The following is a 57,671-nucleotide window of genomic DNA, read 5'->3' as shown; positions in this document are numbered from 1 at the left end:
TGGTTGCAGTATCGAAAGCTAAAAATTAATTGCTGTAGGGGGGGACCTTTTTTTCCGGTCGCCCCTGTGTCTGCCTGTTTAAAATAGCCGCCTAGTGCGGCTATTTTTTTGCCGGTGAATTAGTGGTAAGCGGGTTCATTCACCTTAAACACGCGTATTGCCAGAGACAGTTGTTCGGCCTGTTCCTGCATTGACTGGGCTGCCGCTGCCGACTGATTCACCAGCGCCGCATTCTGCTGAGTCACCTGATCCATCTGCGTGATGGCCATGTTGATCTCATCAATGCCGCTGCTTTGCTCGGCGCTGGCGATAGTAATCTCGCCGATAATTCCGGTCACGTTTTTCACGCTGCTGAGGACGTCGTCCATGGTCAGCCCGGCTTTTGCGACCTGGCGGCCACCTTCATCCACCCGTGCAACAGAATCCTGAATCAGCTGTGCAATCTCTTTGGCAGCAGATGCCGAGCGCTGTGCCAGGCTGCGAACCTCTGAAGCCACAACGGCAAAACCACGCCCTTGCTCACCTGCACGGGCGGCTTCTACCGCCGCATTCAGCGCCAGGATATTGGTCTGGAAGGCAATACCGTCAATCACACTGATAATATCGACGATTTTCTTCGATGATCCGTTGATCATTTCCATCGTGCTGACCACCTGCTTCACCGCATCGCCGCTTTGTACCGCCACCAGAGAGGCCTGAGCGGCTAACTGGTTGGCCTGGCGAGCGTTATCGGCGTTTTGTTTCACCGTGGCGGTAATCTGCTCCATCGCAGAGGCGGTTTCTTCGAGGGAGCTGGCCTGTTGCTCAGTGCGTGAGGAGAGATCCATATTACCCGCTGAAATCTCACTGGATGCCGTGGCAATCAGGTCCGTACCGGAACGGACTTCGTTAACAATTTTCAGCAGATTGTCATTCATATTTTTCAGCGCCAGCATCAACTGACCGGTTTCATCCGTCGAGTTGACATGAATGGTGGTGCGCAGATCGCCAGCGGCAACATTTTCAGCAATGCCGACGGCTTCACGCAGCGGGCGCACAATCGAACGGGTTAAGAAGAAGCCGAGCAGCATCGCCGCAGCGATAGCCAGTAGCGAGAAAATCAGCGTGATGTGAATGGCGGTGGTGCCATCACTGACGGCATTGGCTCCTTCAGCCTGCAACTGTGAGGACTGTGAATCCGCAAAACTCACCACTATATCGAGAAACGCATTCTGCGAGGTGGTGATTTTTCGCAGTACATATTCCGTGGCCGGCGCAACATCTCCTGCACGGATGAGGGTCAGCAGTTCTTGTTTATCACTCTCAAAACGCTGGGCGGCATCTTTGACGTCCTGGATTTTTTTAATCCCCATCTCAGTGCTTTGCAACTGTGCGATTTTTTCAATCGCCGCATTGGTTTTCTGCGTCGCGCCATCGAGCTGCTTAAACCGTTTGACGTTACTGTCCGGACGGGCAATATCCAGAACCATACCGCGCAAATATTTAATCTGTTCGTTGACGCCATCGCGTACATCAAATGCCAGCCGGACTTTGATATAACGATCGCTGACGATACTGTCTACCGCCTGATTAATGTTGCCAATTTTGAGTGTTGCTGTGGCACTAACGATAATCAATAACAGTATCACCAGGCCGAAGGCGGCGCCCAGACGGACACCTACTTTCATATTCTTCATGGATAACATCCGTTCTTCTCCCCTGAATGGACCAGCCAATCTTGGGCGCATGAATATGCACCCTGAAGCCGATCAGATCGGCAGGGAGAGGGAAATCTTGATAAAAAATTGTGACGAAAATCGCATTATTACGTGTGGGAATGTAAATGAACAGGATGCCCGTGCCTGACAGGGGGTTGATACCCCCTGATAATCGAGCTTACTCGGAAGGTAAGTGCGGAACCCAGTCAATGGGGGTTTCGCCGTGCTCACTGAGCCACTGATTGGTTTTCGAAAAATGGGCAGAGCCGAAGAAACCGCGATGCGCAGAGAGCGGGGAAGGGTGGGGGGCTTGTAGTACGTGATGGCGGTTACGGTCAATAATCGCGCCCTTTTTCTGCGCGTGAGAGCCCCACAGCAGAAATATCACGCCCTCACGATGCTGATTAATGGCCGCAATCACATTATCCGTAAAGGTTTCCCAGCCGAATTTAGCATGTGAATGTGCCTGGCCCGCTTCCACGGTTAGTACGGTGTTGAGCAGCATCACGCCCTGACGTGCCCAGCTTTCGAGAAAGCCGTGTTTTGGTCGCTCAAAACCAGGAATATCCGTGACCAGTTCTTTATACATATTCACCAGTGAAGGGGGTACCGCAACACCAGGCAGAACGGAGAACGCCAGCCCATGTGCCTGATTCGGACCGTGGTAGGGGTCCTGACCTAAAATCACCACTTTCACTTCGCCCAGTTCAGTGAGACGAAATGCGTTAAAAACGTCTTTTTGCGGTGGATAGACGGTCTTACCGGCTGCGCGCTCTGCCGCGACTTTTGCCAGTGTTTCCCTGAAATAAGGCTTCTCTTTTTCCTCGGCCAGCACGTCGTGCCAGGTCATGGTATTGACCATTACCGTCTCCTTCTCATCATCAAAGTGCGTAGCTTATCGCGCTTTGCCACAAGGTAATACTTAAAATAAAGTTGAAAATTTGCAAAAAAAGAAGAATTTTTTGATTTGATAAAATTGATATAAAACAGAAAGTTGCTGTTTTCAGGCTTTAAATTCCTCCTCGCAGGTTGATTTGTATCAAGGAGACACCATTCTGGTGCTGGTATACAGATCCCAGAAGATCACGGTTTTTTTCATCAACCTGGCGCTGGAAATGAGAGCAGCGCCGTATTGCCTGGGAGGCGACTCACATGATTACCGGAATTCAAATTACTCAAGCATCCAACAGTGCATTACTGAATTCATTCTGGCTGCTGGACAGTGATAAAGCGGAAGCGCGTTGCGTTTGTGCCAAAGCAGGTTATAGCGAAGATCAGATCGTGCCAGTCAGCGAGCTTGGCCAGATCGAATATCGTGAAATTCCACTGGAAATGAAACCGCAGGTGCGCGTGGAAGGCGGCCAGCATCTGAACGTGAACGTCCTGAGCCGTGAAACGCTGGAAGAAGCCGTAAAAAACCCGGAAAAATACCCACAGCTGACTATCCGTGTTTCGGGCTATGCCGTGCGTTTTAACTCATTGACGCCAGAACAGCAGCGAGATGTGATTACCCGTACCTTTACTGAAAGCCTGTAAGCCTGAACGGGGTACGATAAAAGGGCCGGGGGTGAAAAATACACCTTCGGTCCTTTTTTATTAACATCATGATTACATTGTGCAGAATCTGTTTTTAACAGGCCGGGGGTGTAACGAAAATTATTCATTTGTATTAGAACGTGAGTTTTCTTGCTCTGCCCCCTGTTTCTGTCAATTTCAGGCAATAAAAAACCGCCCCAATAAGGCGGTTTTTTGTCATGCAGTGTGATTATTCAGCACTGTCAGTTTTTGCTGCTGTTGGCTTACGACGTTTACCCACATTTTTGGCATCGCGATGACGCTCTTTAACGCGCGGCTTCTCTTCCTGCTTCTCTTTATCTTTTAACTGCTTGCGCTTGGCTAACACTTTCTTCGAGGGTTTGCCTTGCAGCTTTTCGCTGGGTGCGCGCGTGACCGGGCGCAGTTCATCAACGGTGCGCGCTTTCAGCGGCTCCTTGATGTAACGAATGATTCTGCCCAGCAGCATGTTGTCGTGCGCTTCAACCAGTGAAATAGCGATACCTTTTTTGCCTGCACGGCCGGTACGGCCAATGCGGTGCAGGTAGGTGTCGGCGGTCACTGGCATATCGAAGTTAAACACGTGGCTGACATCGTCGATGTCGATGCCGCGTGCAGCAATATCGGTTGCGACCAGGACGTTTACACGACCTTCAGCCACACGTTTAATCGCTTCGTTGCGCTTCGCCTGAACCAGTTCCCCTTCCAGATAGCTGGTGTTAATGCCTGCTTCACGCAGCCAGCCACACAGCTCGTGCACACGCTCACGTTTACGCACGAAGACCACTGAACGGGTCACTTCCGGCTGTTTCATCAGGTGGATCAGCAGCGCAGTTTTGTGTTTGATATCATCCGCGCGGTAGTACCACTGCTGGATTTTCTTACGCTCACGGCGCGCCGGGTCGGCTTCAATTTCAATCGGCTCGTTCAGAATGCGCTCGGCGAAATCTTTGATCGCTTCGCCTTCCAGCGTGGCGGAGAACAGCAAAGTCTGCTTACGCCAGCGGGTTTCAGCCGCAATGGTTTCGATATCCTGAGCAAAGCCCATATCCAGCATGCGGTCGGCTTCATCGAGAACCAGCGTTTCAACTGCACGGCAGTCAAAATTCTCTTCTTTAATGTATTGCAGCAGACGCCCGGTAGTCGCTACCACGATGTCCTGGTTTTCACTGAACACTTCGGCATGGTTCATAAACGCAACGCCACCCGTGATAGTGGCAATATCCAGATGCGTATGTTTGGCCATTTCACGCGCCTGGTCTGCAACCTGCATCGCCAGTTCGCGCGTTGGGGTCAGGATTAAAATGCGTGGCGGGCCAGACTTCTTACGCGGGAAGTCGAGCAGATGCTGTAATGCGGGCAGCAGGTAGGCCGCAGTCTTGCCTGTACCGGTTGGTGCCGAACCCAGAACGTCGCGACCCTCCAGTGCTGCCGGAATAGCTTCTGCCTGTATGGCAGTAGGACGCGTGTAGCCTTTCTCCTGCAGGGCTTGCAGTAGGCTCTCGTCTAGTTCGAGTTCGGAAAAAGTGGTTACAGTCATGGTCTACCTCAGTTTGGGGCGCTGATTATAGACAGATTGAACACGATCTTCATCTGTTTGTGTGGAGTTAATGACTTTTCCTTCGTCACAGTTTGTCCTATGCTAGCGCCGTTTCCCTTTCAGGTCAGTCAAATGTCACAACAGAAAGCCATTCTCCGCGCCAACGGATTCACCTTCAAACAGTTTTTTGTCGCCCACGATCGCTGTGCCATGAAAGTCGGCACCGATGGTGTGCTGCTCGGTGCATGGGCCCCTGTCGCGAATGTACAGCGAGTGCTGGATATCGGCACGGGCAGCGGCTTGATCGCGTTGATGATGGCGCAGAGAACGGCAGAGTCCGTGAACATTGATGCCGTTGAACTGGATGAAATGGCGGCCGCGCAGGCGCAGGAAAATGTGGCGGCCTCGCCCTGGTCGGGAAGAGTGCATGTGCACCAGGCCGATATTGTCGAATGGTCTCAGCGCTGCGATCAGCGTTATTCGCTTATCGTCAGTAACCCCCCTTATTTTTCACCGGGGTCGGAATGTGCATCGCCTGAGCGGGCTTCGGCGCGCTATACCACCGATCTGACGCATGATGTGCTGTTGGTGTGCGCGGAAAACTTGATCGCGGAAGAGGGCTTTTTCTGTGTGATCCTGCCGGAGTCGGCGGGAAGTAAGTTGGTTGAGTTGGCTTTACAGCGCGGCTGGCATCTGCGTTTTCGCACTGATGTTGCCGATAATGATACCCGGCCGCCCAATCGGGTGCTGCTGGCGTTATCACCCAAGCCGGGCGAGCAATTACTGGATCGCATGACGATACGCGGGCCGGACCATCAGTATTCCGATGCTCACTGCAGCCTGACCCGCGATTTCTATCTGTTCCGCTAATCAGGGCGCCAGAATCGTTGGTAACGCCTCGCCCAGGGCTTCCGGATAGTCGAGGGTGTAATGCAGGCCCCGGCTCTCTTTACGTGCCATTGCACAGCGTACCATCAGCTCAGCGACCTGCACCAGGTTACGCAGCTCCAGCAGGTTGTTGGAAATGCGAAAATGGGCGTAATACTCGTCAATTTCCTGTTGTAGCGTCGTGATGCGGCGCAGCGCGCGCTCCAGCCGTTTCGTGGTGCGTACAATCCCCATGTAGTCCCACATAAATAACCGCAGTTCATGCCAGTTGTGCTGGATGACCACGCGCTCATCGGAATCATCCACGCGGCTTTCATCCCACGCGGGCAGGCCCTCGACCCTCTCAACAGCAGGCAGGCGCTGATTGATGTCTTCTGCCGCAGACCAACCGTACACCAGGCACTCCAGCAGCGAGTTCGATGCCAGGCGGTTGGCGCCATGCAGCCCGGTATAACTGACCTCTCCAATAGCATAAAGTCCGTTAAGGTCGGTACGCCCTTGCTGGTCGACCATGACACCGCCGCAGGTGTAGTGCGCTGCCGGAACAATCGGGATCGGCTGTGTGGTGAGATCAATGCCCAGTGTCAGCAGTTTCTCGTAGATCATCGGGAAGTGCGCGCGCACGAACTCCGGCGGCTGGTGGCTGATATCCAGGTACATGCAGTCAGCGCCAAGGCGTTTCATTTCGTGGTCAATGGCGCGTGCCACAATATCGCGTGGCGCCAGTTCGCCTCGTTCATCGAAGTCGGGCATAAATCGGCTGCCATCCGGGCGTTTTAACACCGCGCCTTCTCCACGCAGTGCCTCGGTCAGCAAGAAGTTACGTGCATCCGGGTGGAACAGGCAGGTCGGATGGAACTGGTTGAATTCGAGATTAGCGACCCGACAGCCCGCGCGCCATGCCATCGCAATACCGTCCCCGGAGGCCACATCTGGGTTGGTGGTGTACTGATAGACTTTTGCTGCCCCCCCGGTGGCCAGTACCACGGCACGTGCACGGCAGGTTTCTACGGCTTCTCGTTGACGGTTCCAGATGTAAGCGCCCACCACGCGGCGCTCGCCAGGCAGGCCGATTTTATCGGAGACGATCAGGTCAACAGCATTACCGCGCTCAATCAGGGTAATGTTTGGGTGACTTAACGCCTGGCTGACCAGCGTGTTTTCCACGGCTTTCCCGGTGGCATCTGCGCTGTGCAGAATGCGACGATGGCTGTGACCGCCTTCACGCGTCAGGTGATAGCGTTCTTCGCTGTCCACCGGGGTTTCTTTATCGAACAGCATGCCGTTATCAATCAACCACTGCACACAATGGCGTGCATTACTGGCGATAAACGAGACGGCCTCGCGATCGCACAGGCCGCCCCCTGCAATCAGCGTATCTTCAACGTGCGACTCAATGCTGTCTGTTTCATCAAACACGGCGGCAATCCCGCCCTGGGCATAAAACGTTGAGCCTTCACTGACCGGACCTTTACTCAGTACGGTGACCTGATGTTTCTCTGCCAGGCGTAATGCCAGTGATAAGCCCGCCGCGCCACTACCAATAATCAACACATCACAGCTGTAATCGGAAGAAAGAGTCATGTTGTTTAATTTACTAAACAGATTGTTTGTTGAGCATAGCACTCACTTATCCAGGCAAAAAGGCTTTTTATTGGCCCCTCTCCACAGTGGGAGCTAAATCAAAAATTGAACAAGCCTCACGGCGTTGGTGACATCACGTAAATGCACCAGGCAGGCTTTACTCTGGCGAACTGTCACGTGTTGACGTGATTATAAGGTGAAAAAACTGGCTTCTTGCGTTACTCTGCGGGCGTCATCAGGCTCCTGAGCGATGATGTTCCGGGAGTGAGAGAGAGGCAGTGGCCCACAGGTCAGCGAGAATGCATAAAAACGCGTGCTGGTTTGTCGATGTCCCCTGATGGCACAACAAATATAATGGCGTAATGGAACTTTTCCGATGAATGCGACTCAGACTGGATGCTTGTTCATAATGATTGAGTTATTGCTGGAAGTGCGATTACGCGTGGAGACAAGTTTGGGGAGATCTTACCTCGGATGAGCGAGCAGCTAACGGATCAGGTCCTCGTTGAACGAGTGCAGAAGGGAGATCAGAAGTCATTTAACTTACTGGTAGTTCGCTATCAGCATAAAGTGGCCAGTCTGGTTTCCCGCTATGTGCCGTCAGGGGATGTGCCTGATGTAGTGCAAGAGTCGTTTATTAAAGCCTATCGTGCGCTGGAATCTTTTCGGGGCGACAGTGCTTTTTATACCTGGCTCTACCGGATTGCCGTCAATACGGCCAAAAATTACCTGGTTGCTCAGGGACGTCGTCCACCATCGAGCGATGTGGACGCTATCGACGCCGAGAATTTTGAAAGTGCGGGAGCGCTGAAAGAAATTTCGAACCCTGAGAACTTAATGTTGTCGGAAGAATTGAGACAGATAGTTTTTCGTACCATCGAGATGTTACCCGAAGACTTGCGTATGGCAATCACCTTACGTGAACTCGATGGCCTGAGCTACGAAGAGATAGCTGTGATCATGGATTGCCCGGTCGGTACGGTTCGTTCACGTATTTTCCGCGCCCGTGAAGCTATTGATAATAAAATTCAACCGCTTATCCAACGCTAGCGATAGCGACACAGGAAGGGTATTGAGGCATGCAGAAAGAACAACTTTCCGCTCTTATGGACGGTGAAACGCTGGACAATGAATTGATGTCTGCGTTGTCTAAAGACGTTGTGCTGCAAAAAGACTGGGAAAGCTATCATCTGATTCGCGACACACTGCGCGGCGATGTCCCACAACTGCTTGATTTTGATATTTCTGCCCGTGTGATGGCAGCGATTGAGAATGAGCCAGCAAAAAATATTACGCATCTGATTCCGGAAGAACAGCCTGTGCCGGCACAGGTCGCAGCCATGCCATTTTGGGCGAAACTGCGTCCATGGGCGGCTCAGATTACTCAGGTGGGCCTGGCTGCCTGCGTTTCACTGGCGGTGATCGTCGGTGTGCAGCAGTACAACAAACCGGCTGATGTCCAGTCCCCAGATTCTCCGGTATTCAATACGTTGCCGATGATGGGGCAAGCCTCTCCGGTCAGCCTCGGTGTGCCAGCGGACAACGCCAGTACGCAGCTTAATGCGAATCAGCAGGTGCAGGATCAACGTCGCCGCGTTAACGCGCTATTGCAGGATTACGAACTGCAACGTCGTCTGCATGCTGAGCAGTTACAGTTTGAGCAAAGCCCTGATCAACAGGCTGCTGCTCAGGTTCCAGGTACTCAGTCGTTAGGAATGCAACCGCAGCAATGAAGCCGTTTTGGTGCGCCGCCAGTTTTATCGCTGGCTGCCTGATTTACTCCTCTGTCGCCCCGGCCGCGTCAACGCCCTCCGGGGCGTTGTTACATCAGATGGAACAGGCCAGTCAGTCTCTCAGCTATGAACTCGCCTATATCAACGTATCGCGACTGGGCATCGAGTCACTACGCTACCGTCATTCCATCATCAATAACAAAAGCTATGCGCAGTTGCTTCAGATGGATGGCCCGCGCCGCGAGATTATCCAGCGTGGCAATGAGGTCAGCTATTTTGAATCGGGCCTTGAGCCGTTCACCATGACGGGGGATCATATTGTCGATTCGCTGCCTGCGCTGGTGTATGCCGATTTCGACCGTCTGGCTGAAACCTACGATTTTGTTTCCGTTGGACGCACGCGTATTGCCGATCAGCTGTGTGAAGTGATTCGCATCGTCCCTCGTGATGGCACTCGTTACAGTTATATCGTCTGGTTGGACAGCGAAACGAAACTGCCTTTGCGGGTTGATCTCCTCGATCGTGATGGCGAGACACTCGAACAGTATCGGGTGGTCAGTTTCGCGGTGGATGACGGCGTTCGCAATATCATGCAGGGGTTGGAAAGCGCCAAGCTTCCTCCGGTGTTATCTGTCCCTACGTCAAATGCCGTGACATTTAACTGGAAAGCGGGTTGGCTGCCAGCAGGGATGAAGGAAGTGGCGAAAAGCCGCCGTCAGCTTCCCTCACTTGACCGTCCGGTTGAAACCATCCTCTTTACTGATGGCCTGTTTAGCTTCTCCATTAACGTGACGCTTGCCGATAAAACCAGTTCGCCACAGCAATTGCGCACTGGTCGTCGTACGGTCCAAACTGAAGTGCGTAATAATGCGGAGATCACGGTAGTGGGTGAACTGCCACCGGCTACCGCTAAACGTATTGCTGATAGTGTCACTTTAGGGGCCGCGCCATGATGAGAGAATGGGCAACGGTAGTGTCGTGGCAGAATGGTATTGCCACGCTGCACTCCGAAATCAAAACATCCTGTAGCAGCTGCTCGGCACGCAAAGGCTGCGGCAGTCACATGCTGGATAAGCTCGGGCCGAAGAACGCGCATGTGATGAAAATCGCCAGTGCGCAGCCGCTTACCCCCGGCCAGCGTATCGAACTGGGCATTGCTGAAACCAGCCTGCTCAGCTCGGCGTTTCTGGTTTACATGACCCCGCTGATCGGGCTTTTTGTCTTGGCCGGTGTGTTTCAGATGTTGTTTCACAGCGATCTGGCGGCTGCCTGCGGTGCGCTGCTGGGCGGCGTGGGCGGGTTTATTATTGCAAAAGGTATCTCCGGAATATTGGGCCGTTCTGCCTCTTTCCAGCCGGTGATCCTCAGCGTGGCATTGCCACCTGACGCTATTCACGTCAGTACCGATGCCTGACCCGCGAAAAGACGGTTGGCTGTATTCCCTCGCCAACCGCCTTATTTCACCTCGTCATCTTCCCTGTTTCCCGTTCGATATGGTCATGCATGCGTTTTTGCCTGACCGTGAAGATTCCACCCCTTTGATATGTAGTGTAGAATGCTGCCTTTCGGGCCAGTGTTCGCCTGTGATATCACGCTCTCCTGACTTCGCATCGCGAGAGTTCCAGAATTTGTAAGGCAGAAAAATCTCAATAATGAAGCACATAAGAAACTTTTCTATCATCGCCCACATCGACCATGGCAAATCAACGCTTTCTGACCGTCTGATCCAGATTTGTGGTGGATTGTCTGAACGTGAAATGGCTGCGCAGGTTCTGGATTCTATGGATTTGGAACGCGAGCGCGGTATTACCATTAAAGCGCAAAGCGTTACCCTCGATTACCATTCGCCAGATGGTAAAACTTACCAGCTCAATTTTATCGACACCCCAGGTCACGTAGACTTCTCGTATGAAGTTTCACGCTCTCTGGCCGCCTGCGAAGGTGCATTGCTGGTGGTAGATGCCGGGCAAGGCGTAGAAGCCCAGACCCTGGCAAACTGCTACACCGCAATGGAAATGGAACTGGAAGTCGTACCTGTATTGAATAAGATCGATTTACCTGCTGCCGATCCCGATCGTGTTGCCCAGGAAATTGAAGACATCGTCGGCATTGATGCCACCGATGCCGTGCGCTGCTCGGCAAAAACGGGTATTGGTGTGCCTGACGTGCTTGAACGTCTGGTCCGTGATATCCCGCCACCACAGGGTGACCCGGATGGCCCGCTGCAGGCGTTGATTATTGACTCCTGGTTCGACAACTACCTTGGCGTCGTCTCTCTGGTGCGTATTAAAAACGGCACCATGCGCAAAGGCGAAAAAATTAAGGTGATGAGCACCGGTCAGACGTACAATGCTGACCGTCTGGGCATCTTCACCCCGAAACGCGTTGATACCGATGTCCTGAACTGCGGCGAAGTCGGCTGGTTGGTCTGTGCGATCAAAGACATCCTCGGCGCACCAGTAGGGGATACCCTGACGCTGGCTCGTCACCCGGCAGACAAAGCACTGCCTGGTTTCAAAAAGGTTAAACCTCAGGTTTATGCCGGTCTGTTCCCGATCAGCTCTGATGATTATGAAGCCTTCCGCGATGCGCTCGGTAAACTGAGCCTGAACGATGCGTCTCTGTTCTATGAACCAGAAAGCTCTACCGCGCTGGGCTTTGGTTTCCGCTGTGGCTTCCTTGGTTTGCTGCACATGGAGATCATCCAGGAACGTCTGGAGCGTGAATACGACCTTGAGCTGATCACTACCGCGCCGACGGTGGTTTATGAAGTCGTCACAACGGACAATCAGACCATTTACGTTGATAGCCCGGGCAAACTGCCACCGCTGAACAACATCGAAGAATTGCGTGAGCCGATTGCAGAGTGTCATATGCTGTTGCCGCAGGAGTTCCTCGGTAACGTGATCACGCTGTGTATTGAGAAGCGTGGCGTGCAGACCAACATGGTTTACCACGGTAATCAGGTTGCGCTGACGTATGAAATTCCGATGGCGGAAGTGGTGCTCGATTTCTTCGACCGTCTGAAATCCACCTCTCGCGGTTATGCGTCACTGGATTACAACTTCAAACGTTTCCAGGCATCGAACATGGTGCGCGTAGATGTGTTGATCAACTCCGAGCGCGTGGATGCGCTGGCGCTGATTACGCACAATGATAACGCGCCGTACCGTGGCCGTGATCTGGTTGAGAAGATGAAAGAATTAATCCCGCGTCAGCAGTTTGATATTGCGATTCAGGCGGCGATTGGTAACCACATTATCGCCCGTTCTACGGTTAAACAGTTGCGCAAAAACGTCCTTGCCAAATGTTATGGCGGTGACGTCAGCCGTAAGAAAAAGCTGCTGCAGAAACAGAAAGACGGTAAGAAACGCATGAAACAGGTCGGTAACGTTGAGTTACCGCAGGAAGCGTTCCTTGCCATCCTCCACGTGGGTAAAGACAGTAAATAAGCCCGGCTTCGGGCTTCGAGGGAACTGGAATGGCTAATATGTTCGCCCTGATTTTGGCGATAGCAACGCTGATTACCGGCATTGTCTGGTGTATCGACAAATATAAATGGGCACCGGCCCGGCGTGCGAAACGTGCTGCCGCGCAGGCACAAGGTATCGAAGCCACCAAGGCAGACAAACAGCCAGGTTGGGTAGAAACAACGGCTTCGGTTTTCCCGGTGCTGTTCGTGGTGTTTGTGGTGCGTTCGTTTATTTATGAGCCGTTCCAGATCCCGTCAGGTTCAATGATGCCGACGCTGTTAATCGGTGATTTTATCCTGGTGGAGAAATATGCCTACGGCATTAAAGATCCGATTACCCAGACGACGCTGATCGAAACGGGTCATCCGAAGCGTGGCGATATCGCGGTGTTCAAATACCCGAAAGATCCCAGCATGGATTACATCAAGCGTGTCATCGGGTTGCCGGGCGATCGGGTGACTTACGATCCGCTGAGCAAAACCGTGTCGATTCAGCAGACATCTACTGCGCTGCCCGTCACTTACTCGGATGTTGAAGAGAGTGACTTCATTCAGACCTTCAGCGGTTTCAGTGGTAATGAACTGGGCAACGGGTTCTTCCAGAAGCCGAAAGGTGAAACGATGCAGGGTGGCGTGCGTTTAGCCACCCGCAACGAGACGCTGGGGGATGTCACTCACCGTATTTTACTGATTGCACAGGCACCGAGCCAGCCAGGCTCTTACTACCAGCAGGCAGGTCAGCCGCAGTCCACCTGGGTCGTGCCTGAAGGCATGTACTTTATGATGGGCGATAACCGTGATAACAGTGCTGACAGCCGTTACTGGGGCTTTGTTCCTGAGCGTAATCTGGTGGGTAAAGCGACCGCAATCTGGATGAGCTTTGATAAGCAGGAAGGCCAATGGCCAACCGGCGTTCGCCTGAGTCGTATCGGCGGCATTCATTAATGATCGCCTGCGGGCGACATTAGCAAAGGGTGGTCTGCCAGGTTTGGCAGGCCACTGCACACGAAACAGATCGTGTTGGTGTTCAGGCTCAGCCCTGTTCCGTGTGCAGGATAATTGACGCATTAAGAAATTGGTAACGCATGAACCCCATCGTAATTAACAAGCTTCAACGAAAGCTGGGCTACACTTTTACCCATCAGGAATTGTTACAGCAGGCGCTGACTCACCGTAGTGCCAGCAGTAAACACAACGAAAGACTGGAATTCCTGGGCGACTCTATTCTGAGCTACGTGATTGCTAATGCCCTTTATCAGCGCTTCCCGCGCGTGGATGAAGGTGACATGAGCCGTATGCGTGCCACGCTGGTTCGCGGCAACACGCTGGCAGAGATGGCACGGGAATTTGACCTTGGCGAGTGTCTGCGCCTTGGGCCGGGTGAACTGAAAAGCGGCGGCTACCGCCGTGAATCGATTCTGGCTGACACCGTAGAAGCGCTGATTGGCGGGGTATTCCTCGACAGCGACATTCAGTCGGTGGAACAACTCATCCTGAGCTGGTACGCCAGCCGTCTTGATGAGATCAGCCCGGGCGATAAACAGAAGGATCCAAAAACGCGTCTGCAGGAGTTCTTGCAGGGTCGTCATCTGCCGTTACCATCCTATCTGGTGGTACAGGTGCGGGGCGAAGCGCACGATCAGGAATTTACTATTCACTGTCAGGTAAGCGGCATGGCAGAACCGGTTGTGGGAACCGGATCCAGCCGTCGCAAAGCTGAGCAGGCAGCAGCCGAACAGGCGCTGATTAAGCTGGGAATTGAATGAGCGAACAAACTACCCATTGCGGCTTTATTGCTATTGTAGGCCGTCCGAACGTTGGTAAATCTACCTTACTGAACCAGTTATTGGGGCAGAAGATTTCCATCACCTCGCGTAAGCCGCAAACCACGCGTCACCGCATTATGGGCATCCATACCGAAGGGGATTATCAGGCGATCTATGTCGATACCCCGGGCCTGCATATGGAAGAAAAACGGGCGATCAACCGCCTGATGAACCGTGCTGCCAGCAGCTCGATCGGTGATGTTGAAATTGTGATCTTCGTTGTTGAAGGGACCAAGTGGACTGCCGACGATGAGATGGTACTGAATAAGCTGAAAGACGGCAAAGTACCGGTGCTGTTAGCGATCAACAAGGTCGACAACCTCACAGACAAAAGTATTCTACTGCCACACCTGCAATTCCTGGGTCAGCAGATGAACTTTATGGATGTGGTGCCGATCTCAGCCGAAAAAGGCACTAATGTTGATACTATCGCCAGTATCGTCCGTAAGCGCCTGCCGGAAGCGGAACATCACTTCCCGGAAGACTACATCACCGATCGTTCCCAGCGCTTTATGGCGTCTGAAATTATCCGTGAAAAACTGATGCGCTTCCTCGGTGCCGAACTGCCGTACTCCGTCACGGTTGAGATCGAACAGTTCCTGACGAACGAGCGTGGTGGTCTGACGATCAATGGTCTGATTCTGGTCGAACGTGAAGGCCAAAAGAAGATGGTGATCGGTAACAAAGGCGCCAAAATAAAAGTCATCGGTACGGAAGCTCGCCGTGATATGGAAGAGATGTTTGAGGCGAAAGTTCACCTCGAACTGTGGGTGAAAGTGAAGTCCGGCTGGGCGGATGATGAACGCGCCTTACGCAGCCTGGGCTACACCGACGACCTCTGATACTGATGGATGGCTGGCAACGCGCATTTGTCCTGCATGGACGTCCCTGGAGCGAAACCAGCCTGCTGCTTGACCTGTTTTCTGAACAGCATGGCAGGGTACGGGTGCTGGCTAAAGGCGCCCGTTCCAAGCGCTCCAGTCTGAAGGGCGCGTTGCAACCCTTCACGCCGCTGCTGGTACGCTGGGGCGGCCGTGGCGAGGTGAAAACCCTGCGCGGCGCTGAACCTGTGTCGCTGGCGCTTCCTCTCAGCGGTACAACGCTCTACTGCGGCCTCTACGTCAATGAACTTCTTTCGCGCGTGCTGGAAGATGAAACCCCCTTTAGCGAGCTTTTCTTCGACTACCTGCACTGTATTCAGGCGCTGGCGGCTGACGCCGGGTCACCCGAACCTGCACTCAGGCGTTTTGAACTGGCTATGCTGGGTCATCTTGGTTATGGCGTCGATTTTCTTCACTGCGCAGGCAGCGGCGAAGAAGTCGCCGATGGCATGACGTACAGTTATCGTGAAGAGAAGGGGTTTATTGCCAGTCTTGTGGTCGGGCATCGCAGTTTTACCGGTCGCCATTTACGCGCACTGTATCTGCGCGAATTCCCGGATGCAGACACCCTGCGCGCAGCCAAACGTTTTACCCGCATTGCCCTTAAACCTTATCTGGGGGGCAAACCGCTAAAGAGCACGGAACTGTTTCGCCAGTTTTTGCCGAGAAAACGACCAGATGCAGCCCTTCCTGGTGATGAATAGCCACGGGTAATATCCCTGCGTGCCGTGAACGTTGTACACTCCCTAAAACCTTTCGCGATCTTCAGAGGACTATCATGGCAGAGCTGTTGTTGGGCGTTAATATCGATCATGTTGCTACCGTACGTAATGCACGTGGTACGCATTATCCGGATCCGGTACAGGCGGCATTTGTCTCTGAGCAGGCAGGAGCAGACGGTATTACCGTGCATCTGCGTGAAGACCGCCGTCATATCACCGATCGCGATGTGCGCATCCTGCGTCAGACCATCCAGACACGCATGAACCTGGAAATGGCCGTTACGGATGAAATGGTGGACATTGCCTGTGACATCCTGCCGCACTTCTGTTGTCTGGTCCCTGAGAAGCGCGAAGAAGTGACGACCGAAGGTGGGCTGGATGTGGCCGGACAGCAGGACAAAGTGACGGCGGCGGTAAAACGGCTGAATGATGCCGGCATCCTGGTGTCACTGTTTATCGATGCTGACCATCGCCAGATTGATGCCGCTGTTGCTGCCGGTGCACCTTATATCGAGATCCACACCGGTGCTTACGCTGAAGCCGAAGAAGGCACGGCACGCGATGCTGAGCTGGCGCGGATTGCTGAAGCTGCCACCTATGCCGCCGGGAAAGGCCTGAAGGTCAATGCCGGACACGGCCTGACGTACCACAACGTGCAACCGATCGCCGTTCTGCCAGAAATGCACGAGCTGAACATCGGGCATGCCATTATTGGGCGTGCTGTATTTAGCGGTCTGGCTGAGGCAGTGAAAGAGATGAAACTGCTGATGCGTGAAGCACGTCGTTAATGGCAATCCTGGGTCTGGGTACAGATATTGTCGAGATCGCCCGCATTGAAGGGGTGATCTCCCGGTCCGGCGACCGCCTGGCAAAGCGTGTGCTGAGTGATAATGAGTGGGCACAGTACCAGGCACACCAGCAGCCGGTGCGTTTTCTCGCCAAGCGTTTCGCGGTAAAAGAAGCGGCAGCCAAAGCCTTTGGCACCGGGATCCGTGGTGGCCTGGCGTTTAATCAGTTTGAAGTCTATAACGACGAGCTGGGTAAACCCGGACTGCGTTTTTTCCAGCATGCTGAAGAAGTGGCGAAGAAGCTGGGGGTGGCGCACGTGCACGTTACGCTGGCTGATGAACGACACTATGCCTGTGCGACGGTAATTATTGAGAGCTAGCCCGCAGGATGCAGCACCACGAACTTTTCCCACAGTCGGTCATGACTCTCGATATGCAGCGGATCAACGATAATCGTATGATCAATCGGGCACACCTGCTGGCAGGTGGGGGAGTCGTAATGGCCGATGCACTCCGTACAGCGATCGGTATCGATCTCATAGAATTCATCCCCCATTGAGATCGCTTCGTTAGGGCACTCCGGTTCACACATATCGCAATTGATACATTTTTTGGTGATCAGCAGTGCCATAATTCTCTCAAGTCATTAACAGGATAAAGTGCGCGGGTATTATACGCGCACTCCAGGCTCAAACCAGCTTTTTCACCAGCGCTTCACTGTGGCGAATATGACTGGAAGCACGTTCTGGATCGCGCTGAATCAGCGCCATAAACAGCAGGTCTGTCAGCGCCAACTGCGCAGTGGTTGACGAGATGGCGGCGCTGCGTGTTGTCTGCTCTTCTGCAACGGTATACAGACAGTGGCTGGCCGACTGTTGCAGTGTATTCGGTGTAAAGCCTGTAAAGGCCAGCACGGTGGCACCAATGCGCTGTGCTTCCTGTGCTGCGAGGTTGATTTCGCGACGTTCACCGGTATAGGAGATAGCCAGTAGCACATCACCCACATCTAGTGCCTGCACGCTGGACAGCAGTGCATGCATATCCTGCTCGGCCACGGCACTGATGCCAATCTTCATTAGCTTCCAGGAAAAATCTTTCGCCACCAGACCTGAAGCACCAATCCCGACCAGCACAATACGCCTTGCCTGCTTCAGCAGACGCAATGTCTCCAGCAGCATCTCTTCACTGTTAATATCCAGCGTAGCGCGAATGGCAGAGCTTTTCTCGGTGAACAGTTTTTCGCCAACCACCTTCAGCGCATCATCGCTGAGAATATGGTTATGCACGGTAATCGCATCTTTCTCGGCCAGCGATTCACTCAGCGCCAGCTTCAGTGCAGGGAACCCTTTATAGCCGAGTTTTTGCGCAAATTTTACCACGCTTGACTGACTGACGCCTGATTCATCCGCCAGCTTTTGTGAACTCAGGTGGCGTGCCCGGTCAGGCTGCGACAGCAGGTAGTCAGCTAACCGACGTTCGTTCAGCGCCAGGCTAGGATAAAGCTGACGGATACGCAGCAATGAACTCATCATTTTTCCTCTTGCGAAATCAGGCCCATCATATTGAATTATCTGTAATGATAACATTCAGCAGGCTAAGTCTAACGCGACATTTAATGGTTTCCATGATTAAGAATGGGAAAATGTGTCGTCGCGTAGAATAAAATATTCATTTATTATAACTTAAGTGCGAATTAAAAATTCAAAAGGAGAAATAATGAATCTCGGTTCACTGGTATCAGAAACGCGTAACCCGGACACATTCGACCTCGACAATCTGTCAACGCTTGAGATGGTGTCTAAATTTAATCAGCAGGATGCGACCGTTGCTGCGGCCGTTGCCCTGACATTACCGCAGGTTGCAATGGCGGTGGATGCGGCCGCTGCTGCGCTCACCGCGGGCGGCCGCCTGATTTATATGGGGGCGGGCACCAGCGGCCGTCTCGGCGTGCTGGACGCATCCGAATGTCCTCCTACCTTTGGGGTGGCGCATGGCGTTATTGTGGGGCTGATTGCCGGTGGCCCTGGTGCGTTACTCAAGGCGGTGGAAGGAGCGGAAGATAACGAGCAGTTGGGCATCAGCGATTTACAGGCGCTGAATCTGACGGTGAACGACATGGTGGTGGGTATTGCCGCATCTGGCAGAACGCCTTACGTCATTGGCGCGTTGCGGTATGCCCGGCAGTTTGGCTGCCGCACTGCGGCGATCTCCTGTAACCCGGACTCACCGATCGCACACGAAGCAGAGATTGCTATTTCACCGGTTGTCGGGCCGGAGGCACTGACCGGTTCAACCCGCCTGAAGTCCGGCACTGCACAGAAGCTGGTGTTGAATATGCTCTCTACTGGCGCCATGGTGAAAATCGGTAAGGTGTACCAGAACCTGATGGTGGACATGCAGGCGACCAATATCAAACTGGTCGATCGTGCGCGGCGTATGGTGTGTGAGGCGACGGGCTGCGATGCAGAACAGGCCGAAACAGCCTTGCTGCAGGTGCACTACGAAGTTAAGACGGCCATTTTAATGATCCTGGCGGATCTCCCGGCCGAGCAGGCAAAGCAGCGGCTGACACAGCATAAAGGATTTTTACGCGCGGCACTTTCTAACGAATAACGGAAAAAGGATCCCTCATGGACAAATCCACCCGGCTGGCACAGGCGCTGTTACAGGGCATTGGCGGAGCTGCCAATATTGCCCGACTGGAAAACTGTATGACGCGGGTACGCGTTGAAGTCATTGATGAGAGCAAACTGGCGCTGGATAACCTGCGTCAGCTGGAGGGGATAAAAGGGTACGTGAAGCAGGGAAGTCAGCACCAGTTTATCGCAGGTCCCGGAGCGGCAGCAAAAGTGACGGACGCGATGCGCAACCTCATCTCACCCGCAGGCGTTATCGCGGCGGGCGACACTGTGCAGCAGAACAAGGCACAGGCGAAAGCGAAATATCGTGCGCCGCTGAGTGATGCATTACGTCAGTTGGCGAATGTGTTTATCCCGCTGATCCCGGCATTTATTGCCTCCGGTTTGATCACCGGGCTGATCAATATCATCAAACGTCCGGATATCGTGGGGAATATTGCTACGCAGTACCCTAATCTGATCGGTCTGGCCGCGATCTTCGGCAGTGCCGTTTTCACGATAATGAATATTCTGGTTGGGGTGAATACCGCCAAAGTTTTTGGCGGTTCCACCGCGCTGGGTGGCGTGATGGCGGGCATTCTCTCCAGCCCCGCACTGGCGCAGATCACGTTATTTGGTGAGCCGCTACAACCGGGGCGCGGTGGGGTAATAGCGGTTCTGCTGGTGGTGGTACTGATGTGCTGGATTGAAAAACGTCTGCGCCAGCGTCTGCCCGAATCGCTGGAGCTGATCCTCAACCCACTTCTGACTACACTTATTACTGCGTCACTGGCTATTGTACTGTTACAGCCTGTCGGTGGGATGATCTCTGATACGATTGCCCATGGGGCGACACTGGCGATCGACCGCGGTGGTGTGCTGGTCGGTGCCTTGTTGGCCGGAACCTTTCTGCCACTGGTGCTGACCGGTTTGCATCAGGGACTGGTGCCGATCCACGTTGAACTGGTTCAGGCGCACGGTGCGAATGCGCTGCTGCCGATCCTGGCCATGGCCGGGGTAGGGCAGATTGGCGCATCGCTGGCGGTACTACTCAAAACACGTAACGCAAGGCTGAAAAAACTGGTCAAAGGTGCACTGCCGGTAGGTATTCTTGGGATTGGCGAACCGTTGATTTTTGGTGTCACCCTGCCGCTGGGGCGCCCGTTTATTGCCGCCTGCCTCGGCGGCGCCGTTGGCGGAGCGGTCATTAGCTATGCTAAGGTCGCCACGTTGATTACGTTTGGCCTTTCCGGGCTGCCACTGGCACTGACGATTGTGGCCGGTAAGGTCATGATGTATCTGGCAGGCTGGTTGACCGCAGTTATCTGTGGTTTCCTGTTTGCCTGGTTTATGGGCTTCAATGACCCTGAGGAGTAAGGTTTGACAACCAGTCGGGAACGACGCGTGGTATTTTTTGACCTTGATGGCACCCTGCACCAGCAGGATATGTTTGGCACTTTTATGCGCTGGCTATTGTGGCGTCAGCCGCTCAATTTATTGCTGGTGGTGCCACTGCTGCCGGTGACAGGGCTTGGGTTGCTGATTAAAGGTCGTGCGGCGCGCTGGCCGATGAGCCTGCTGCTATGGTCGATTACGTTTGGCCGCAGTGAAGCGCGTCTGGCAGAACGAGAGCAGCAGTTTGCCCATTGGTTCCGCCAGCGAGTGACCGCATTTCCCGTAGTGCAGCAGCGGCTGACAGATTATCTCAGCAGTGAAGATGCCGATGTCTGGCTGATAACCGGTTCACCGCAGCCGCTGGTCGAACAGGTCTATTTTGACTCCGCATTTTTGCCGCGCGTCAAATTGATCGCCAGCCAGATGTCACGCGCTTATGGTGGCCGGGTACTCTCGATGCGCTGCCTCGGCCATGAAAAGGTCGCGCAGCTGGAAGAGCAAATTGGCACGCCGTTACAACTTTACAGCGGTTACAGCGACAGCAAGCAGGATAACCCACTGCTGTTTTTCTGCCAGCATCGTTTCCGAGTGACACCTGTAGGTGAGTTACAACAGTTGGAATAAGCGTCTGGCAGGATAGTCTCTCCGCGACATTTAACGCTATAATGCCGCGCTTTTTTTTGCTGGAGACTCAGGTGACCGACATTAACGATGAATTCTGGATGCGCCACGCGCTTCAACTGGCTCAGCGCGCCTGGGACGAGGGCGAAGTGCCGGTGGGTGCCGTTCTGGTGCATGAAGGAAGGGTGATTGGTGAAGGCTGGAACCGCCCGATTGGTCACCATGATCCAACGGCGCATGCCGAAATGATGGCAATACGTCAGGGCGGCAAAGTCATTGAAAATTACCGCCTGCTGGATACCACACTGTACGTCACGCTGGAACCCTGCGTGATGTGCGCGGGGGCGATGGTACACGGTCGTATTGGACGTCTGGTCTTTGGCGCGCGAGATGCAAAAACCGGGGCAGCCGGTTCGCTGCTTGATGTGCTGCGACACCCGGGGATGAATCATCAGGTGCAGATTGAGCAGGGGGTCCTTGCTGAAGAGTGTGCTGCGCTGCTGAGTGAATTTTTCCGCCAGCGGCGTGCCGAAAAGAAGGCCCAGCGCCCGTAGGGACGGACCTTCTTTTTTCGGTCCGCCTGTCTGAGCTGAGTCATCAGTTCAATGCGATTTTCGCTTCAACCGTTGGATAGCCGTTACCCAGTTCGGCTTCCGTTGCCGCCTGTTGTGCCAGCTTTCTTTCCTGATCCTGCAAATAGCCGACAAGGCTTATCTGGTATTTGCGGATATTTTCCACATAGGCATAGGCTTCATGGCCGCGGGCATAGCCGTAACTGGTCTGGCTGTAATAGCGTTTCTGGCTGAGCATCGGCAGGCGAATCTTCACGTCGGCCCAGCTATCCGGATTACCCTTCTGTTTATCCGTCAGTTTACGCGCGTCCAGCATATGGGCGTAACCCATGTTATACGCCGCCAGAGCAAACCAGATGCGTTCGTCTTCAGGGATCGTTGGCGGTACCTTTTCCATCATACGCACCAGATACTCACTGCCGCCACGAATGCTCTGTTCCGGATCGGTCCTGTCACTGACATTCAGGCTATCCGCAGTATTGCGCGTCAGCATCATCAGGCCACGCACGCCAGTCGGGGATGTGGCCTGTGGGTTCCAGTGGGACTCCTGGTAAGAGATGGCTGCCAGTAAACGCCAGTCAATAACCTGCGCGTACTTCTCGAAAAGTGGCTGGAAGTCTGGCAGCGTTCCGTCAATGGCACGCAGAAAGGTGCGAGTATCGACATAATCGAACGTGCCGACGTGCCCCAGGTACTTCTCATCCAGACGGGCCATTGCGCCTTCTTCGCCCATCTGATTAAAGAAGTCGAGTAGCGCGGCATTCATGCTGTCATCCTGTTCACGCTGGACATACCAGGTGACCGGCTCTTCATCCGTGATATCAAAAGCCACTGCCAGCTGTGGATGGATGCGCTGCATCAGCGCGATAGTGACGGAATCGCCCACGGTATAGTCGAGTTTGCCATCGGCCACGGCTTCCAGCAGGCCCTGAGGCGTTTGATCGGTCGAGATCGCCCAGTCAAGATCGGGGTACTGATGCGCTTTCATTTCACGCAGGGTCGACAGATAAGCCGATCCTGACGCCGCCGTCAGGCGCCCCTTCAGATCGCCCAAATTTTTCGGCCGTGGTGCGCCGATACGGTACACCAGCTGTTGTGAAACAGAATAGTAAGACGGACCCGCACGAAAACGCGCCAGTCGTTCATTATTGTAAATTAACCCTGCCGCCAGCATGTCGGCTTTATCATCTTCGAGGTCATCAAACAGATCGCCCAGGTTCGGACGCACGGTGATTTCCAGCTTAACCCCTAAATAATCGGCGAAGCGCTTCGCCAGCTCATAGTCCATACCCGCTGGGGATTGATTGACTGTGTAGTAAGTCAGCGGAGAATTTATGGTGCTGATACGCAGCACTCCCCGCGATTTTATCTGTGCGATACGGTCGGTCGAACCGCCGTACCACGGTATCGAGGGCCACAGTGCCAGCGCAAGAAGCACGGTGATCAGCCCGACCAGCAGATAATTAAATTTAAGGCGTTTCAAATAGTTATCTCTCGATGGTTCTCAGGTATCTGTCTTCTATGGCAGTATTTATTGTCTATAATTGGTCCTGAGCGTGGGGCATTCTGCTCAACTCCGCGCAGCTCCGCAACTGAAATCCACCTGTTTTGTGCGTTTTTCAGTCAATTCCTTATCGCGATTAATTCTGCGCAAACGGTTTCGTAACCGGTGGGGATTCTCTATAATACCGCCCGTTTTCCCCTGTTGCGCCCAATGAAGCGTCGCCCGGCGCTTCGAGACGAGAGATCTTTAATGATGGAAATTCTGCGTGGTTCGCCCGCTCTGTCGGCATTTCGTATTAACAAACTGCTGACCCGCTTTCAGGATGCTCACCTGCCGGTGAGTGATATTTACGCTGAGTACGTCCATTTTGCCGATGTCAGCGCGCCGCTGAGCGAGGATGAAAAATCCCGTTTGCAGCGTCTGCTGAAATACGGTCCCTCTCTGGCTGAACATACCCCGGAAGGCCGCCTGCTGCTGGTCACTCCGCGTCCTGGCACTATCTCGCCGTGGTCTTCGAAAGCGACAGACATCGCCCACAACTGCGATCTCCCTCAGGTACTGCGTCTTGAGCGCGGCTTGGCCTTCTATGTGAAGGCACCGCAGTTGAGCGAAGCGCAGTGGTCAGAGCTGGCTGCACTGCTGCATGACCGCATGATGGAAACCGTCTTTGCCGATCTGAGCCAGGCCGATGCGCTGTTTGCTCATCATCAGCCTGCACCGCTGCAAAGCGTCGACCTGCTGGGTGAAGGCCGCAACGCGCTGGTTCAGGCCAATATCAAACTGGGCCTGGCACTGGCCGATGACGAAATCGACTACCTGCAGGCGGCGTTTGAAAAACTCGGGCGCAACCCGAACGATATCGAGCTGTATATGTTTGCTCAGGCTAACTCTGAGCACTGCCGTCATAAAATCTTCAACGCCGACTGGGTGATTGATGGCAAAACGCAGCCGAAATCGCTGTTCAAGATGATCAAAAATACCTTCGAGAAAACCCCGGACCATGTGCTGTCAGCGTATAAAGACAATGCGGCCGTTATGGAAGGTTCTCAGGTAGGGCGCTTCTACGCCGATCCACAGGGCCGCTATGATTTCCATCAGGAAGATGCGCATATCCTGATGAAGGTTGAAACCCATAACCACCCAACGGCGATTTCTCCGTGGCCGGGTGCGGCGACCGGTTCCGGTGGCGAAATTCGTGATGAAGGTGCAACCGGGCGTGGCGCTAAACCGAAAGCGGGTCTGGTCGGCTTCTCTGTTTCTAACCTGCGTATCCCGGGCTTTGAACAGCCGTGGGAAGAAGATTTCGGTAAGCCGGACCGTATTGTGACGGCACTGGACATCATGACCGAAGGCCCTCTGGGTGGCGCGGCATTTAACAACGAATTTGGTCGTCCGGCGCTGACGGGTTACTTCCGTACCTATGAAGAACGCGTTAACAGCCATAACGGCGAAGAGCTGCGCGGTTACCACAAACCGATCATGTTGGCAGGCGGTATCGGTAACATTCGTGCCGACCACGTGCAGAAAGGTGAAATCACCATTGGTGCCAAGCTGATCGTGCTGGGTGGCCCGGCAATGAACATCGGCCTGGGTGGCGGTGCGGCGTCTTCAATGGCCTCAGGCCAGTCTGACGCGGATCTCGATTTCGCTTCCGTACAGCGCGACAACCCGGAAATGGAACGTCGTTGCCAGGAAGTGATTGACCGCTGCTGGCAGTTGGGTGAAGAGAACCCGATTCTGTTTATCCATGACGTGGGCGCGGGCGGTCTGTCTAACGCCATGCCGGAACTGGTGAGCGACGGCGAACGTGGCGGTCGTTTCAACCTGCGTGACATCCTTAACGATGAGCCAGGCATGAGCCCCCTGGAAGTGTGGTGTAACGAATCTCAGGAACGTTATGTTCTGGCTGTATCGCCGGATAGCCTGGCGCTGTTTGATGCGCTGTGTAAACGTGAGCGCGCACCGTACGCCGTGATCGGTGAAGCGACCGAAGAGATGCACCTGTCGCTGGCTGACAGCCATTTCGACAACACGCCAATTGATATGCCGCTGGACGTGCTGTTGGGTAAAACCCCGAAAATGACCCGTGACGTGACCACACTGAAAGTGAAAGGTGACGCGCTGATGCGTGAGGGAATGACTGTTGCAGATGCCGTGAATCGCGTACTGCACCTGCCAACCGTGGCGGAAAAAACCTTCCTGATCACCATCGGTGACCGTTCGGTAACCGGTATGGTTGCCCGTGACCAGATGGTCGGCCCGTGGCAGATCCCGGTAGCGAACTGTGCGGTGACTACCGCCAGCCTCGACAGCTACTACGGTGAAGCGATGTCGCTGGGCGAACGTGCTCCTGTCGCGCTGCTGGATTTTGCGGCCTCCGGTCGTCTGGCCGTCGGCGAAGCACTCACCAACATTGCGGCAACCGACATTGGCCCGCTGACGCGCATCAAGCTGTCAGCCAACTGGATGGCCGCTGCCGGTCACCCGGGTGAAGATGCCGGCCTGTATGAAGCGGTGAAAGCGGTGGGTGAAGAGCTGTGTCCGGCGCTGGGTATCACTATCCCGGTCGGCAAAGACTCTATGTCGATGAAAACCCGCTGGCAACAGGGGAATGAGCAGCGTGAGATGACTTCTCCGCTGTCCCTGGTGATCACCGCATTTGCCCGAGTGGAAGACGTGCGTAAAACCGTCACCCCGCAGTTGCAGACCGGTGATAACGCGCTGCTGCTGATCGATCTGGGCAAAGGGGCCAACGCCCTCGGCGCAACGGCGCTGTCACAGGTTTACCGTCAGCTGGGTGATAAGCCTGCCGATGTGCGTGATGTGCAGCAACTGGCTGGCTTCTATAATGCCATCCAGGCGCTGGTGGCCGACGGCAAACTGCTTGCCTACCACGACCGTTCTGACGGCGGCCTGCTGGTCACGCTGGCTGAAATGGCCTTCACGGGTCACTGCGGTGTAGACGTCGACATCGCGGCACTGGGCAGCGATAGCCTGGCTGCCCTGTTTAACGAAGAGCTGGGTGCGGTGATTCAGATCGCAGCGGCCGATCGGGCGGCGGTTGAGCAGGTCTTTGCCTCTCATGGGTTAGCTGACTGTGTGCATGTGCTGGGCCAGGCCGTGGAAGGGGATCGTTTTGTGATCACTTCCGGCGGCTCTGCCGTGTACAGCGAAAGCCGTACCACGCTGCGTACCTGGTGGGCTGAAACCACGTGGCAGATGCAGCGTCTGCGCGATAATCCAATCTGTGCCGATCAGGAACATGACGCGAAGAAAGACGATCGCGATCCGGGCCTCAACGTTGCACTGACCTTTAAGCCACAGGAAGATATTGCTGCGCCTTATATTGCGACCGGTGCACGTCCTAAAGTGGCTGTGCTGCGTGAGCAGGGCGTTAACTCTCATGTTGAAATGGCCGCGGCCTTCCATCGTGCCGGGTTTGATGCGGTAGACGTGCATATGAGCGACCTGCTGGCTGGCCGTCGTGGTCTGGATGACGTGCAGGCGCTGGTTGCCTGCGGCGGCTTCTCTTACGGTGACGTCCTGGGTGCGGGTGAAGGCTGGGCGAAGTCGATTCTGTTTAACGCCCGCGTACGTGACGAATTCGAAACCTTCTTCCACCGTCCACAGACACTGGCTCTGGGCGTCTGTAACGGCTGTCAGATGATGTCTAATCTGCGTGAACTGATTCCGGGCAGTGAAGAGTGGCCACGCTTTGTGCGCAATCAGTCCGAGCGTTTTGAAGCCCGCTTCAGCCTGGTTGAAGTGGCTGCCAGCCCTTCTCTGCTGCTGGACGGCATGGTCGGTTCCCGTATGCCAATCGCCGTATCGCATGGTGAAGGCTTCGTGGAAGTGCGTAATGATGCTCATCTGGCCCAGCTGGAAAGCAAAGGTCTGGTGGCGCTGCGCTTCGTGGATAACTTTGGCAAAGTGACCCAGCAGTACCCGGCGAACCCGAACGGTTCCCCGAACGGTATCACGGCGGTGACCAATGAAAGCGGTCGCGTGACCATCATGATGCCGCACCCGGAGCGTGTGTTCCGCACGGTCAGTAACTCATGGCACCCGGCAGAATGGGGCGAAGACAGCCCGTGGATGCGTATCTTCCGCAATGCGCGTAAACAGCTGGGCTAATCCTCTGCGTTGACGCGATGGTAATAAACCGGCCTGAACGTGTGGCCGGTTTTTTTCGCCTGTCTGAAAGGGATTAGCAGGAGAGTGTTGCCATTTCACAACAAATTAAATGTGAGTTGTCGTTAAATGGAGACGTTTAATTTATTGATTTTAATGGTAAAAATTAAATTTATCTGTGGGTGTTGTTATATGGCGACACTTAACCGGACCCGATGGTCAAAATTACCTGCCCGATGAATACTTCCAATGTATAAGGTTTTATTTATTAATGACTTATAAATTTATTTTCAATGTGGCATGTTAATTGCTATAATCACCTCAGTGGCTCATTCACCTGGTTATGACAGCCCTGCGTAAGCGGACAAGTGCTCATAACACCCAGAATGACGCACAATACGGTGCCTGTCGTCCACCTCACCGATAATCGTTCACTCTGTGACGTTATCAAACATCGGACGCAACGTTGAGTAAGGCACCACCTATTCAGTTACGCTGGCTCACCGGCGTAACGCCAGTGGCCGGTTCAGTGAACCGGCCATTTTCATTTTACGCTTTCACACTTTCTTCTCTGCTCACTCTCAGCTAGCATCGCCCTAACTCCTGGAAAGAGAAATTGTGTCGTGAAGAAATGGCGTCTGTTACCGCGATCGCTACGTCAGCTGGTGCTGATGGCGTTTTTACTGGTGTTATTACCGCTGCTGGTGCTGGCCTGGCAGGCATGGGAAAGCCTCTCGGCGCTGAGCGACCGGGCGGCCGATACCAATCGCACCACGCTGACCGATGTGCGTCGCAGCGAAGCCATGGCCCGTACCGCCCTGGAACTGGAACGTAGCTACCGCCAGTATTGCGTGTTAGATGATCCGATGCTGGCACGCCTCTACCAGACGCAGCGCAGCCGCTATTCACAAATGCTGGATGCCCACGCCCCGGTACTGCCGGATATTCGTACCTGGCAAAGCCTGCGTCAGAACCTTACTCAACTCAGCCAGATGAAATGCGAAAACAGCAGCCCGGTGTCGCAGGCCGCCGATCAGCTCGAGCTGTTCTCTGCCGCCAACGGTCAACTGGTTCAGGCTACACGTGAAGTGGTGTTCTCACGTGGGTTACAACTGCAACGAGAGATTGCCGAACGCGGCCAGTATTTTGGCTGGCAGGCATTGATTCTTTTCCTGCTCAGCCTGGGGCTGGTGTTGCTGTTTACCCGTATGATTATCGGCCCGGTAAAAGCGGTAGAGCGCATGATTAATCGTCTGGGGGAAGGGCGGCCGCTGGGGCACAGTCTGGCGTTCAAAGGCCCGCGTGAGCTCCGTTCACTCGGACAGCGTATTATCTGGCTCAGTGAGCGGCTGGCCTGGCTGGAGTCGCAGCGTCATGAGTTTCTCCGCCATATTTCCCATGAATTAAAAACACCGCTGGCCAGCATGCGTGAGGGCACTGAATTGCTGGCTGACGAGGTTGCCGGGCCGCTGACTGCTGACCAGAAAGAGGTGGTCAGCATTCTTAACGACAGCAGTCGTCATCTGCAAACGCTGATTGAACAGCTGCTGGACTACAACCGAAAGCTGGCTGATGGCCCGGTAGCGCTGGAAGATGTTCAGCTGCGGCCGCTGATCGACTCACTGGTTGCCGCTCACAGCCTCACGGCCCGCGCTAAACAACTCCATATCAACATCGACCTTAAGGCTGACAGCTGTCGTGCCGAACCGACGTTGTTGTTGAGGGCAATCGATAATCTTTACTCCAATGCGGTACACTACGGCGCTGAATCTGGAAATATCTGGATCCGCAGTCTTCAGCAAGGAAACCGCGTGGTGATTGAGGTAGCAAATACCGGCCCGCCTATTCCTGCGGCTGAGCGAGCAATGATCTTTGAACCGTTCTTCCAGGGAAATCTACAGCGCAAAGGCGCGGTAAAAGGAAGCGGGCTGGGATTAAGCATTGCGAAAGACTGCCTGCGCCGGCTGCAGGGCGATCTGCAACTGATCGACAGCGTTGATGCTGATGTCTGCTTTCGCATCGAATTAAACACTACCGCCGGGACGTTATTATAATGCAATCATCACGTTTTTCTGCCTTACTGCAACACGTGCGTATGGGCAGACTGACCGGCGCCTTCATACTGGCGTTTGGCCTGCTGGGGTGTAGCCAGCAGCCGTCGCAAAAGGTGGCCAGCCGCGCCGATATCACACTGAATGAGCCTGATGTTAAAATCGTCGACTATCAGCTGGTGTCCTGTGAGCATATATGGGCATTTAACGATGAGGCCGCAACGGGTAATCCTCTTTACTGGCTGCGCGCTATTGACTGTGGCATCCGGCTATCGCCAGCCGATGCACGTGCTGAAGCACGGCGCTGGCCAACGGATAACTGGCAGAGTGCCTTCAAACAGGCCGTATTGTTGAATAATGGCAATATTACCCCCGTTGAGCGTCGCCAGTATTTGAACCGTCTGGACAGTTACAGCTATGATTATCCGGCCTCTGTGCGCCCGTTAATGATGTTGTGGCGTGAAGGGCAGGGATCGCTTTTACAGCTATCCGAAGAGCGGATGCGTTATGCCCACCTTCAGGAGAGCAGTGATGGTCAACTGGATGGGCTGCGTCAGCAGCAAATCGCCCTGAAGAACGATCTCGCTGTCACCCGGCGCAAACTTGATACGCTGACGGATATTGAACGCCGACTCTCTTCGCGTCGCTCCCCGGATGCCACTGACACCAACAGCCACGGTAATGACAAAAACAACCCGGCTGATAACGCGTCACAGGATGATGACAATCCATGATCAAAAAATCGGCACGGTTACTGCTGGTAGATGATGACCCCAGCCTGCTGAAACTGCTGGGGATGCGTCTGAGCAGTGAAGGGTTCAGCGTTACTACCGCTGAAAGTGGTCCGGACGCGCTGCGCGTGCTTAACCGCGATACGCTTGATCTGGTGATCAGCGATCTGCGTATGGACGAAATGGACGGTATGGCGCTGTTCGCTGAAATCCAGAAGCTCCAGCCAGGCATGCCGGTCATTATTCTTACCGCCCACGGTTCCATTCCGGATGCCGTGGCGGCAACTCAGCAGGGCGTATTCAGTTTCCTGACTAAACCGGTCGATCGTGATGCGCTGTATAAAGCGATAGATGATGCCCTGGTCCATCGGGCGCCGACCAGCGATGAAGCCTGGCGCGAAAGCATTGTCACCCGTAGCCCGCTGATGCTGCGCCTGCTGGAGCAGGCGCGCATGGTGGCGCAGTCGGATGTCAGTGTACTGATTAACGGACAGAGCGGAACTGGCAAAGAAGTGCTGGCGCAGGCTATCCACGCGGCCAGCCCGCGTGCAGGTAAAGCCTTTATCGCTATTAACTGCGGCGCGTTACCGGAACAACTGCTGGAATCAGAACTGTTTGGTCATGCGAAAGGGGCCTTTACCGGTGCCGTCAGCAGTCGTGAAGGGCTGTTTCAGGCCGCAGAGGGCGGCACGCTGTTCCTCGATGAAATTGGTGACATGCCGCAGGCGTTGCAGGTGAAATTGCTACGCGTCTTGCAGGAGCGTAAGGTACGCCCGCTTGGCAGTAACCGCGACCTCGACATTGATGTGCGTATTGTCTCTGCCACCCATCGCGATCTGCCAAAAGCGATGGAAAAGAAAGAGTTTCGCGAAGATCTCTTTTATCGTCTTAACGTGGTGAATCTGAAGATCCCTGCACTGCATGAGCGGGCAGAAGATATTCCCCTGCTGGCCAATCATCTGTTGAAGCAGTCGGCTGAACGGCACAAACCTTTTGTACGTAGCTTTTCCACCGATGCCATGCGACGTCTGATTGCCGCTGCCTGGCCGGGCAACGTCAGGCAACTGGTGAATGTGATTGAACAGTGTGTCGCGCTGACCTCCGCGCCAGTGATTGGAGAGGCGCTGGTGGAACAGGCGCTGGCAGGAGAAAATACCGCGCTGCCTACTTTTGCTGAAGCCCGCAACCAGTTTGAACTCAATTATCTGCGTAAATTGTTGCAAATGACCAAAGGCAATGTGACTAACGCGGCAAGGCTGGCGGGGCGTAACCGTACTGAGTTCTATAAACTGTTATCGCGTCATGAGTTGGATGCTGCCGATTTTAAATAATAATTTTCACTGCGGTAACGCTGCCTGATTATGGTAGTTTAGCTGCCTGAAAAGAGACGGACGTCCGGTATACCTCAGACATGTTCGGTCTGCTGCCCGTGCGCAGGCAGGCTGAGCGTAACGGGTATATAGTTAACTGATTACCCGTCCGGGCACGGAGGGAGAGAAAAGGGTCTGCCATGAAAAAGATTGATGCAATTATCAAACCGTTCAAACTGGATGATGTGCGTGAAGCGCTGGCGGAAGTCGGCATCACCGGGATGACCGTGACTGAAGTGAAAGGCTTTGGTCGTCAGAAGGGCCACACCGAGCTGTATCGTGGCGCAGAGTACATGGTCGATTTTCTGCCAAAAGTGAAAATCGAAATCGTGATTGCGGACGACATCGTGGATACCTGCGTTGATACCATCATGCGTACGGCGCAGACCGGTAAAATCGGCGATGGTAAAATCTTCGTGTTCGACGTTGCGCGCGTGGTGCGTATTCGTACTGGCGAGGAAGACGAAGAAGCGATCTGATTGTCGTTTTCGGGGTCCCAACGGGCTGACCGCATTGCGCGGCCAGCCCGTTTGCTTTTATAACACTTTATGCGGCTATAACGCTTTATGCGGCCCGAACACTTCGTAGTGGATGTGCTCTTTTTTAACCCCTAACTCTAGCAGCCCCTTTTCTTCCGCTTCCATAAAGGCCAGTGGGCCGCAGAGATAATAGTGCATCGCCGGATCGCTGACGCGTGATTCCAGCGGCAGCAAGTTCATCAGCCCACGCTGGTGATATTTCCCTTCATCCTGCGCCTGCGGATGGTTGTACCAGATGTGTTGCCAGAACTGCGGCAACTGCGCCCCCAGCGCGGTCACTTCCTCAGCGAAAGCATGGGTTGCGCCATTCTCGGTGGCGTGCAGCCACTGTACTGTGGCGGGATGTTTATCTTTCGCCAGCTGGTTTAGCATCGCCAGCATCGGCGTCAGGCCGACACCACCCGACATCAGTGTCACCGGCGTCTCAGCCGTTATATCAAGCAAGAAACCCCCGGCAGGGGGGGCCAGATGAACGCGCTGGCCGGGCTGCTGCTGATGCAGCCAGCTGGACATCACACCGCCTTCATCATGGCGCACGGCAATACGATAGTCACGACCGTTGGGCGTGCGCGTCAGGGAATACTGGCGAATCTCCTGATTCTCAAAACCCGGGTCTTTCACCCATACCGCCAGATACTGCCCGGCTTTATAATCTGCGACCGGTTGGCCATCGACGGGAGTCAGGATAAAACTTTTGATCACGGAACTCTGCGGGACGATCTCGCTGATAACAAATTCACGATGGCCACCGCGCCAGCCGCCGACTTTTTCTTCGGTTTCTTCATAAATCTGCTCCTCACGCTGTACAAAAATTCCGGCCAGTACGCCGTAGGCTTTGCCCCATGCTGCCAGCACCTCTTCACCCGGATGCAGCATTTCATCAATACTCGCCAGCAAGTGCTCACCGACGATCGGATAGTGATCGGGACGAATAGCGAAACTGGTGTGTTTCTGCGCAATTTTCTCTACGGCAGGGCCCAGCGCGGCGAGGTTATCCAGATTGCTGGCGTAGGCGCAGATGGCATTAAACAGCGCTTCCGGCTGATTACCTGTGCTCTGGTTGCTCATATTAAAGATGTCTTTCAGCTCAGGGTTGTGGGCAAACATCCGCTGATAGAAATGCGAGGTCAGGCGAGGGCCGAGTGCAGCAACGGCGGGGATAGTAGATTTGACGATGGCAATGGTTTGGCTGTCCAGCATGGTGTGCTCCTTAGCAAGAAATTAAACATGTATTTAAAATGCATGTTATTCGCAACATACTCCGCTGTAAATACACCTTTAGAGTGAGAGGGTATTTTTCCGCACGCGATGTACGGTCTTGTTGAAAAAACAGCATCTGGCAGATGAGGAGAATTCCTTATCCGGGACTTGCAAAGAACAGTAACTAACCCTTGCCACACCTGAAGCCAATCGTTTGCGTAAAAAGGCAGTGGTTAAGCTATTCAACAGGTGCATAAACAGTTTAAACTATTGCCCATCGCTCCCCAGCGGGGGCATTCATTATTGCAAGTCAGTTGAGTCAGGAGATGCAAATGTTAAAACGTGAAATGAACATTGCCGATTATGATGCCGATTTATGGCAGGCGATGGAGCAGGAGAAAGTGCGCCAGGAAGAGCACATCGAGCTGATTGCTTCAGAGAATTACACCAGCCCACGTGTTATGCAGGCTCAGGGATCTCAGCTGACCAACAAGTACGCTGAAGGTTATCCGGGCAAGCGCTACTACGGTGGTTGTGAGTACGTGGATATCGTTGAGCAGCTGGCTATCGACCGTGCTAAAGCCCTGTTTGGTGCAGACTACGCCAATGTGCAGCCACACTCCGGTTCCCAGGCTAACTTCGCGGTATACACTGCGCTGCTGCAGCCGGGCGATACCATTCTGGGTATGAACCTGGCACACGGCGGTCACCTGACTCACGGTTCCCCGGTTAACCTGTCTGGTAAGCTGTATAACGTCATCCCTTACGGCATCGACGAGACCGGCCAGATTGATTACAACGAACTGGCTGAACTGGCGAAAAAGCACCAGCCAAAAATGATCGTTGGTGGTTTCTCTGCTTACTCTGGCGTGTGCGACTGGGCAAAAATGCGCGAAATCGCAGATACCGTTGGCGCTTACCTGTTCGTTGATATGGCGCACGTGGCGGGTCTGATTGCAGCTGACGTGTACCCTAACCCGGTACCTCATGCGCACATCGTGACCTCCACCACGCACAAAACCCTGGCAGGCCCACGTGGCGGCCTGATCCTCGCGGCTGGCGGTGACGAAGACCTGTACAAAAAACTGAACTCTGCTGTCTTCCCTGGTGGCCAGGGTGGCCCGCTAATGCACGTTATCGCGGGTAAAGCTGTCGCCTTCAAAGAAGCGATGGAGCCTGAGTTCAAAACCTACCAGCAGCAAGTGGCTAAAAACGCTAAAGCAATGGTAGAAGTGTTCCTGGCACGCGGCTACAACGTGGTTTCTGGCGGTACGCATAACCACCTGTTCCTGCTGGACCTGGTAGACAAAAACCTGACCGGTAAAGAAGCTGACGCAGCCCTGGGCCGTGCCAACATTACCGTGAACAAAAACAGCGTGCCTAACGATCCGAAAAGCCCGTTTGTGACTTCAGGTATTCGTATCGGTTCCCCGGCTGTCACCCGTCGTGGTTTTAAAGAAGCAGAAGTGCGCGAACTGGCAGGCTGGATCAGCGATATTCTCGACAATATCAATGATGAAGGCGTGAGCGAGCGTGTGAAGAAGCAGGTGCTGGAAATCTGTGCACGCTTCCCTGTATATGCATAAATCCGTCCTTACCTCCTGATTTAATGGGAGCCTGAGTACAGATAGCGGGACACGAAAGTGTCCCGCTATTTTTTTATCCTGTGCGGCGGTGTACATTAGCCTCCACTTTGTCGGAGGGAAAATGACGATACGTTCCACGTACTGGCTTGGACTGAGCTACTTCACCTATTTCTTCGCCTATGGCGTCTATTTACCGTTCTGGGGCGTCTGGCTAAAAGACAGCGGCCTGCAACCGGAAAAAATCGGCCTGCTGCTGGGCTGCGGCATGATTGCCCGCTTTGCCGGTAGCCTGCTTATCGCCTCACGCGTCACTAACCCTTCACGACTGATTAGCGTCCTGCGCCTGCTGGCTTCGCTGACGCTGTTATTTGCGCTGGGCTTCTGGGCAGGTTCCCAGTGGGTGTGGCTGCTGCTGGTGATGGTCGGATTCAATCTGTTCTTCTCACCGCTGGTGCCGTTGAGCGATGCGCTGGCCGCCACCTGGCAGCGACAGATCGCCCTGCCTTACGGTCCGGTGCGGTTGTGGGGTTCCCTGGCGTTTGTGATCAGCTCGGCGCTTACCGGTGTGCTGGTGACACATTTTTCCTATCACGCCATCCTGATGCTGCTGTGTGTGGGATGCGGGGCGATGATTGCAGGTATGATGCTACGCCCGGCGGTGATGCCGCAGGGGATGGAAAAACAAACCGAACATAGCGGATGGGCGCAGTGGAAGCAGATGCTCAGTGAAACCGCCGTCTGGCGCTTCCTGCTGTGCGTGACGCTGATGCAGGGGGCGCATGCCGCCTACTACGGCTTCAGTGCCATTTACTGGCAGGAAGCAGGCTACTCGTCGAGCATTGTGGGCTATTTATGGTCGCTGGGCGTCGTGGCTGAAATCGTGGTGTTTGCCGCCAGCAACCGACTGTTCCGCCGCTGGAGCGCACGCGATCTGCTGTTGCTGTCCTGTGTCTGTGCTGTTTTACGCTGGAGTATGATGGCGTCGTCCACGGAACTGGGTTGGCTTGTCGTTGCACAAATTCTGCACTGTGGCAGTTTCACTATTTGTCATCTGGCGGCTATGCGCTTTATCGCTGCCCGCGACGGGAGCGAGGTGATCCGCCTGCAGTCAGTCTATTCCGCACTGGCAATGGGTGGTGGCATTGCTCTGATGACCATGGTGTGTGGTGTGCTGTTCCAGCACCTGCAAGGCGGCGTGTTCTGGGTGATGGCACTGCTGGTTGTGCCAGTGCTGTTCCTGCGGCCAAAAGTGACCTGATTATGACTCCAGCAGCAGGCGGATACTGCGCTGCTGGTGTTCGCCCAGCGGCAGTTCAGCATGGATCAGCGGTGGTGAGTAGAGCGGCAGCGGCGTGGCATAAGGCGTGATCACCAGCGCGATCCCTTTCGGTGCGCTGTGGCGCTGAAAGTCGGCAACATCCTGGTACTTAATCGTCAGCGGCAGCAGCGTCAGTTCACGCAGCTGCTGCTCAACCTGCTGCTCCAGTTCGCTATCACGACCAATCAATAACAACACCTGCTTCTCTTGCAAGGCGCTTTCCTGCATCAGCCATGCGCCAAAAATAATCGCAATCAGACCCATCTCTTCATCGGTGAACTGCACGCTGTATTGTTGTTCCAGCGCGGCGATAGCCTCACGCGTAGTACGCAGCAGACGCGGGTACTGCTGGGCGATATCGTCAACCAGATTGTGATCGATGCCGATGGAAAACAGAGTACGCTCCAGCGCCTGCGCCAGATGCGTATAAAGTTGTGCGCTTAGGCCCGCGTCATTACTGAATACCATGCCAGACAACGCCTGAAAGCGCTGAATTAACAGCTCCACGGACTGGAGAAGTTGGCGTTCATGAGCGCTGAGGGTGTGTTGTCTCTGGGGAACATGCAGTTGGCTGAAGAGCAGGGCGAGTAACGCAACCTCATTAACCGCCGCCTGATAGCCACGTTTACTCCAGCAGCGGGCAATCGCCTGTGCCAGTGAAAACTCCGGTTTACCTTCGATCCAGTGCAGTTGCTGTGCGGTAAAGTCCGGCTGGCAGTGCCAGGCGAGAGCATAGCGCAGCCAGACCTGTAAAAATTGGGTATCGCGAGCGCTGAACTCGCGGTCCAGATGAAGTGAACAATACTGGACCAGTGCTGCCAGGTTATGCTCATCGTACAAGGCCTTATCCACTGGCAGCGTCTGAAGTTGTTGCTTAATGACGGAGGAAAAGTCGTTATGGATAAACGCCGGAGACAGCCGCAGAGCCCGCCGTAAGTTATGTAGCAGGCACAGACGCTGATCTAAATGCGTTCCACGAAGGCGCAACGCGCCCAGCTCATCCAGCTCAATGGCAAGATGGTGATAGCGCTGGATTTCCTCTGCCACCTCCGCTATATCTTGCCGGGTTACGGCGTGATCCACACCGTTAAGCTGGCAAACCGATTCCACAGTGACGAAGGATTCAGGCAGGCAGAGCATTAAAAGCAGGTGGCAACGGCGCTGTGGACTGGAGAGGACAGACATTTCAGGTGAGTGTGTACTCATCATCTGTGATCCCAGTAGCGATTGATTATGCTAAGAATAGCCTTAGCCAGCCACGTTGTGGTCAATCGAGTCAGTTTTATTCAGAGCTTTTAAGACAGGTCACAAAAATAATCGACAAAAACTGGAGTGGAGTTTAATTTGTTACATTATAACAGGTGTGCAGTGGGGGCCGCAGGGCTGATAATCGTTTTGTCCCCGGTTGCCATGGCGCATCCGCACAGCTTTATCGATATGCAGACCACGCTGGTTCATCAGGGCGATCGGCTCACCGGGCTGAAAATGCGCTGGGTGATGGATGAAATCACCTCTGCCGATCTGTTATACGATGCAGGAACGGCAAAACCGGATTCAGTGGTTTGGAAAAAACTGGCGGCAGAAGTGATGGCTAATGTGTTAGGCCAGCATTACTTCAGCGAATTCTGGCACCAGAAGCAGCCGGTGAAGTTCGATAATCTGCCGCCGGAATACCATCTTTCACGGCAGGGGCATCAGGCGGTGCTGGAGTTTATTCTGCCGCTGGCACATCCGCAGTCGCTAAAAGGCCAGCGGTATACGTTTTCCACTTTTGATCCCACTTACTTTGTAGATATGTATTACGACTCTGAAAAAGCACTGACAGTCCCGGCAGAACTGGTATCACAATGTCATTTCGAGCTGCAAACCCCCAAACCGGATGCCTCCCTGCAAGCCTATGCGCTGTCACTGGATAAAGCAGATGCGCCAGCGGAAGAGATGGATCTTGGTCGCCAGTTTGCCCAGACGGTGACGCTGATATGTCAGTAAGTGGCCTCAGCCGCGCTCCGCGTAGAGGGGCGATATGGCCGTTCGCGCTGTTGATGTCAGGGATGCTCCTGGGAGGGCTGTGGATTTGGCAGCACTGGCCGCAAATCCTGTTGCAAAGCATTATGTGGCAGAAGAGTCTGCATCAGCAGATGACCGGGCTGTTACAACAGGTTGCCAGCAATCCTCATCAGGCCGGGCTGGCGCTAATGGGTTTCAGCCTGCTTTATGGCGTATTACATGCGCTCGGCCCCGGCCATGGCAAAGTGGTGATAGCCACCTTTCTTGCTACCCACCCGACGAAAATGAAAACCAGCCTGCAACTGACGCTGGCCGCGGCTGTAGTGCAAGGGGCAGTGGCGATTGCGCTGGTGACGATAATGCTGGGCGTGTTGCAACTCTCTTCGCGCCAGATGCATCTCAGCAGCTACTGGCTGGAAAAAGGGAGCTATCTACTGGTGATCGGCCTGGGCCTGTGGCTGTGCTGGCGAGCCCTGAAAAAATTGTGGCTGCAGCTGCGCCCGGCACCTGTCCGAATGACCATCACCCGTATTTTGCCTGCGGGGCATCAGCACAGTGAACACTGTGGTTGTGGGCATCAGCATGTGCCGGACAGTGCGATGTTGTCGCAGGCGACGGGATGGAAAACGAAGGTCGCGGTGGTACTGTCGATGGGGTTACGACCCTGCTCGGGGGCCATTATGATGTTGCTGTTTTCAAAGGTGATTGGTGTTTACTTCTGGGGGGTGCTATCCGCGCTGGTGATGGCGGTGGGAACGGCGTTAACGGTATCGTGCATGGCGCTGGTGGTACAGCTCTCGCGCTCCCTCGCACAGCGTTTAACACGTAATACAGGATCTGCTGCCTGGCATGTAGTGGCATTGAACTGTCTGGCTCTGACCGGTGGCGTGCTGCTGATTGCCGCTGGAGCCATGCTGTGGCTGAGTGCGCAACCCGCGATGTCAGGCGGTATCCGACCGATGTTCCTGCAGTAAATCTTGCGCAGGGGGCAGGCATGCCTGACTCAGGGCGCGGCATGCCGCGCCCCTGGGACGAATTAACGCTTCAGCGCTTCACTCAGTTCATCACGCATGTTGGCCAGCATCGCTTTCACGACGCGTGGGTTACCTGCAACGATGTTACCTGAATGCATATAACCATGCGCGCCAACAAAGTCAGTCACCAGACCGCCAGCTTCACGCACCAGCAGCTCACCCGCGGCGAAATCCCATGGCTTCAGACCAATCTCGAAGTAACCGTCCACGCGACCCGCAGCCACATAGGCCAGATCCAGCGCAGCAGAACCGGTGCGACGGAAGTCAGCACACTGGGTGAACAGTTTGCCGAGGATATTGATATACGGAGTGGCGTGCTGCTTCAGTTTGAACGGGAAGCCGGTGGCCAGAATGGTGCCATCCAGATCGCGGGCGGTGCCGCCGCGCAGACGATAGCCGTTAAGCTGGGTGCCCTGGCCGCGTACGGCGCTGAACAGTTCATTACGCATTGGATCGTAAACAACGGCAACTTCAGTACGGCCTTTGATGCGAACGGCAATAGAAATACAGAAGTGGGGAAGGCGTTTGATGTAGTTGGTGGTGCCATCCAGTGGATCGATAACCCATTGCACATCCTGGTCTTCGCCTGGCAGTTCACCGCACTCTTCAGAGATGATGGTGTGCTGTGGGTAAGACTTGCGGATCACTTCAATAATCTGGCGTTCCGCTTCACGGTCAACATTGGTGACAAAGTCATTGCTGCCTTTCTGGCTGGCTTCGACGGAGTCCGGGGTTTCATAGTGCTTGGCAATTACGTTTCCGGCCTTGCGCGCAGCGCGCACGGCAATGTTGAGCATTGGATGCATAGTTAAGTTTCGTCTCGCTGGATGTTAAAGAACGGTTTACCCTTCATGCTTGAAGCTGTCGCTGTGTTAGCTGCACTCACTCACCCGAATCACTTACTTAAGTAAGCTCAGCGGGATTCGCTCTCTTGCTGCCTTGCTACAGCATCAATCACTTTGGATAAATATCATAATCTGATAGAAAACGGCGCGTAGTATAGCAGGGCAGAACGGCAAATGTCCTTAAAATATGTTAGCATCGTCGAATTAACTCTCAGACCCCAGAATCCTTATGCTGCAAAATATCCGAATTGTGCTGGTGGAGACCTCTCACACTGGCAACATGGGCTCTGTCGCTCGTGCGATGAAAACCATGGGTTTAACCAACCTTTATCTGGTCAATCCGCTGGTTAAACCGGACTCACAGGCTATTGCCCTGGCGGCCGGTGCCAGCGATGTGATTGGCGATGCGAAAATTGTCGACACTTTCGATGAAGCGATTGCCGGGTGTGGCCTGGTGGTCGGCACCAGTGCGCGCTCGCGCTCTCTGCCGTGGCCGATGCTCGACCCACGCGAGTGCGGTTTAAAAAGTGTGGAAGAGGGCCAACAGGCGCCTGTTGCGCTGGTATTTGGTCGCGAACGCGTTGGCCTGACCAACGAAGAGTTGCAGAAGTGCCACTACCACGTCGCCATTGCTGCTAACCCGGACTACAGCTCGCTGAACCTGGCGATGGCTGTGCAGGTCATTACCTATGAAGTGCGTATGGCCTGGCTGCAGTCGCTGGAAGCGGAGCAAGAAGCGCCGGTTGAGTCACCTTATCCACTGGTCGATGAGCTTGAGCGCTTCTATCAGCATATGGAGAAAATGATGATCGGCAGCGGTTTTATCCGTGAAGCCAGTCCGGGGCAGGTGATGAGTAAAATGCGTCGCCTGTTTACCCGTGCTCGCCCTGAACGTGACGAGCTGAATATCCTGCGTGGGATGCTCTCTTCACTGGAGAAGCCACGGGGCGAGTAAGGGTGTATCGGTGAATAAAATAACAGCATAATAGTTGAGTATTTTACTTGGTTAAATAGTTGAGTGTTTTAGTAGGTTAAATACTTGACCAATTTAGTCAGGAATGTCAGACTTGCGTCCATATTTTGTTAACACCCATCCAGGGTTATAACCGAGGTTGTAAACGCCATGAGACTGACATCCAAAGGCCGTTATGCTGTTACCGCTATGCTTGATGTTGCACTGCATTCCCATGAAGGCCCGGTGCCTTTAGCGGATATTTCAGAGCGTCAGGGCATTTCCCTTTCTTATCTTGAGCAGCTGTTCTCCCGTCTGCGTAAGAATGGTCTGGTGGCCAGCGTACGTGGTCCGGGTGGCGGTTATCTGTTGGGCAAAGGCTCTGATGCCATCGCAGTGGGCGCAGTGATTACTGCCGTTGACGAATCTGTCGATGCCACTAAATGTCAGGGTAAAGAAGGCTGCCAGGGCGGCGAGCGTTGCCTGACTCACGTGCTGTGGCGTGATCTGAGTGAGCGCATCAGCGACTTCCTCAACAATATTACACTGGCAGAACTGGTCAATAACCAGGAAATCCTGGAAGTGGCTGACCGTCAGAACAGCAATGAAATCCGTCGTGCGCCAAACGGCCGCATGCAGGAAACAATTAACGTCAATCTGCGCGCCTGATCGCAGTCCGGGCGGGGTTTGTTCTTCGCCCCCGGAAATGAATAAAAGGCCTGACGGGCCTTTTATTCATTTCTGCTTCCAGCAAAGATTTCAGGGCGCAGAAGGGCGGCAATCAAGAAACCTCCCGGAGCTTAACGAGCAATGAAATTACCGATTTATCTGGATTATTCCGCCACCACACCCGCCGACCCTCGTGTGGCCGCAAAAATGATGCAGTATCTGACTCTGGACGGAACCTTCGGTAATCCGGCCTCGCGATCGCATCGTTATGGCTGGCAGTCAGAAGAAGCGGTGGATGTTGCCCGCAACCAGATTGCAGAGTTAGTGGGCGCTGACCCACGTGAAATCGTCTTTACCTCCGGTGCAACAGAAGCCAACAACCTCGCCATCAAAGGTGCAGCCACTTTCCATCAGGAAAAGGGTCGTCACATCATCACTTGTACCACGGAGCATAAAGCGGTCCTGGATACCTGTGCTCAGTTAGAGCGTGAGGGATTCAGCGTCACTTATCTGAACCCGCGCCCTGATGGCACGTTGGATCTGCAACAGCTGACCGCGGCGCTGCGTGATGACACGGTGCTGGTGTCAATTATGCACGTCAATAATGAGATCGGGGTGGTGCAGGATATTGCCACTATTGGCGAACTGTGCCGTGAGCGCGGGGTGATTTTCCATGTTGATGCCACGCAGAGCGTGGGTAAATTACCTATCGATCTGAGTGTGCTGAAAGTCGATCTGATGTCTTTCTCTGCGCATAAAATTTACGGACCGAAAGGCATCGGTGCGCTCTATGTCAGCCGTGCACCGCGTATCCGTCTGGAAGCCCAGATCCACGGTGGCGGTCACGAACGCGGTATGCGTTCCGGTACGCTGCCGGTGCATCAGATTGTGGGAATGGGTGAAGCCTATCGCATCGCCAAAGAAGAAATGGCCAGCGAGATGGCACGCCTGGGTGCGCTGCGTAGCCGCCTGTGGGCGGGTATTGGACATATCGAGGAGGTGTACCTCAATGGTTCACTGGAGCAAGGTGCGGCGAATATTCTCAACGTCAGTTTTAATTACGTTGATGGTGAATCACTGATTATGGCGCTGAAGGATCTGGCGGTCTCAACCGGCTCAGCCTGTACCTCTGCCAGTATGGAGCCGTCTTACGTGCTGCGGGCCATTGGTCTCAACGATGAGTTGGCACACAGTTCGATCCGCTTCTCTCTCGGGCGTTTTACCACCGAAGAAGAGATCGACTACACCATTCAGCTGGTGCAAAAATCCCTTAGCCGTCTGCGTGAGCTCTCCCCTCAATGGAAAGCGTTTAAAGCCAGCGGTGCTGTTCAGGCAGGTTGATCCTCACTCCCGCACAAACAGTAACGGGCCAGATTCTGGCCCGTTCTGCGTAGTACGCCGCATCCCGCGAAAACATCCCTGTCACATTTCTGTTAGTCTGGTTGTACAATCCTCCTGCGGAAAAATCGCAGCGGCCGGTCAAACCCCGGTCTGAAAGATGAAATAATGAAAAGGAGCCATGCGATGACCACCTCTATGAATATTACCCTGTCAACGGCTGCGGCCGATCTGCGTTGGGGCGAAAAAGCGATCCTGAGCAGCAACGACAGCGGCCTGACTATCCATCTTACCGGCAGTGAACCGCTGGCCACTATCCAGCGCGCTGCGCGCAAAATTGATAGCCAGGGTATCCGTCATGTCAGCCTGAGCGGCGATGGCTGGGATCTGGAGAACAGCTGGGCGTTCTGGCAGGGCTACCGTGGTCCAAAAGGCGAGCGCGAAGTGCAGTGGGCCGCGCTGGCAGATGCCGAACAGGCGGAGCTGAACAACCGCCTGAAAATTATCGACTGGGTGCGTGACACTATTAACCTGCCCGCTGAAGAGCTGGGGCCGGAACAGTTAGCCACCCGTGCCATTGACCTGCTGTGTGATGTGGCCTGTGATGCGGTCAGTTACCGCATTACGAAAGGTGATGACCTTAAAAAGCAAAACTATCTGGGGCTGCATACTGTCGGGCGCGGTTCATCGCGCAGTCCGGTACTGTTGACGCTGGATTATAATCCCGGTGGCAACGATGAAACCCCGGTATACGCCTGCCTGGTCGGCAAAGGAATCACCTTTGATACCGGCGGATACAGCCTGAAACAGAGCGGCTTTATGGACTCCATGAAGTCGGATATGGGAGGGGCGGCAACGCTGACCGGTGCTCTGGCGCTGGCAATCAGCCGTGGTCTGAACAAACGTGTGAAACTGATCCTGTGCTGCGCGGATAATATGGTCAGCGGCAATGCCTTTAAACTGGGCGACATTATTCGTTACCGCAATGGCAAAACCGTTGAGGTGATGAATACCGATGCTGAAGGCCGTCTGGTACTGGCCGATGGGCTGATTGATGCCAGTGCGCTTAACCCTGAACTGATTATTGATGCGGCGACCCTGACGGGTGCAGCAAAAACCGCATTAGGTAACGATTACCACGCGTTGTTCAGCTTTGACGATGCACTGGCGCAGTCGTTGCTGGAAAGTGCTGCCGGGGAGAACGAGCCGTTCTGGCGTCTGCCGCTGGCGGAGTTCCACCGCAGTCATCTGCCGTCAAATTTTGCTGATTTGAACAACATTGCCAGCCCGTCGCACTCTGCCGGGGCCAGCACCGCCGCTTCGTTCTTGTCGCATTTCGTGAGTGAATACAAGCAGGGCTGGCTGCATATCGACTGTTCTGCTACCTACCGTAAAGGTGCCGTGGATCAGTGGTCTGCGGGTGCCACCGGGCTGGGTGTGCGTGCCGTTGCGAACCTGCTGTTAAACAAAGCGTAATATAACGGGCCGATCGCAACACGATCGGCCCTTGTAGGGACGGACCCTTTTTCCGGTCCACCCGCAGTCTTGTCTGGAACACATTCATGAACGATCTTAACCCGCGGCTGGAAGAGGTGCTGAAACTGGCAGCAGTAGAGCCGGCGCACCGTCCGGAGTTTTTTGCCCTGCTGATGGATGCCAGCGTTGTGGTCCCCGGCGAAAGCGCCCAGCCTGAGCAGGCGATCGATGCCAGCACTCCAGTTGATTTACAGCACTGGGAAAAAGAAGACGGCACCAGCATTATTCCGTTCTTCACCTCAGCGGAAGCACTGCAACAGGCCGTGAGTGGCGAGCAGGCTTATCTGGTGATGCCGGTGCGCACTTTGTTCGAAATGACTCTGGGCGAAGCCCTGTTTCTGAACCCCAAATTGCCTAACGGCAAAGAGTTTTCTCCGCGTGAAATTGCCCACCTGTTAGATGAGGGCAGCAGTGCTCTCAGCCAGCAGACGGTGCTGGAAGGCGGAACCTCGCTGTTGCTGTCGGAAATTGCTGAGCCTCCGGCACAGATGATCGATTCGCTGACCCAGCTTTTTGCCAAGTATAAAACCGTGCGCCGCGCCTACGTGGCGGAGATCAAAGAACATGCTGACCAGCCCGCTAATCTGCTGATTGGCATTGAAGGCGATGGCGATCTTGAAGCAGTGATTCAGGCGGCCGGCAGTGTGGCAACGGATACGCTGCTAGACGATAGCCCAATTGATATTTGCCAGGTCGTGGAAGGGGAGAAAGGTATCAGCCACTTCTTTATTGCCCATATCACGCCATTCTATGAACGGCGTTGGGGAAGTTTCCTGCGAGATTTCAAAGTCAAAAACATCGATTAACGATCGTTTGCTGCATGGGACGACCCTTTTTTAGTCGTCCCACGGGCGATCCCCGTTGCGCGGGGGCCGCCCCCACCCCCCCCCCCCGCTACAGTGAATCGTTAACGATCGGCAGGTCGTTACGGGCTCCCCATTCGCCCCAGGAACCGTCGTATAACGCGACGTTTTTCACGCCGAGGCTGGTTAACGCCAGAATCACCACCACCGCGGTGACGCCAGAACCACAGCTGGCAATCACAGGCTGCGACAAATCCACACCCTGCTGACTGAATATTGCCTGTAATTCCGCAGAGGGTTTCAAACGCCCTTCGGTGACCAGCGAGTTCCAGGGAACGTTCAGGCTGCCTGGAATGCGTCCACGGCGCAGTCCAGGACGCGGTTCATCCACTTCTCCGTGAAAACGGTTAGCAGCACGGGCATCAATAATCTGCGCGCCACCTTCATGACTAACCAGCAGGACATCAGTGACGCGTTTGACTTCGCCTTCACCCTGTTCGGCCTCGAACTCGCCTTCCGCGATGTCCAGGGCACCACTTTCCAGCGGCAGTTGCGCCTGTTTCCAGCCCGCCAGCCCGCCAGCCAGAATGGAAATTTGCTTCACACCAAAGTGACGCAGCATCCACCAGGCGCGGGGAGCCGAGAACAGATTGCCCTCATCGTAGATAACCAGATGTTTGTCATCGCTGATCCCCAGTTCACGCATTGCCACTGCGAACGTTTCCGCTCGCGGCAACATATGCGGGTAAGCACTGGTATGGTCCGACAGGGCCTCAATATCGAAGAAGGGCGCATTTGGCAGATGCTCTGCCAGATACTCTTCCTGGATGTTGCGGGTTTTCTCCTGCCCTGGCGGCAGCATACGTGCGTCCAGAACCTGGATGTTGTCATTGGTCAGATGCTCTGCCAGCCAGTCAGCAGAAACAAAAAGAGAGGGAGTCGTCATCGCGGCCTCATTGTCAGTAACGTTTAGCTGAGTGTCAGCGATTTTGTTAGCTATCACAAGGCGAAATGACACTATTCAGAGCCACCTCTGGATTCCTGCAAATTGTTTGCATTCGCAGATAGAAATTGCGCAGATAAACTATTACTCTTTGACCAATTTTGTAACAGGGAAGGTTCTATCTGATGGATGTGCTCAAATTTCTCCTGCGCTTACCGTTCACCGTGCTGAAAGCACTGTGCTGGCTGCTCTCGCGCCTTTTTCGCGTGCTGGGACTGTTGCTGCGCCCGCTGCTGGGTGAGATCAACTGGCGCGGCCCAGGCTGGGTTTCACCCCTTAAAGCAGGCTTCGCCCGGCTTGAGCAGGGGATTGACCGACATCCGAAGACCATTGCCCTGAGTGTGCTGCTGCTGGCGGCTGCAGGTGTTGCCAGCGTGTATGGCTGGCAGTGGTGGCAGAACCGACCTAAACCGATTGACGTTGCCCCGCTGGCCATCCAGAACAGCAGGGTAGAGGTCGTCAACCCGGAAGGGATTGACTACACCGCCGCAAAACCTGCCGTGCAGGTGCTCACCCTGAGGTTCAATCAGTCGGTTGCCCCGGTCACGCTGGTCGGAAAAAAGGTCAGCGCAGGGATTAGCCTGAAGCCCGCCTTAGCCGGGGAATGGCAGTGGCAGAATGCCTGGACGCTGATTTTCACCCCGCAGCAGCCGCTGCCAATGGGGGCGAGCTATGAGGCGACTCTTGAGCCTGACACTTTGCTGGCCCCGCAAATCCGTATTGAACAGACGCGCCACCGCTTCATTGTGCCTGCTTTTGACTATCAAATTGGCAGCAGCGAGTACTATCAGGACCCGCAGGACAGCAGCCAGCACAGCGCTATTTTCAATATCAAATTCAACGCGCCGGCCGATGTGCAGAGCGTGGAAAAACAGTTGTCGCTCGGCCTGAGCGCCGCGCAGGGGCAGCCAGAACAGCCGCTTAAGTTCAGCGTAACCTGGGATGAAAAGAAACTGAATGCCTGGGTGCGTTCCACTGCGCTACAGCCAATGGATCACGGCGGAGCTGTGCATTTGCAGGTGAGCAGCGGGGTGAAATCCTCACGTCCTGGCAATCCGGTGACGCGTAAAAGTGATGGATGGGTGACGGTCCCGAATCTCTACAGCCTTAGCCTGAGTGATGTCAGTGCGGAAGTGGTCGATAAACCCGGCAGCCAGGGCGAACGCGCACTGATTGTTGGCTTTAGCGATGCCGTACGTGACAACGATGTTCGCAAAGGGGTGAAAGCCTGGCTGTTGCCACAGAAGGACCCACGTCGTCCGGCCAGTGAGCAAACAGAAGAAGAATTCATTCCCTGGGATGTGAGCAATATCGATCAGAGCGTGATTAACCGCTCTCCGGTCGTGTCGCTCAGCCTGAACGAAGCAGAAGAAACCTGGCAACCGCAGTTCAGCTTCAAATTTGATGCCCCGGCAAAACGTTATTTGCTGGTGTCGGTGGATGCTGCGATGACGTCCAATGGTGGCTACAAAATGCCGGAAAAACAGTGGCGCGTGGTTCAGGTGCCAGACTATCCGAAGCTGCTGCAGTTTGCCGCTCAGGGGGCGCTACTGTCAGTTAACGGCGATAAACGCATTAGCGTGGCCGCACGTAACGTGCCGGGGCTGCGCGTGGACATCAAACGTGTTATTCCCAGCCAGTTGCAGCATATCGTCTCATTTAAAAGCCGCCAGTTCGCTTCGGCTGATTTCAATCGCCTGAACGACGAATACTTCACCGAGCGCTTTCGTTATCAGACGCCGGTGAATAATGATAAACCCGGTGAGGTCAGCTATCAGGGCATCGACCTGTCGCGCTATCTCTCAACCCGTCCCGATTCCCATCGCGGCATCTTCCTGCTGACCCTGTCTGAATGGTCTCCACAGCAGAAAGAGGCCCAGCCTCAGGAAGAGGAGTATCAGGAAGAGGAATCGCAGCAGGCGATCACCGGGGATTCACGCTTTGTGGTGGTGACCGATCTGGGCATCATTGCCAAACGTTCGCAGGATAAAACGCGTGACCTGTTTGTGCAGTCGATCAGCGGCGGTCAGCCAGTGGCGGGTGCGCAGGTCTCGGTCGTGGCGAAGAACGGTGAAAAACTGCTGACCCGTCAGACGGGCAGCGATGGTCACGTCAGTTTCCCGTCGCTGGAGGTGTATACCAACGAACGTGAACCGGTGATGTTCCTGGTGGAAAAAGAGGGGGATGTCTCCTTCCTGCCGACCGGCCGTGACAACGATCGTGGCCTCGATTTCTCCCGTTTTGATGTGTATGGCGAAACCACACCGGACGATACCCGCACTCTCGGAAGCTATCTGTTCTCTGATCGTGGTGTCTATCGCCCGGGCGATACCTTCCATATCGGTCTGATCACCCGCGCCGCCGACTGGTCCGTGCCGGTAGGCGGCATTCCGGTTCGCGCTGAAATTCGCGACCCGCGCGATAAACTGATGCGTACCGTTCCGTTGACCCTCAGCACCAGCGGATTTAACGAACTGAGTTTTACCACGGAAGAAAGCTCGCCTACGGGCGAATGGAATATCTATCTCTATCTGCCGGGTAAAGACGACGACTCAACACGCCTGCTCGGCAGCACGGCGGTTAACGTCAAAGAGTTCGAACCGGATCAGCTCAAGGTCAAGCTGACCCTGACCCCCGACCATCAGCAAGGCTGGGTCAAGCCGGATGCACTGAAAGCCAATATTGATGTCCAGAACCTGTTCGGCACCCCGGCACAGGGGCGCCGTGTGGCGTCCAAAATGACGCTGCGTCCCGTCTACCCGGCGTTCGATCGCTATGCAGATTACGCCTTCTATGAAGCGCGTTCGGCCAGTGACGGTTATGAAACTGAACTGGAAGACAGCACCACGGATGATAACGGTGCGGCAGCGATTAAACTGGATCTGAGCGGTTTCGGTGAGTCGACCTATCAGCTGCAATTACTGTCGGAAGCCTTTGTCGCTGGCGGCGGTCGTTCAGTGGCAGCTACCGCCCGTACGCTGGTCTCTCCGTATGATTATCTGATTGGTGTGAAAGCCGATGGAGAGTTGGGTTACATTCATCAAAATGCCCAGCGCAACGTGAATCTGATCGCGATTAATCCGTCGCTGGATACCATTGCGCTTAACGGCCTGACGCTGCGCCTGTTAGAGCAAAAATATCTGTCGGTGCTGACGCGTCAGGAGTCCGGTGTCTATAAATATCAATCCAGGCTGAAAGAGATCCCGGTTTCCGATGCTGCATTTGACTTGCCTGCCAGCGGTCACTCGATGGCACTGGCGACCAATAAGCCCGGTGATTTCGTGCTGGTGGTAGAAAATGCCAAAGGTGAGGTGCTGAACCGCATCGCTTATAGCGTGGCGGGTGAAGCCAACCTGACCCGTTCGCTCGATCGTAATGCCGAACTGAAACTAAAGCTAAACAGCGACAAGTATCAGCCGGGCAGTGAAATTGAAGTGGCGATCAACGCACCCTATACCGGCAGCGGCCTGATCACCATTGAAAAAGATCGTGTCTACAGCTGGCAGTGGTTCCACACCACCACCACTAACTCGGTGCAGAAGATCCGCATTCCGGCAGAGCTTGAGGGCAATGCCTATATTAACGTGCAGTTCGTCCGTGATATTAACTCGGATGAGATCTTCATGAGCCCGCTCAGTTATGGTGTGATGCCGTTTAAAATCAGTAATGAAGCGCGGAAAAACACCCTGAAACTCGATGTGCCAGAGGTGATTAAGCCAGGTGAAGATCTCACCATTAACGTCACCACGGATGCCCCGCAGCAGGTGGCCGTTTTTGCCGTAGATGAAGGGATCTTGCAGGTGGCGCGTTATCGTCTGACCGATCCCCTGGATTACTTCTTCCGCAAGCGTGAACTGAACGTTGAGAGCTCGCAGATTCTTGATCTGATCCTGCCAGAGTTCAGCAAGCTGATGTCGCTGACTTCTGCCCCAGGCGGTGATGGCGGTGAAGGCCTCGATCTACACCTCAACCCGTTCAAACGTAAACGGGACAAGCCGGTGGCGTACTGGTCGGGGATCACCGAAGTGAACGGCCACGCACAGTTTACTTATCCGGTGCCGGACTATTTCAACGGTAAAATTCGGGTGATGGCGATTTCGGTCACGCCAGAAAAAATAGGTAAAGCGCAAACAGGCACCACCGTGCGTGACAACTTTATTCTGACGCCGAACGTCCCCTCAATGGTCGCTCCGGGGGATGAATTTGACGTCAGCGTGGGCGTGAGTAATAACCTGGAAGGCCTGGGTGATGGCAAACTGCCGGTGGCAATCAAGGTGACGCCTCCGCCGCAGCTGGAAGTGGTCGGGCAGCCGGAACAGTCGCTTGAACTGGCGGCTAAGCATGAGGGTGTGGTCAACTTCCGTCTGCGTGCTAAATCTGAATTGGGTGATGCGCCACTGGTCTTTAGTGCGCAATACAGTGATAAAACCAGCCGCCGGACGATCAGTACCTCGGTACGCCCGGCAATGCCGTTCCGAATCCAGACGGTGATGGGACGCATGAGCGGGAATCAGCAGCAGGTGGATAATTTACGCCAGATGTTCGGTGCTTATGCACAGCGTCAGGCTGCGGTCTCGAACTCACCGCTGGTGTTAACCAGCGGGCTGGCAAGTTATCTGGCGGACTACCCGTACTACTGCTCTGAACAGATTGTCAGCCAGTCGATCCCGCTGTTGCTGCAGAGTGAACACCCGGAACTGCGTGGCAATCTGGATGCGGATAAAGTGCGTCAGCAGCTGAAAGGCATTCTCGACGTGTTGCGTTCACGCCAGAACGCTGACGGTGCTGTCGGGCTGTGGATGGCGTCACCACAGGCCGATCCGTTTATCACACCGTATGTGGTGCAGTACCTGCTGGAGGCGAAAGCCGCCGGTTATCCGCTGCCTGCCGGTATGCTGGACGATGCCAATGTTGCACTGCGCGTACTGGCGGCCAACGGTTATGAAGACCTCTACCACCTTCGCCTGCGCGCCTGGGCCGTTTATCTGCTTACGCGGCAGGGCGAAATCACCACGAATGCGCTGGCCTCAGTGCAGGAGACACTGAAAAAACGCTACCCGGACAGCTGGCAAACCGATCTCAGTGCGCTGTATCTCGCTTCCTCATGGCGCTTACTCAAGGCCGATGATGAAGCTGAACGGTTGCTGGCGCCGGGTTGGAAGGCGCTGGACAAGGCCTATAACAAAAGCTGGTGGACGCAAAACTACTACGATCCGCTGGTGCAGGATGCGACCCGGTTGTACCTGATTACCCGTCACTTCCCGGAAAAAGTATCGGCTATCCCGCCACAACTGCTGGAAAATATGGTGCAGGCACTGAGGGAAGAGCGTTACACGACCTTCTCCGCGGCGATGAGCATTCTGGCGCTGGAAAGTTACTCAGAACAGGTGGCACAACAAAACGATCCGCAGGCGCTGACGATTAACCAACTGGGGCGTGACAATAAAGTTCCTCAGCTGATTTCTGCGCTAAAGGGGCGGTTTGCACAGGGTAACTTCAGTGGGGATGCGGCTTCTGTTCAGTTCCGCAATGCAGGAAACGCACCCGCCTGGTATGTGGTCACACAGGCCGGTTATGACCTCGCTGCACCAGAGAAAGCGATCAGCCGTGGGCTGGAAATCAGCCGCGATTACACCGATGCCGCAGGTAAAACGGTCGACAAGGTCTCACTCGGTCAGACCATTAACGTGCATCTGAAAATCCGTGCGAATTCAAAAGCAGCGCTGAGTAATCTGGCGATAGTTGACCTGTTGCCGGGTGGATTTGAAGTGGTCCAGCAAACGCCTCCACCGCCAGAGACGGATGATGAGGAACAGCAGGATGCATCTTCTGCAGGCTGGCAGTCGCCGCTGGCGGCAAGCGGATCAACCTGGGCACCTGACTTCAGCGACATTCGTGAAGATCGTGTGATCATCTATGGCAGTGCCACCACGGAACTGCAGGAGTTTGTTTACCAAATCAAAGCCACCAACACCGGAAGTTTTGTCATTCCTCCGGCGTACGGTGAAGCGATGTATGACCGTGAAATTCAGGCGATGTCAGCCAGCGCAGGCAAGATTGATGTGGTACCGGCTGAATAGCCGGGCTTCGGGTAGCATGAACACATGAAACGTCTGTTGCAAAATCTGGCAATGGCGCTGGGATTACTGGCGCTGCTGGTGGCAGGCTTTCGTTTGTGGCCACATCCGCCGTTATCACAAGGTGTCCCGCTGTCCACGGCATGGTATGACCGTCATGGCACATTGCTAAGGCTGTCGCTGGCCAGCGACGATCGCTATCGTCAGTGGACGCCTCTGGAGGCGATTTCGCCGTTGGCGGTGGACGGACTGTTGCTGCATGAAGATCGCTGGTTCTGGTACAACCCCGGCGTAAACCCGCTAAGCCTGGCGCGGGGCTTCTGGCGCAGCTATGTGCTGGGCGGCAATAAGCAGGGCGGATCGACCATCACCATGCAACTGGCGCGCATGGTGTGGCAACTGAATACCCGATCGCCAAAAGGCAAGATAGTTCAGGTGTTGCGCGCCCTTCAGCTTGAACTCAGTTACTCCAAACACGATATCCTGGAAGCCTATCTGAATTACGCTCCGTATGGGCGTAACATCGAAAGTATTGGTGCAGCCAGCCTGATCTACTTTGCCAAACCCCCTGCACAGTTGACGCTGGCAGAGGCGTTGACGCTGGCGGTACTGCCTCAGTCACCCAGTTTGCGTATTAATCCTCGCAGTGATGAAGTCAGCCCGCCGCTGATGCAGGCGCGCAACCGCTTGTTCCTGCGCTGGCAGCAGCATTATTCCACCGACCACAGCCAGCAAGCGCTGTTCCAGCTGCCGTTAGCCCTGCGTCAGCCGCAGGATTTACCTTTTATCGCACCGCACTTCATTGAACAGTTGCAAATCGGAGAGCGTCAACCCCGAGTGGACACCACGCTGGATGCCAGTCTGCAACGGCTGGTTGAAAGACAGGTCAACGCGTTTATTCGTCGTAATCAGAGCCGGGGGATTCATAATACCGCCGTACTGATGGTGGACAGCCGCGATATGGGAGTACGTGCTATGGTCGGCTCGGCCGACTATTACAACCGCCAGATTCAGGGGCAGGTGAATGGCACAAACGCTAAACGTTCCCCAGGTTCCGCGTTGAAGCCCTTTATTTATGCACTGGGGATGGAGCAGGGCGTGCTGCATCCGATGACCGTTCTGAAAGATGTGCCTTACTCCTTCGGCAGCTATGCGCCCGAGAACTTTGACCGCCGCTTCCTCGGGCCGGTGACTGCGACCGACGCCCTCAATTTCAGCCGAAATATTCCGGCGGTGACCATTGCTTCACGGCTGCGCCAGCCGGGTTTCTATCAGTTTTTACAGTTGGCGGGTATCAGTAATCTTGCCAGCGAAAAACATTATGGACTGTCGCTGGTGCTGGGGGGGGGAGAGGTGACTGCCCAGGAACTGGCGAAACTCTATGCGATGCTGGCTAACCGGGGCGAAGTTCGCGCGCTGCGGCTGCGTCAGCAGGACCCTCAGTCGCCGGCATTTCGCCTGCTGAGTGAAGAGGCCAGTTTTATGACGCTGGATATTCTGCGTCAGCACCGCCGCCCTGGCGATACATTAGCGCAGCGCCCGTCATCGCTTCCTGTTTACTGGAAAACCGGCACCTCCTGGGGCTTTCGCGACGCATGGAGCGTCGGTATTTTTGGTCCTTATGTGCTGGTGGTGTGGCAGGGGAACTTTAACGGGCAGGGCAATAACGCGTTTGTCGGCGTTGAGGCTGCCGCACCGTTGTTTTTCAATATTATCGACAGTGTGATTGCCAGCTATCCGGGACTGAGTGAGCCTAAGCATCGCTTCCCGGTGCATCTGAAACGTGTGGAAATCTGCCTGCCGAGTGGCGATCTGCCCACGCAGTGGTGCCAGCAGCGCGGCAAAAGCTGGTTTATTCCGGGTAAATCCCCGATTAAAGTGGATACGGTTTACCGCCCCTTACGTATTGATAATCAGAGTGGGCAACCCGTCTGTGCCCCCTGGGATACAGAGACCAGCCATATTGAAGTGTTTGAGTTCTGGCCCTCCGATCTTGCCAACGTCTTTATGCAAGCCGGGTTGCCCAAGCGCCAGCCGCCAGCGGTTACCTGCCAGCAGGGCGCAGTGGGAGGAGATGCACCACGCATAACGTCGCCGTTGAAGAACACCACTTACCAGCTGCGTCAGTCGCAGAAAGGGCGGGACAATATCAGTTTCAGCGCGGTGACCGATGCGGACAGTGCCACTGTTTACTGGTTTGTTGATGATGTTTATCTTGGTAGCAGTGCCAGTAAAACGCCCCTCGACTGGCGGCCCTCCCGTCCGGGAAAATATCGTATTCGTGCGGTAGACGACCGTGGCCGTGCCGACAGTCGTCTGATTAATGTGGCGTTGATCAACTAATTTCAGACGGATCCCCAGGCGCTTTTCTGGTCATCAATCCACGGGCTGCGTAAAATAGCCGCAGGTGGGGAAAAAATGTCGCGATGAGGATCGGGTTTTTCATTAAATTATTGAATCTCCGATAGGCATCTCTCGCGATGCCCCCTATAATCTGCGGCCATTTTCCCGGCCGGGAACCGTTTTCGCGGCTAAACTCGAAAGATAATACAGGGGTCAACAATGACTATTGAGCGTACATTTTCCATCGTAAAACCAAACGCTGTGGCAAAGAATGTTATCGGTGCCATCTTCAACCGTTTTGAAAGCGCTGGCTTCAAAATCGTTGGCAGCAAAATGCTGCACCTGAGCAAAGAGCAGGCTGAAGGTTTCTACGCTGAACACCAGGGTAAACCTTTCTTTGATGGCCTGGTTGAATTCATGACCTCTGGTCCGGTTGTTGTTTCCGTACTGGAAGGCGAAAATGCCGTACAGCGTCACCGTGACCTGATGGGTGCAACTAACCCGGCGAACGCGCTGGCGGGTACGCTGCGTGCTGACTACGCAGACAGCTTCACAGAGAACGCGACTCACGGTTCTGATTCTGCTGAATCTGCTGCCCGTGAAATCGCTTACTTCTTCGGCGAAGGCGAAATCTGCCCGCGTACCCGTTAATTCGGTTGCCTGACGGAAAAGGGTTTACAAAAAAAGTGTGTTTGCTGCTTTAACCCTCACGAAGTCATGAGTACAATAATGCGCCCCTGACGTTGTGTTCAGGGGCGCTTCTATTTTATTAACTCCAAACCCAGAGCCATAACGTGTAACAACGAGGCCAGAGAATATTATGTCAGAACTTATTGTGACGCCGTCGTCCGAATCTCCTGCAATTGCCATCCCTAAAAAAGACAAAATCAACCTGCTCGATCTCAATCGTCAGCAGATGCGTGAGTTTTTTGCCAGCATGGGTGAAAAACCGTTTCGTGCCGATCAGGTGATGAAATGGATCTATCACTACTGCTGTGATGATTTCGATGAGATGACCGACATCAACAAGGTTTTCCGTAACAGGCTGAAAGAGGTCGCTGAAATACGCGCACCAGAAGTCGCGGAAGAACAACGCTCAGCCGATGGCACCATTAAATGGGCCATTCAGGTGGGTGGGCAGCAGGTAGAAACCGTCTACATTCCAGAAAAAGATCGCGCCACGCTGTGTGTCTCTTCCCAGGTGGGCTGTGCGCTGGAATGCAAATTCTGTTCAACGGCGCAGCAGGGCTTTAACCGTAACCTGCGTGTATCCGAAATTATTGGTCAGGTATGGCGTGCAGCTAAAATAATCGGTGCCGCCAAAGTCACTGGCCAGCGCCCTATCACCAACGTGGTGATGATGGGGATGGGTGAGCCATTGCTCAACCTGACCAATGTGGTTCCGGCAATGGAAATTATGCTGGATGATTTTGGCTTTGGCCTGTCAAAACGCCGCGTGACGCTATCCACGTCGGGTGTAGTTCCTGCGCTGGATAAGCTGGGCGATATGATCGATGTGGCGCTGGCGATCTCGCTGCATGCGCCTAATGACACAATTCGTGACGAAATTGTACCGATCAACAAAAAGTACAATATTGCGACGTTCCTGGCATCCGTCAGCCGTTATATCGGCAAGTCTAATGCTAATCAAGGGCGTGTGACCATCGAGTACGTGATGCTCGATCACATCAATGACAGCACTGATAATGCGCATGAATTGGCCGCGTTGTTAAAAGATACGCCGTGCAAAATTAACCTGATCCCGTGGAACCCCTTCCCGGCAGCACCTTATGGTCGCAGTTCGAACAGTCGCATCGATCGCTTCTCTAAAGTGTTGATGGATTACGGTTTTACTACTATTGTGCGTAAAACCCGTGGTGATGATATTGATGCCGCGTGCGGTCAGTTGGCAGGTGACGTTATTGACCGTACTAAGCGCACGCTGAAAAAGAAATTGGCTGGAGAAGCCATCTCTGTGAAGGCGCTCTGAAACCCGGTGTTTTCCTGCCTAATATCCGTATTGAACCTGGCAATATTGGCGTACGATAAGTGGCTGATAAAAACAGGGAGAGACAGGGATGCGGGCAGGGATAATCGCCTTTGTGCTGATAATGTTGCTGGCGGGATGTCAGACTTCGCCACAGCCAGATGCACTGGTTGAAACACGGATTCAGTTGGGAATGGCCTGGTTGGCGCGCGGTAACAATGATGCTGCACGCAGGAATTTGCAGCGTGCAATCGCCATTGCACCAGGCGATTACCGTACCCAACTGGCGATGGCTCGCTACCAGCAGCAGACAGGCAATAACAGCATGGCGCAGCAACATTATCGTCACGCCCTGAAATTAGCAGCGCAAAACAGCTATGTGCTTAATAATTACGGTGCGTTTCTCTGCGGATTAGGGCAGTATGATGCGGCACAACGGCTGTTCAGCAGGGCAATGGATGATTCAGCAAATGGGCTTCGTGCCGACAGTGTTGAAAATTCCGGCTATTGTTTTTTGAATGCCGGCCAGCATGAAAAAGCGCGAGAAGCGCTGAAGGATGCGGTGAAAATCGATCCGACCAAAGGAATGCTAATGCTGGCAGAAGCCGAAAGGCGATTTGGAAAGGGGAGTCGTGCAGATTCACGGCTCCTGTTAGATGTTTATCAACACAACTTTCCTGTTTCGGCAGAAAGCCTGTGGTTAGAGATTCGCTTCGCCGCGCAGGTCAATCAGCCCGATGAAGTTCATTATTATGG

Annotated in this window: 48 protein-coding genes (2 of these 48 running past the window's edge); 37 read left to right on the top strand and 11 right to left on the bottom strand. The window is 54.4% G+C overall.

What is annotated here, in order from left to right; translation table 11 throughout:
* Positions 1 to 29, top strand: the 3' portion of a protein-coding gene (gene grpE, locus WH277_RS22870) for a nucleotide exchange factor GrpE (protein WP_159338557.1). The gene continues 553 nt to the left of window position 1, outside the view; the window shows 29 of its 582 coding nt (coding positions 554–582); its start codon lies beyond the left edge, outside the window; it ends in the stop codon at positions 27 to 29.
* Between the two features lie 90 nt (positions 30 to 119).
* Here the strand turns inward: grpE and WH277_RS22865 are convergent, their stop codons facing one another.
* Both WH277_RS22865 and ung read right to left on the bottom strand, forming a co-directional pair.
* On the bottom strand, positions 120 to 1,685 hold the full coding sequence (locus tag WH277_RS22865; RefSeq protein ID WP_339507024.1) for a methyl-accepting chemotaxis protein: 1,566 nt from the start codon (positions 1,683 to 1,685) through the stop codon (positions 120 to 122).
* A 190-nt stretch (positions 1,686 to 1,875) separates the two neighbouring features.
* Positions 1,876 to 2,559, bottom strand: coding sequence for a uracil-DNA glycosylase (ung, locus tag WH277_RS22860; protein ID WP_133845824.1), 684 nt, complete (start codon positions 2,557 to 2,559; stop codon positions 1,876 to 1,878).
* Positions 2,560 to 2,849: 290 nt separating this feature from the next.
* On the opposite strand from ung, the gene grcA reads away from it, so the two are divergent.
* Entirely contained in the window at positions 2,850 to 3,233 is a 384-nt protein-coding gene (gene grcA, locus WH277_RS22855) for an autonomous glycyl radical cofactor GrcA (RefSeq protein ID WP_133845825.1), read from the top strand.
* A gap of 229 nt (positions 3,234 to 3,462) precedes the next feature.
* Here grcA and srmB read toward each other — a convergent pair whose 3' ends face one another.
* Positions 3,463 to 4,791 (bottom strand): ATP-dependent RNA helicase SrmB, encoded by a 1,329-nt coding sequence (srmB, locus tag WH277_RS22850; protein ID WP_133845826.1) that lies wholly within the window; start codon positions 4,789 to 4,791, stop codon positions 3,463 to 3,465.
* 132 nt (positions 4,792 to 4,923) lie between these two features.
* Between srmB and trmN the strand changes: the two genes are divergently transcribed.
* Positions 4,924 to 5,661: a tRNA(1)(Val) (adenine(37)-N(6))-methyltransferase TrmN gene (trmN, locus tag WH277_RS22845; protein WP_133845827.1), complete on the top strand. Its 738-nt coding sequence runs from the start codon at positions 4,924 to 4,926 to the stop codon at positions 5,659 to 5,661.
* Here the strand turns inward: trmN and nadB are convergent, their stop codons facing one another.
* On the bottom strand, positions 5,662 to 7,263 hold the full coding sequence (gene nadB, locus WH277_RS22840) for an L-aspartate oxidase (protein WP_133845828.1): 1,602 nt from the start codon (positions 7,261 to 7,263) through the stop codon (positions 5,662 to 5,664).
* A gap of 474 nt (positions 7,264 to 7,737) precedes the next feature.
* On the opposite strand from nadB, the gene rpoE reads away from it, so the two are divergent.
* The 11 genes from rpoE (at position 7,738) to acpS (ending at position 17,065) form a co-directional block, all read left to right on the top strand.
* Positions 7,738 to 8,313: an RNA polymerase sigma factor RpoE gene (gene rpoE / locus WH277_RS22835; protein ID WP_062744587.1), complete on the top strand. Its 576-nt coding sequence runs from the start codon at positions 7,738 to 7,740 to the stop codon at positions 8,311 to 8,313.
* A 29-nt stretch (positions 8,314 to 8,342) separates the two neighbouring features.
* Entirely contained in the window at positions 8,343 to 8,996 is a 654-nt protein-coding gene (gene rseA, locus WH277_RS22830) for an anti-sigma-E factor RseA (RefSeq protein WP_133845829.1), read from the top strand.
* A complete protein-coding gene (rseB, locus tag WH277_RS22825; protein ID WP_133845830.1) occupies positions 8,993 to 9,949 on the top strand; it encodes a sigma-E factor regulatory protein RseB in 957 nt (318 codons plus the stop codon). Before rseA ends, rseB begins: the two co-directional genes overlap by 4 nt.
* The gene (rseC, locus tag WH277_RS22820; protein ID WP_133845831.1) at positions 9,946 to 10,410 is read left to right on the top strand and encodes a SoxR-reducing system protein RseC; all 465 of its coding nucleotides are present in this window, start codon (positions 9,946 to 9,948) and stop codon (positions 10,408 to 10,410) included. The genes rseB and rseC overlap by 4 nt, the downstream gene beginning before the upstream one ends.
* 238 nt (positions 10,411 to 10,648) lie before the next feature.
* Positions 10,649 to 12,448 carry a translation elongation factor 4 gene (gene lepA, locus WH277_RS22815; RefSeq protein WP_133845832.1) on the top strand — a complete coding sequence of 600 codons (1,800 nt, stop codon included), beginning with the start codon at positions 10,649 to 10,651 and terminating at the stop codon, positions 12,446 to 12,448.
* Positions 12,449 to 12,477: 29 nt separating this feature from the next.
* Positions 12,478 to 13,413 carry a signal peptidase I gene (gene lepB, locus WH277_RS22810; RefSeq protein ID WP_133845833.1) on the top strand — a complete coding sequence of 312 codons (936 nt, stop codon included), beginning with the start codon at positions 12,478 to 12,480 and terminating at the stop codon, positions 13,411 to 13,413.
* A 140-nt stretch (positions 13,414 to 13,553) separates the two neighbouring features.
* Positions 13,554 to 14,234 carry a ribonuclease III gene (gene rnc, locus WH277_RS22805; RefSeq protein WP_133845834.1) on the top strand — a complete coding sequence of 227 codons (681 nt, stop codon included), beginning with the start codon at positions 13,554 to 13,556 and terminating at the stop codon, positions 14,232 to 14,234.
* Positions 14,231 to 15,136 (top strand): GTPase Era, encoded by a 906-nt coding sequence (era, locus tag WH277_RS22800; RefSeq protein ID WP_133845835.1) that lies wholly within the window; start codon positions 14,231 to 14,233, stop codon positions 15,134 to 15,136. Before rnc ends, era begins: the two co-directional genes overlap by 4 nt.
* A 5-nt stretch (positions 15,137 to 15,141) precedes the next feature.
* The gene (gene recO / locus WH277_RS22795) at positions 15,142 to 15,879 is read left to right on the top strand and encodes a DNA repair protein RecO (RefSeq protein WP_133845836.1); all 738 of its coding nucleotides are present in this window, start codon (positions 15,142 to 15,144) and stop codon (positions 15,877 to 15,879) included.
* A 74-nt stretch (positions 15,880 to 15,953) separates the two neighbouring features.
* Entirely contained in the window at positions 15,954 to 16,685 is a 732-nt protein-coding gene (gene pdxJ, locus WH277_RS22790; protein ID WP_133845837.1) for a pyridoxine 5'-phosphate synthase, read from the top strand.
* A complete protein-coding gene (gene acpS, locus WH277_RS22785; protein ID WP_159338031.1) occupies positions 16,685 to 17,065 on the top strand; it encodes a holo-ACP synthase in 381 nt (126 codons plus the stop codon). Before pdxJ ends, acpS begins: the two co-directional genes overlap by 1 nt.
* Here the strand turns inward: acpS and WH277_RS22780 are convergent.
* Both WH277_RS22780 and WH277_RS22775 read right to left on the bottom strand, forming a co-directional pair.
* Positions 17,062 to 17,316: a YfhL family 4Fe-4S dicluster ferredoxin gene (locus WH277_RS22780; RefSeq protein ID WP_133845839.1), complete on the bottom strand. Its 255-nt coding sequence runs from the start codon at positions 17,314 to 17,316 to the stop codon at positions 17,062 to 17,064. The two genes, acpS and WH277_RS22780, sit on opposite strands and share 4 nt — an antisense overlap.
* Before the next feature lie 58 nt (positions 17,317 to 17,374).
* On the bottom strand, positions 17,375 to 18,214 hold the full coding sequence (locus tag WH277_RS22775; protein ID WP_133845964.1) for a MurR/RpiR family transcriptional regulator: 840 nt from the start codon (positions 18,212 to 18,214) through the stop codon (positions 17,375 to 17,377).
* Between the two features lie 187 nt (positions 18,215 to 18,401).
* Here WH277_RS22775 and murQ point away from each other — a divergent pair, with 187 nt between their 5' ends.
* From murQ to tadA, 4 genes are read left to right on the top strand one after another with little or no spacing between them, the layout of a single operon-like run.
* Positions 18,402 to 19,298, top strand: a complete 897-nt coding sequence (murQ, locus tag WH277_RS22770) for an N-acetylmuramic acid 6-phosphate etherase (protein ID WP_133845840.1) — start codon at positions 18,402 to 18,404, stop codon at positions 19,296 to 19,298.
* A gap of 17 nt (positions 19,299 to 19,315) precedes the next feature.
* Positions 19,316 to 20,680: a PTS transporter subunit EIIC gene (locus WH277_RS22765; protein ID WP_133845841.1), complete on the top strand. Its 1,365-nt coding sequence runs from the start codon at positions 19,316 to 19,318 to the stop codon at positions 20,678 to 20,680.
* A gap of 3 nt (positions 20,681 to 20,683) precedes the next feature.
* Complete coding sequence (gene yfhb, locus WH277_RS22760) at positions 20,684 to 21,322, top strand: phosphatidylglycerophosphatase C (protein ID WP_133845842.1); 639 nt, start codon at positions 20,684 to 20,686, stop codon at positions 21,320 to 21,322.
* A gap of 41 nt (positions 21,323 to 21,363) precedes the next feature.
* Positions 21,364 to 21,873, top strand: a complete 510-nt coding sequence (tadA, locus tag WH277_RS22755) for a tRNA adenosine(34) deaminase TadA (RefSeq protein ID WP_197931309.1) — start codon at positions 21,364 to 21,366, stop codon at positions 21,871 to 21,873.
* Between the two features lie 43 nt (positions 21,874 to 21,916).
* On the opposite strand, the gene mltF is transcribed toward tadA, so the two are convergent.
* Positions 21,917 to 23,374: a membrane-bound lytic murein transglycosylase MltF gene (gene mltF / locus WH277_RS22750; RefSeq protein ID WP_133845844.1), complete on the bottom strand. Its 1,458-nt coding sequence runs from the start codon at positions 23,372 to 23,374 to the stop codon at positions 21,917 to 21,919.
* Positions 23,375 to 23,644: 270 nt separating this feature from the next.
* On the opposite strand from mltF, the gene purL reads away from it, so the two are divergent.
* The 5 genes from purL to glnB all read left to right on the top strand — a co-directional run bounded on the left by purL (position 23,645) and on the right by glnB (position 32,157).
* Positions 23,645 to 27,529: a phosphoribosylformylglycinamidine synthase gene (purL, locus tag WH277_RS22745; protein ID WP_212815652.1), complete on the top strand. Its 3,885-nt coding sequence runs from the start codon at positions 23,645 to 23,647 to the stop codon at positions 27,527 to 27,529.
* 620 nt (positions 27,530 to 28,149) lie between these two features.
* Positions 28,150 to 29,580 carry a sensor histidine kinase gene (locus WH277_RS22740; RefSeq protein ID WP_133845846.1) on the top strand — a complete coding sequence of 477 codons (1,431 nt, stop codon included), beginning with the start codon at positions 28,150 to 28,152 and terminating at the stop codon, positions 29,578 to 29,580.
* Complete coding sequence (gene qseG, locus WH277_RS22735; RefSeq protein WP_339507017.1) at positions 29,580 to 30,311, top strand: two-component system QseEF-associated lipoprotein QseG; 732 nt, start codon at positions 29,580 to 29,582, stop codon at positions 30,309 to 30,311. Before WH277_RS22740 ends, qseG begins: the two co-directional genes overlap by 1 nt.
* Positions 30,308 to 31,639 carry a two-component system response regulator GlrR gene (gene glrR, locus WH277_RS22730; RefSeq protein ID WP_339507015.1) on the top strand — a complete coding sequence of 444 codons (1,332 nt, stop codon included), beginning with the start codon at positions 30,308 to 30,310 and terminating at the stop codon, positions 31,637 to 31,639. Before qseG ends, glrR begins: the two co-directional genes overlap by 4 nt.
* Positions 31,640 to 31,818: 179 nt before the next feature.
* Positions 31,819 to 32,157, top strand: a complete 339-nt coding sequence (gene glnB / locus WH277_RS22725; RefSeq protein ID WP_062744629.1) for a nitrogen regulatory protein P-II — start codon at positions 31,819 to 31,821, stop codon at positions 32,155 to 32,157.
* A gap of 75 nt (positions 32,158 to 32,232) precedes the next feature.
* On the opposite strand, the gene hmpA is transcribed toward glnB, so the two are convergent.
* On the bottom strand, positions 32,233 to 33,417 hold the full coding sequence (gene hmpA, locus WH277_RS22720; RefSeq protein ID WP_339507013.1) for an NO-inducible flavohemoprotein: 1,185 nt from the start codon (positions 33,415 to 33,417) through the stop codon (positions 32,233 to 32,235).
* Positions 33,418 to 33,749: 332 nt separating this feature from the next.
* On the opposite strand from hmpA, the gene glyA reads away from it, so the two are divergent.
* Positions 33,750 to 35,003: a serine hydroxymethyltransferase gene (glyA, locus tag WH277_RS22715; protein ID WP_133845850.1), complete on the top strand. Its 1,254-nt coding sequence runs from the start codon at positions 33,750 to 33,752 to the stop codon at positions 35,001 to 35,003.
* Positions 35,004 to 35,124: 121 nt separating this feature from the next.
* Complete coding sequence (locus WH277_RS22710; RefSeq protein ID WP_133845851.1) at positions 35,125 to 36,261, top strand: 3-phenylpropionate MFS transporter; 1,137 nt, start codon at positions 35,125 to 35,127, stop codon at positions 36,259 to 36,261.
* Here WH277_RS22710 and csiE read toward each other — a convergent pair whose 3' ends face one another.
* Positions 36,262 to 37,530, bottom strand: a complete 1,269-nt coding sequence (csiE, locus tag WH277_RS22705) for a stationary phase inducible protein CsiE (RefSeq protein WP_133845852.1) — start codon at positions 37,528 to 37,530, stop codon at positions 36,262 to 36,264. It lies immediately after the preceding gene.
* 201 nt (positions 37,531 to 37,731) lie between these two features.
* On the opposite strand from csiE, the gene WH277_RS22700 reads away from it, so the two are divergent.
* Positions 37,732 to 38,310: a DUF1007 family protein gene (locus WH277_RS22700; protein ID WP_339507010.1), complete on the top strand. Its 579-nt coding sequence runs from the start codon at positions 37,732 to 37,734 to the stop codon at positions 38,308 to 38,310.
* On the top strand, positions 38,301 to 39,302 hold the full coding sequence (locus WH277_RS22695) for a nickel/cobalt transporter (RefSeq protein WP_167864705.1): 1,002 nt from the start codon (positions 38,301 to 38,303) through the stop codon (positions 39,300 to 39,302). The genes WH277_RS22700 and WH277_RS22695 overlap by 10 nt, the downstream gene beginning before the upstream one ends.
* A 62-nt stretch (positions 39,303 to 39,364) precedes the next feature.
* Here the strand turns inward: WH277_RS22695 and suhB are convergent, their stop codons facing one another.
* Positions 39,365 to 40,168 (bottom strand): inositol-1-monophosphatase, encoded by an 804-nt coding sequence (gene suhB / locus WH277_RS22690; protein ID WP_133845855.1) that lies wholly within the window; start codon positions 40,166 to 40,168, stop codon positions 39,365 to 39,367.
* 268 nt (positions 40,169 to 40,436) lie between these two features.
* Here suhB and trmJ point away from each other — a divergent pair, with 268 nt between their 5' ends.
* From trmJ to sseB, 5 genes are all read left to right on the top strand, one after another.
* Positions 40,437 to 41,162 (top strand): tRNA (cytosine(32)/uridine(32)-2'-O)-methyltransferase TrmJ, encoded by a 726-nt coding sequence (gene trmJ / locus WH277_RS22685; RefSeq protein WP_133845856.1) that lies wholly within the window; start codon positions 40,437 to 40,439, stop codon positions 41,160 to 41,162.
* Positions 41,163 to 41,330: 168 nt separating this feature from the next.
* Positions 41,331 to 41,828 carry a Fe-S cluster assembly transcriptional regulator IscR gene (gene iscR, locus WH277_RS22680; RefSeq protein WP_133845857.1) on the top strand — a complete coding sequence of 166 codons (498 nt, stop codon included), beginning with the start codon at positions 41,331 to 41,333 and terminating at the stop codon, positions 41,826 to 41,828.
* Between the two features lie 141 nt (positions 41,829 to 41,969).
* A complete protein-coding gene (locus WH277_RS22675) occupies positions 41,970 to 43,169 on the top strand; it encodes an IscS subfamily cysteine desulfurase (protein WP_159338036.1) in 1,200 nt (399 codons plus the stop codon).
* A gap of 183 nt (positions 43,170 to 43,352) precedes the next feature.
* Entirely contained in the window at positions 43,353 to 44,642 is a 1,290-nt protein-coding gene (gene pepB / locus WH277_RS22670; RefSeq protein ID WP_339507005.1) for an aminopeptidase PepB, read from the top strand.
* 86 nt (positions 44,643 to 44,728) lie between these two features.
* Positions 44,729 to 45,508, top strand: coding sequence for an enhanced serine sensitivity protein SseB (gene sseB, locus WH277_RS22665; protein ID WP_133845860.1), 780 nt, complete (start codon positions 44,729 to 44,731; stop codon positions 45,506 to 45,508).
* A gap of 88 nt (positions 45,509 to 45,596) precedes the next feature.
* On the opposite strand, the gene sseA is transcribed toward sseB, so the two are convergent.
* A complete protein-coding gene (gene sseA / locus WH277_RS22660) occupies positions 45,597 to 46,451 on the bottom strand; it encodes a 3-mercaptopyruvate sulfurtransferase (RefSeq protein WP_133845861.1) in 855 nt (284 codons plus the stop codon).
* Between the two features lie 182 nt (positions 46,452 to 46,633).
* Between sseA and WH277_RS22655 the strand changes: the two genes are divergently transcribed.
* The 5 genes from WH277_RS22655 to pilW all read left to right on the top strand — a co-directional run.
* Positions 46,634 to 52,588, top strand: a complete 5,955-nt coding sequence (locus tag WH277_RS22655; RefSeq protein ID WP_339507002.1) for an alpha-2-macroglobulin family protein — start codon at positions 46,634 to 46,636, stop codon at positions 52,586 to 52,588.
* Between the two features lie 24 nt (positions 52,589 to 52,612).
* Positions 52,613 to 54,928, top strand: coding sequence for a penicillin-binding protein 1C (gene pbpC, locus WH277_RS22650; RefSeq protein ID WP_227534940.1), 2,316 nt, complete (start codon positions 52,613 to 52,615; stop codon positions 54,926 to 54,928).
* 219 nt (positions 54,929 to 55,147) lie between these two features.
* On the top strand, positions 55,148 to 55,579 hold the full coding sequence (ndk, locus tag WH277_RS22645; RefSeq protein ID WP_062744669.1) for a nucleoside-diphosphate kinase: 432 nt from the start codon (positions 55,148 to 55,150) through the stop codon (positions 55,577 to 55,579).
* Between the two features lie 169 nt (positions 55,580 to 55,748).
* Positions 55,749 to 56,918, top strand: a complete 1,170-nt coding sequence (locus WH277_RS22640; protein WP_339507000.1) for a bifunctional tRNA (adenosine(37)-C2)-methyltransferase TrmG/ribosomal RNA large subunit methyltransferase RlmN — start codon at positions 55,749 to 55,751, stop codon at positions 56,916 to 56,918.
* 88 nt (positions 56,919 to 57,006) lie between these two features.
* Positions 57,007 to 57,671, top strand: the 5' portion of a protein-coding gene (pilW, locus tag WH277_RS22635) for a type IV pilus biogenesis/stability protein PilW (protein WP_133845865.1). 67 nt of this gene lie beyond the right edge of the window; only the first 665 of its 732 coding nucleotides appear in the window; its start codon is at positions 57,007 to 57,009; its stop codon lies beyond the right edge, outside the window.

Source organism: Erwinia sp. MYb416 (assembly GCF_037479575.1).
Lineage (GTDB): Bacteria > Pseudomonadota > Gammaproteobacteria > Enterobacterales > Enterobacteriaceae > Erwinia > Erwinia rhapontici.
This window is presented reverse-complemented; position numbering and strand designations above follow the sequence as displayed.

Coding starts and splice junctions, on each gene's coding strand:
- WH277_RS22865 (WP_339507024.1), bottom strand. CDS start 1,685: ATGTTATCCATGAAGAATATGAAAGTAGGTGTCCGTCTGGGCGCCGCC.
- ung (WP_133845824.1), bottom strand. CDS start 2,559: ATGGTCAATACCATGACCTGGCACGACGTGCTGGCCGAGGAAAAAGAG.
- grcA (WP_133845825.1), top strand. CDS start 2,850: ATGATTACCGGAATTCAAATTACTCAAGCATCCAACAGTGCATTACTG.
- srmB (WP_133845826.1), bottom strand. CDS start 4,791: ATGACTGTAACCACTTTTTCCGAACTCGAACTAGACGAGAGCCTACTG.
- trmN (WP_133845827.1), top strand. CDS start 4,924: ATGTCACAACAGAAAGCCATTCTCCGCGCCAACGGATTCACCTTCAAA.
- nadB (WP_133845828.1), bottom strand. CDS start 7,263: ATGACTCTTTCTTCCGATTACAGCTGTGATGTGTTGATTATTGGTAGT.
- rpoE (WP_062744587.1), top strand. CDS start 7,738: ATGAGCGAGCAGCTAACGGATCAGGTCCTCGTTGAACGAGTGCAGAAG.
- rseA (WP_133845829.1), top strand. CDS start 8,343: ATGCAGAAAGAACAACTTTCCGCTCTTATGGACGGTGAAACGCTGGAC.
- rseB (WP_133845830.1), top strand. CDS start 8,993: ATGAAGCCGTTTTGGTGCGCCGCCAGTTTTATCGCTGGCTGCCTGATT.
- rseC (WP_133845831.1), top strand. CDS start 9,946: ATGATGAGAGAATGGGCAACGGTAGTGTCGTGGCAGAATGGTATTGCC.
- lepA (WP_133845832.1), top strand. CDS start 10,649: ATGAAGCACATAAGAAACTTTTCTATCATCGCCCACATCGACCATGGC.
- lepB (WP_133845833.1), top strand. CDS start 12,478: ATGGCTAATATGTTCGCCCTGATTTTGGCGATAGCAACGCTGATTACC.
- rnc (WP_133845834.1), top strand. CDS start 13,554: ATGAACCCCATCGTAATTAACAAGCTTCAACGAAAGCTGGGCTACACT.
- era (WP_133845835.1), top strand. CDS start 14,231: ATGAGCGAACAAACTACCCATTGCGGCTTTATTGCTATTGTAGGCCGT.
- recO (WP_133845836.1), top strand. CDS start 15,142: ATGGATGGCTGGCAACGCGCATTTGTCCTGCATGGACGTCCCTGGAGC.
- pdxJ (WP_133845837.1), top strand. CDS start 15,954: ATGGCAGAGCTGTTGTTGGGCGTTAATATCGATCATGTTGCTACCGTA.
- acpS (WP_159338031.1), top strand. CDS start 16,685: ATGGCAATCCTGGGTCTGGGTACAGATATTGTCGAGATCGCCCGCATT.
- WH277_RS22780 (WP_133845839.1), bottom strand. CDS start 17,316: ATGGCACTGCTGATCACCAAAAAATGTATCAATTGCGATATGTGTGAA.
- WH277_RS22775 (WP_133845964.1), bottom strand. CDS start 18,214: ATGAGTTCATTGCTGCGTATCCGTCAGCTTTATCCTAGCCTGGCGCTG.
- murQ (WP_133845840.1), top strand. CDS start 18,402: ATGAATCTCGGTTCACTGGTATCAGAAACGCGTAACCCGGACACATTC.
- WH277_RS22765 (WP_133845841.1), top strand. CDS start 19,316: ATGGACAAATCCACCCGGCTGGCACAGGCGCTGTTACAGGGCATTGGC.
- tadA (WP_197931309.1), top strand. CDS start 21,364: ATGCCGCGCTTTTTTTTGCTGGAGACTCAGGTGACCGACATTAACGAT.
- purL (WP_212815652.1), top strand. CDS start 23,645: ATGATGGAAATTCTGCGTGGTTCGCCCGCTCTGTCGGCATTTCGTATT.
- qseG (WP_339507017.1), top strand. CDS start 29,580: ATGCAATCATCACGTTTTTCTGCCTTACTGCAACACGTGCGTATGGGC.
- glrR (WP_339507015.1), top strand. CDS start 30,308: ATGATCAAAAAATCGGCACGGTTACTGCTGGTAGATGATGACCCCAGC.
- glnB (WP_062744629.1), top strand. CDS start 31,819: ATGAAAAAGATTGATGCAATTATCAAACCGTTCAAACTGGATGATGTG.
- hmpA (WP_339507013.1), bottom strand. CDS start 33,417: ATGCTGGACAGCCAAACCATTGCCATCGTCAAATCTACTATCCCCGCC.
- glyA (WP_133845850.1), top strand. CDS start 33,750: ATGTTAAAACGTGAAATGAACATTGCCGATTATGATGCCGATTTATGG.
- WH277_RS22710 (WP_133845851.1), top strand. CDS start 35,125: ATGACGATACGTTCCACGTACTGGCTTGGACTGAGCTACTTCACCTAT.
- csiE (WP_133845852.1), bottom strand. CDS start 37,530: ATGATGAGTACACACTCACCTGAAATGTCTGTCCTCTCCAGTCCACAG.
- WH277_RS22700 (WP_339507010.1), top strand. CDS start 37,732: ATGGCGCATCCGCACAGCTTTATCGATATGCAGACCACGCTGGTTCAT.
- WH277_RS22695 (WP_167864705.1), top strand. CDS start 38,301: ATGTCAGTAAGTGGCCTCAGCCGCGCTCCGCGTAGAGGGGCGATATGG.
- suhB (WP_133845855.1), bottom strand. CDS start 40,168: ATGCATCCAATGCTCAACATTGCCGTGCGCGCTGCGCGCAAGGCCGGA.
- trmJ (WP_133845856.1), top strand. CDS start 40,437: ATGCTGCAAAATATCCGAATTGTGCTGGTGGAGACCTCTCACACTGGC.
- iscR (WP_133845857.1), top strand. CDS start 41,331: ATGAGACTGACATCCAAAGGCCGTTATGCTGTTACCGCTATGCTTGAT.
- WH277_RS22675 (WP_159338036.1), top strand. CDS start 41,970: ATGAAATTACCGATTTATCTGGATTATTCCGCCACCACACCCGCCGAC.
- pepB (WP_339507005.1), top strand. CDS start 43,353: ATGACCACCTCTATGAATATTACCCTGTCAACGGCTGCGGCCGATCTG.
- sseB (WP_133845860.1), top strand. CDS start 44,729: ATGAACGATCTTAACCCGCGGCTGGAAGAGGTGCTGAAACTGGCAGCA.
- sseA (WP_133845861.1), bottom strand. CDS start 46,451: ATGACGACTCCCTCTCTTTTTGTTTCTGCTGACTGGCTGGCAGAGCAT.
- WH277_RS22655 (WP_339507002.1), top strand. CDS start 46,634: ATGGATGTGCTCAAATTTCTCCTGCGCTTACCGTTCACCGTGCTGAAA.
- pbpC (WP_227534940.1), top strand. CDS start 52,613: ATGAAACGTCTGTTGCAAAATCTGGCAATGGCGCTGGGATTACTGGCG.
- ndk (WP_062744669.1), top strand. CDS start 55,148: ATGACTATTGAGCGTACATTTTCCATCGTAAAACCAAACGCTGTGGCA.
- WH277_RS22640 (WP_339507000.1), top strand. CDS start 55,749: ATGTCAGAACTTATTGTGACGCCGTCGTCCGAATCTCCTGCAATTGCC.